The organism is Lutimaribacter saemankumensis (assembly GCF_900100005.1).
Classification (GTDB): domain Bacteria; phylum Pseudomonadota; class Alphaproteobacteria; order Rhodobacterales; family Rhodobacteraceae; genus Lutimaribacter; species Lutimaribacter saemankumensis.
In genome coordinates this window covers 214500-268687 of record NZ_FNEB01000003.1, presented here as the reverse complement: position 1 = coordinate 268687, position 54188 = coordinate 214500, and the positions used below count along the sequence as shown (strand labels likewise).

The following is a 54188-nucleotide window of genomic DNA, read 5'->3' as shown; positions in this document are numbered from 1 at the left end:
CCTGCACCAGTTGCTTGAGCAGGCGTAGCTGATCATCGGTATCGAGAATCGTGAAGTTAGTCTTCAGCCCCACCAGCTCGGCATGGCGGCGCAGCAGCTTGACGCAGATCGAATGGAAGGTGCCCAACCAGGGCATGCCTTCGATCTGCTGGCCCAGCAGGCGACCCACCCTGTCCTTCATCTCGCGCGCGGCCTTGTTGGTAAAGGTCACCGCCAGGATCTCGTTGGGGCGCGCGCGGCCGGTGTTCAGAAGATGCACGATCCGCGTCGTCAACGCCTTGGTCTTGCCGGTGCCAGCGCCCGCCAGCATCAGCACAGGGCCATCCAGCGCCTCGACCGCCTGGCGCTGCGCCGGGTTCAGTTCGTCCAGGTAGGGCGCACCACGCGCGGCCATCGCCCGCGCCGACAGCGACGCCCCTTCGAACGCATCCATTTCGTCAAAACTGCTCATGGCTGTGACAATAGCGCCCCGCGCCCGCGAATTAAAGATATGTTCAGCAATTGTTCCGCTTTCTCTTTCCGAAAATATCCCGGGGGAGCGCGAGGGGGCTGGCCCCCTCGCCCCCGCGCGCGGCCAAGCGCACCACCGCACTGGACAAACGCGCCGCGCCGCGCCCAAATGCGTGCATGGACCTGATGTCACGCTACCCCGGTCTGGACGACCTCAAACGCCGAGCCAAAAGGCGCTTGCCGAAATTCGTCTGGGAATATCTCGACAGTGCGACCGGCACCGAGGCGACCAAGCAGCGCAACCGCGCGGCGCTGGACGCGATCCTGATGCGCCCGTCGATCCTGCACGGGCCGCTGGAATACGACACTTCGACGACTTTGATGGGGGATACCTATGCCCTGCCCTTCGGTGTGGCACCGGTTGGCATGTCGGGTCTGATATGGCCGGATGCCGAGCGCCTGCTGGCGCGGGCGGCCACGCGCGCGGGCATCCCCTATTGCCTGTCGACGGTGGCCTGCAAGACGCCCGAACAGGTGGGGCCGCTGACCGGGGGCAAGGGCTGGTTCCAGCTATACCCGCCGAAAGACCCCGAGATTCGCCGCGACATGGTGGCGCGCGCCCGCGATGCCGGGTTCCGCACGCTGGTGCTGACGGTGGACCTGCCCGCCCCTTCGCGGCGTGAACGGCAGACGCGCTCGGGCATCACGCAACCGCCGCGCCTGACCCCGCGCCTGCTGACGCAGATCGCGATGCGGCCGGAATGGGCGCTGGCCACCGCTCTGCATGGCCGGCCACGCATGCCGACCATCGCCAAATACGCGCCGGACACGCCCGGCATGCACCCGACCGAGCATATCGGCTATATCCTGCGCACCTCGCCGCAATGGGATTACGTGCACTGGCTGCGCGATCACTGGGACGGCCCCTTCGTCGTCAAGGGCGTGATGGAGCCCGAAGATGCCGCCAAGCTGGAACAGGCGGGCATCGACGGTATCTGGGTGTCGAACCACGCTGGCCGGCAGTTCGACGCGGCCCTCGCCAGCATCGAAGTTCTGCCCGCGATCCGGGCGGCCACGTCGCTGCCTATCATCTTCGACAGCGGTGTCGGCGGGGGGCTCGATATCCTGCGCGCCCTGGCGCTGGGGGCGGACATGGTGATGATGGGCCGCGCCTGGCATTATGCGCTTGCGGCATTGGGCCGCGACGGGCCGGCGCATCTGATCGAGATGCTGAAACTGGATATCGAGGCGAATATGGGCCAGATCGGCACACGCAGCTTCGATCAACTGCCCGAGCGGCTGATCCGCGCCTGACATTTCGGGCGCGTGTCAAACCTGTCGTGAAATGTTACAGAATTCTTACGGCCAAGAAGGCCGCAGGTCTTGCGCTGCATTGCGGCATGACGCTAGCAATGCGCAACCCTACGTCAGGTGACGGTGCAAAAGGAGCTGCCTATGACCGAGTTCAAGAAAATTCTCGTGGCCAACCGGGGCGAAATCGCCATCCGCGTGATGCGCGCGGCCAACGAGATGGGCAAGCGAACGGTCGCCGTCTTTGCCGAGGAAGACAAGCTGGGCCTGCATCGGTTCAAGGCTGACGAGGCGTATCGCATCGGCGCGGGGCTGGGGCCGGTGGCCGCGTATCTGTCGATCGACGAAATCATCCGCGTGGCAAAGGAATCCGGCGCCGACGCGATCCATCCCGGCTATGGCCTGCTGTCGGAAAACCCCGATTTCGTCGATGCCTGCGCTGCTGCCGGCATCACCTTCATCGGGCCCAGGGCCGAAACGATGCGCGCGCTTGGCGACAAGGCCAGCGCCCGCAAGGTCGCGATTGCGGCCGGCGTGCCGGTGATCCCGGCCACGGACGTTCTGGGCGACGATTTCGACGCCATCGCGAAAGAGGCCGAGGAAATCGGCTATCCGCTGATGCTCAAGGCGTCCTGGGGTGGCGGCGGGCGCGGGATGCGCCCGATCAACGGCCCGAAGGAGCTGAAGGAAAAGATCCTCGAAGGCCGGCGCGAGGCAGAGGCCGCGTTCGGCAATGGCGAGGGGTATCTTGAAAAGATGATCACCCGCGCCCGCCATGTCGAGGTGCAGATCCTGGGCGACAGCCATGGCAATATCTATCACCTTTACGAACGCGACTGCTCGGTCCAGCGCCGCAACCAGAAGGTCGTGGAACGCGCCCCTGCCCCCTACCTTTCCGAAGCGCAGCGCGAAGAGCTGTGTGAACTTGGCCGCAAGATCTGCGCGCATGTGAATTACGAATGCGCCGGAACGGTCGAATTCCTGATGGATATGGAAACCGGCAATTTCTATTTCATTGAGGTAAATCCCCGCGTGCAGGTCGAACACACCGTGACCGAAGAGGTGACGGGCATCGACATCGTGCAGGCCCAGATCATGATCGCCGAAGGCAAGTCGCTGGCCGAGGCCACCGGCAAGGCGTCGCAATACGACATCCGCCTTAACGGCCACGCCCTGCAATGCCGGGTGACGACAGAAGACCCGCAAAACAACTTCATCCCCGACTACGGCCGCATCACCGCGTATCGCTCGGCCACGGGCATGGGCATCCGTCTGGATGGCGGCACGGCCTATGCGGGCGGGGTGATCACGCGTTACTATGACAGCCTGCTGACCAAGATCACCGCCTGGGCGCCGACGCCGGAAAAGGCCATCGCCCGGATGGACCGTGCGCTGCGTGAATTCCGCATCCGCGGGGTCAGCACCAACATCGCCTTTGTCGAGAACCTGCTGAAGCACCCGACCTTCCTGAACAACCAATACACCACCAAGTTCATCGACGAGACACCCGAACTGTTCCAGTTCACCAAGCGCCGCGACCGCGGCACCAAGGTGCTGACCTATATCGCGGACATCACGGTGAACGGGCATCCCGAAACCGCGGGCCGCGCCAAGCCGCCTTCCGACCTCAAAGACCCGCGCCCGCCCGCGCTGCGCGGCGATCCGGCGCCCGGCACCAAGACCCTGCTGGACGAAAAGGGTGCCAAGGCGGTGGCCGACTGGATGCTGGCGCAGGACCGTCTGCTGCTGACGGACACCACGATGCGCGACGGCCACCAGTCGCTGCTGGCCACGCGGATGCGGTCGATCGACATGATCAAGGTGGCGCCCGCCTATGCGGCGAACCTGCCGGGGCTGTTCAGCGTGGAATGCTGGGGCGGCGCGACGTTCGACGTGGCCTACCGTTTCCTGCAGGAATGCCCCTGGCAGCGCCTGCGCGACCTGCGCCGCGCGATGCCCAACCTGCTGACGCAGATGCTGCTGCGCGCCTCGAACGGTGTCGGATACACGAACTATCCCGACAACGTGGTGCAGGAATTCGTGCGGCAGGCGGCCGAAACCGGGGTGGACGTGTTCCGCGTCTTCGACAGCCTCAACTGGGTCGAGAACATGCGCGTCGCCATGGACGCGGTGATCGACAGTGGCAAGATCTGCGAAGGCACGATCTGCTATACCGGCGACATTCTCGACCCCGACCGCGCCAAGTACGACCTGAAATACTATGTCGGCATGGCCAAGGACTTGCAGGCCGCGGGCGCGCATATCCTGGGGCTGAAGGACATGGCGGGCCTGCTCAAGCCGCAGGCCGCGCGCGTTCTGGTCAAGGCGTTGAAGGACGAGTTGGACATCCCCGTGCATTTCCACACCCACGACACCGGCGGCATCGCGGGCGCGAGCATCCTGGCCGCCGCCGATGCCGGAGTGGATGCCGCAGATGCGGCGATGGACGCGTTTTCCGGCAATACCAGCCAGCCGACGCTGGGCTCGATCGTCGAGGCGCTGCGCTTTACCGAGCGCGACACAGGGCTCGACATGGAGGTGATCCGCGAAATCTCGGATTACTGGGAAGCGGTGCGCCAGCATTACGTGGCCTTCGAATCCGCGCAGCAGGCCCCCAGCTCGGAGGTGTATCTGCACGAAATGCCGGGCGGGCAGTTCACCAACCTCAAAGCGCAGGCGCGCAGCCTGGGGCTGGAAGACCGCTGGCCCGAAATCGCGCGCACCTATGCGGACGTGAACCAGATGTTCGGCGATATCGTCAAGGTCACGCCCTCGTCCAAGGTGGTGGGCGACATGGCACTGATGATGGTCAGCCAGGGCCTGACCCGCGCCGATGTCGAAGACCCGATGAAGGACGTGGCCTTCCCCGACTCGGTCGTGGACATGATGCGCGGAAACCTCGGCCAGCCGCCGGGCGGCTTTCCGAAAAAGATCCTGCGCAAGGTGCTGAAGGACGAAGACCCAAACACCGAACGCCCCGGCGCGCACCTGCCGCCCGTCGACCTCGAGGCCGCCCACAAGGAGGTCGTCGACCTGCTGGAAGGCAAGAACATAGATAACGAGGATCTTAACGGATACCTGATGTATCCCAAGGTGTTCCTCGATTACATGGGCCGCCACCGGACCTATGGCCCGGTGCGCACGCTGCCGACGCGCACGTTCTTTTACGGGATGGAACCGGGCGAAGAGATCTCGGCCGAGATCGACCCCGGCAAGATCCTGGAGATCCGGCTGCAGGCGGTGGGCGAAACCGACGAAAAGGGCGAGGTGAAGGTATTCTTCGAACTCAACGGCCAGCCCCGCTCGATCCGGGTGCCCGACCGCAAGGTCAAGTCCGAAGCCACCGCGCGGCCCAAGGCCGAGCACGGCAATCCCGCGCATGTCGGCGCGCCGATGCCCGGCGTCGTGGCCTCGGTCGCGGTCAGCGTGGGCCAGAAGGTGACCGAGGGCGACCTGCTGCTGACCATCGAGGCGATGAAGATGGAAACCGGCATCCACGCCGAACGCGATGCGGTGGTCAAGGCAATCCATGTCGCCGCGGGCAGCCAGATCGACGCCAAGGACCTGCTGATCGAGTTCGAATGACGCCGTGACGCGATGGTCTGCGCCCACGGGGCGCAGGCTGCTTATCTCGGCGCGTTCCGCGCCTCGGGCCGGGGGCGCTGCCCCCGGTCGCCCTTTCCGGGCGACTCCCCCGGGATATTTCCGGCAAGAGGAAAATCCTTTGTTAACTATCTGCGGCCAGTCTTGCAGCGCGGCACAGGCGGGGACGCCGATGGCCGTGCAAGGGGAAGATTGCGGTCTTTCCGGGGAAAGGGGCCTGGCCCCTTCCCCGTTCCCGGCGCTGTGCGGCGCTTGCTCAGCGGGCCGGCACCAGAACCGGCAGCGGACCATCGGGCCCGAAATCGACGATCACGGTAAATGCGCCCCGGTCCGACACCGGAAGGACAAGGCCGGGGATCGCGCCCGTTTCCCCCGGCCCCACCGGCAGCGGCCGCGCCAGTGGCCGCATTTCCCGACCCGGCAGCCCGATCCCCATCGCCACCACCGGCTGGGCGCCGTAATTGCTGACGATCAGCGTGATCCGCGTCTGCCCCTCGCGAAAGTCTCGATCCCGCGGGTCGACGACGACCGTTGCCAGCCCGTGACCGTCATGCGCGCCCCCCGCGCCCGGCACGACCATCGCCACGAGCCCCAGCGCAAGGATCAGATTTTTTCCGCGCATCGGCATTTTTCCTCTTGCAAGCCCGGCCCAGAATTTATACCTCCCACCTCACCCAAGGACGCGGGCGTAGCTCAGGGGTAGAGCATTACCTTGCCAAGGTAAGGGTCGTGAGTTCGAATCTCATCGCCCGCTCCATAGGGTTCCATGAATGGGCGCCGATTGCAGGCGCCTTTTTCATTCGCCGGACGGCATCCGGGCGGGCGTAGCTCAGGGGTAGAGCATTACCTTGCCAAGGTAAGGGTCGTGAGTTCGAATCTCATCGCCCGCTCCAGATGCCGACGAAAATCTCCTTCCACCACGAAGCGCCTGACACCGCCCACCTGTGGCGCGGTCGCATGGTCCGGGGTTTTTGACCACCCCGCCCCCTTTTCCCGCGCGCGCACCCCGCCTATAAGCGGCGCGAAACCAGACAAGCGAGGCCGCACATGCGCACCGCCAGCATCACCCGCAAGACCGCGGAAACGGAAATAACCGTCGAAATCGATCTCGATGGCACCGGGGCCTATGACAACCTGACCGGCGTGGGGTTCTTCGATCACATGCTGGACCAGCTTGCACGGCATGCGCTGATCGACATGCGCGTGCGCTGCAAGGGCGATCTGCATATCGACGACCACCACAGCGTCGAGGACGTGGGCATCGCGCTGGGACAGGCGCTGGCGCAGGCCCTTGGCGACAAGCGCGGCATCCGTCGCTATGGCGAATGCGCGTTGCCGATGGACGACGCACAGGTGCGTTGCGCGCTCGATCTGTCGGGGCGTCCGTACCTTGTCTGGGAAATCGAGATGCCCACGCAAAAGATCGGCACCTTCGACACCGAGCTGGTGCGCGAGTTCTTCCAGGCCTTCAGCACCCATGGCGGCATCACGCTGCACCTGCACCAGGTCTGCGGGTTCAACAGCCACCACATCGCCGAGGCCGCGTTCAAGGCGGTCGCGCGCGCGCTGCGCATGGCGGTCGAAACCGATCCGCGCAAGTCGGACGACGTGCCCTCGACCAAGGGGACGCTCTGACAGTGAGCACGGTCATCATCGATTACGAAAGCGGAAACCTCCATTCCGCAGAAAAGGCGTTTCAGCGCATGGCGTCCGAGGCGGGCGCGGGTAGCGTCACCGTGACGTCCGACCCCGAGATCGTGCGCGGGGCCGACCGGATCGTTCTGCCCGGCGACGGCGCCTTTCCAGCCTGCCGGGCGCAGCTTTTCGACCACCGGGGCCTGTTCGAGGCGATGGAAGAGGTCGTGATCACCCGCGGCAAGCCGTTCCTTGGCATCTGCATCGGAATGCAGATGCTGGCGACGCGCGGGCTGGAATACGAGGAAACGCCGGGGTTCGACTGGGTGCCCGGCACGGTGACACGTATCACCCCCGCCGATCCTGCGCTGAAAGTGCCGCATATGGGCTGGAACGACCTGGTGATCGACCGGCCGCACCCGGTTTTCGACGGGATCGAAACCGGCCAGCATGCCTACTTCGTGCATTCCTACCACATGCAGGTCGATGCCTCCGATCACCTGCTGGCCCATGTCGAATACGGCGGCCCGGTCACGGCGATGGTGGGGCGCGACAACATTGTCGGCATGCAGTTCCACCCCGAGAAAAGCCAGGCCACCGGACTGCGGATGATCGGCAACTTCCTGCGCTGGACGCCCTGAACGTTCCCCTTACCGGGACCAAAGTCGTGGTTCGGCCATTTCCACGGAGTTTCCGGCAGGATCGCGGAAATAGATCGACCGCGCGCCGTTGGGCCATTTGAAATCCGCCTCGATCTCGACCCCCGCCGCTTCGAGCCGGTCCTGCCAGGCGGTCAGGGCGGCGGTATCGACGCCGAAACAGAAATGACCAGGCCCACGCGCGCCGTGCGACGGCACGGGCATCTGCGTATTGCCGGGCGGCATTTCGGTTTCATCGGGATTGAAAATCAGCAGAACGCCAGCCCCGACACGAAAGAACACATGCCGGTCGCCCGCGCGCGTGATCTTTTCAAGGTTCAGCACACCGCCATAGAACGCCTCGGCCGCATCGAGATCGGGGGCATAAAGGGCCCCTTCGAGAATTACGTCCGGTGTCGGTGCTGCGGGCAGGTCGTTGTGGGTCATGCGATCAGACTATCGCAGCAACGGGACGGGTGCAAAGTTACTCGACCCTGGTCCAACTCTGGGATTTGCAGACCGGTCCCAGACATCCCTTGAGCGTCAGGCGGTCGCCGGATACGTCGAACATCCCGTCGACCACCGTCTTGTACAGCGGCAACAGCACCTTGCCGCGATAGACGCCCTGCCCGTCCGGCGTCACGTCCCAGATCACCTGCTTGCCCACATTCGGCGTCGTCACGGGCTGGCCGGACTTGTCAAAGGCACGCAGGACCGTCCCACAAATCGCCGGCCCGCAACGTTTGATCCGCATATGCGCGACCTGCGACTTGTTATCCGGGCCGGTCAGCCATGTGCCCAGGATGGCCTCGGCCTGCAAGGCGCCGGGCGCGGCCATCCAGATCGCCGATATCACCGCAAAACGAGTCATCCTGCCCTCCTGCCGAGGAACAAGGACAGGCTACAGCAATGCAGCCGCGCTTTCAGCAGGCCGCGCAAAGCGCCGGCGAAACCGCGCCGATTACTTGACGCGCGCCCAGGATTGCTTGGCGCAGATCAGGCCGCCGGCCACGCAACCGGCCAGTTTCATGGAATTCCCGTTCAAATCGATCTTGCCGATATAGACCTTGTCGTTCGACGGCCGCCAGACCTTGCCCTCGTAGCGGCCATTGCCCGCCGGTTTCATGTTGCGCACCAGTTGCTTGCCGATATTGGGCGACTGGTATTCCCCGTCGGAATTGAAGGTGCGCGTGATCGTGCCGCAATAGGCCTCGCCGCAGGGCGCGATCTGCACATGCGCATAGGCGCCGTCATCCTCCTGGGTCTTCCACAGCCCCTGTATCGGGTCGGCCGAGGCGATGCCCGCCCCCGACAGCGTCAACGCCATCGCGATGATCCAATGTTTCATTTCTTGGTTCCTCCCTTGATCCTTTGCCCGATCCTGTGCGCCAGGGCGCTTCCGATCAAGCCTGACATGAGGTCACGTTGCATTTCCCGCGCCCCCGTGCAAAACGGCGCGCACCAGTTGCGAAAGGGACCGACCGATGATCCTCTACCCCGCCATCGACCTGAAAGACGGCAAGGCCGTGCGCCTCTACAAGGGCGAAATGGACCGCGCCACGGTCTTCAACGACGATCCGGCCGCACAGGCGATGGAATTCGTCGATGCGGGGTGCGAATGGCTGCACCTGGTCGACCTGAACGGCGCGTTTGCCGGCGAACCCGTGAACGCCGCCCCGGTCGAGGCCATTCTGTCCCGGACCAAGGTGCCCGCTCAACTGGGTGGCGGCATTCGCGACATGGCGACAATCGAACGCTGGCTGGATCGCGGGCTGGCGCGGGTGATCCTGGGCACCGTGGCGGTGGAAAACCCCGCCCTCGTCCGCCAGGCCGCCCGCGAATTTCCCGGCCATGTCGCCGTGGGCATCGACGCGCGGCATGGCCGCGTCGCGACCAAGGGCTGGGCCGAGGAAACCGATGTGCTGGCCACGGATCTTGCCAGATCGTTCGAAGACGCGGGCGTCGCCGCGATCATCTATACCGACATCAACCGCGACGGGGCGATGCAGGGCCCCAACATCGAGGAAACCGCCGCACTGGCGAACGCGGTTTCGATCCCCGTCATCGCGTCGGGCGGTGTCAGCTCCCTCGACGATCTGCGCGCACTGAAAGACTGCGGCGCGCCGCTCGATGGTGCGATCTCGGGCCGGGCGCTTTACGATGGCGCGATCGACCTGAAGGAAGCGCTTGCGCTCCTCAAGGGCTGAGCCGGCGATCACGCCCATGTTCCTGGTTTTTCTCGTACCGTTCCTGTTGATCCCGTTCCTCGTCTGGCGCTTTTTCCGCGCGCGCAGGCTGGCGTGGATCGTGATCTTTCTCTGGCTGGGCCCGGTGCTCTACATGGTCGGTTTCGATCTTGCCATGTCCGATTGCGCCAACGTGCCCTACACGGCGCTTGGCGGGTATCTGGATTGCCCCACGAAAACGCACGAACTTGCCTATGCGGTGTTCGGCCCGCTGGCCTCGCTGCTGTTTATCGGCGTGTTTTCCCACGGGTTGGCAAGCATCGGCCTCTACCTGATGCCGCTATCCGCGGGCATCGTGGCGGATGCGTACCTGCGCCGCCGCCGGGGCTAGCCCCGGCTGTCGACCGCCAGCGCGATCAACGCCCTGCTGCAGCCTTGGTCAACCGGATCAGCGCCATGCGCATCTGCGCGATGTATTTCGCGTTCTCGCCGATACCATCAAGATCGGTCAAAGTTTCTTCCGGGTCTTCATAAGCCAGCCAGGTTCGGCCATCGGCATCCTCGTACACCAGCACTTTCAGCGGCAGGAACAGCCCCGAAAGCGCATTGTCCTGCATGGCCGGCGTACCCAGGCTGGGATTACCGAAGATCAGCAATTGCGACGGGGCCAGTTCCATGCCCGCCGCCGCGGCGCCGCCGGAATGATCGACCCGTGCGAAAACCGTAGCCCCTGCATCCTCGTCGGCCGCCACCAGCTTGTCCATCGTCGCAGGCACGTCGCCGCCTGCCTGCATCTGCATGATGTCGTCGTCCGAGGCTTGCGCCCCCTGCGCCATGAACGCCAGCACCACCCCGATCAGAACCCGTTTCATCGCATTGCCCTCCTTGTGCAAATCTGCGGCTCAACCTCTGGAAACCGCGCCCGTTTGCCCATAAACAATCCCGTGAAGACGCAAGCCCCGGACACCCCATGCTGAAAACCCGCATCATTCCCTGCCTCGATGTCGCCGATGGGCGCGTGGTCAAGGGCGTCAACTTCGTCGATCTGCGCGATGCGGGCGACCCGGTCGATGCCGCGCGCGCCTATGACGCGGCAGGCGCGGACGAGCTGTGTTTCCTCGACATCCACGCCACGCACGAAAACCGCGGCGTCATGATGGATGTGGTCACCCGCACCGCCGAGCAATGCTATATCCCGCTGACGGTGGGCGGCGGTGTCCGCAGCGCCACGGATGTGCGCAACCTGCTGCTGGCCGGCGCCGACAAGGTCAGCTTCAACTCGGCCGCCGTGGCCAATCCCGATGTGGTGGCCGAAGCCGCCGACCAGTTCGGCAGCCAGTGCATCGTCGTGGCGATCGACGCCAAGACGGTCGAGCCGGGCCGCTGGGAGATCTTCACCCATGGCGGGCGCAGGTCCACCGGCATCGACGCGGTGGAGTTCGCCCGAACGGTCGAGGCGAAGGGCGCGGGCGAAATCCTGCTGACCTCGATGGACCGCGACGGCACACGGGCGGGGTTCAACATACCGCTGACCCGTGCCATCGCCGATGCGGTCGATATCCCGGTGATCGCCTCGGGCGGGGTCGGCACGCTCGACCACCTTGTCGAAGGCGTGACCGAGGGCCACGCCAGCGCCGTTCTGGCGGCGTCGATCTTTCATTTCGGCGACTATTCCATCGCCGAGGCCAAGGCCCACATGGCCGCCGCCGGCATCCCGATGAGGTTGAACGGATGACGCTTGAAGAACTCGAACAGATCATCGCCACCCGCGCCGCCGCCAGCCCCGACGAAAGCTGGACCGCCAAACTGCTGGCGAAAGGCCCCGAAAAGGCGGCCGAAAAATTCGGAGAGGAAGCGATCGAGGCCGTGATCGAAGCCGTGCGCAACGACCCTGCCCGCCTGACCTCCGAGGCCGCTGACGTGCTGTTTCACCTGCTCGTCATGCTGCATGCGCGCGGCGTGCGCGTCGCCGACGTGATGGCCGAACTCGACCGGCGGCAGGCGCAATCCGGGCTTGCCGAAAAAGCCGCCCGCAAAAGCTGAGGCCCGACAGGCCGCTTTCTCTTTCCGGAAATATCCCGGGGGAGTCGCCGCAAGCGGCGACGGGGGCAGCGCCCCCGAAACCGCGGGACGGCGGGCGGGGCGCCTTGCGGCGCAGGCCGCAACAGCGCCGCGCGCCGGTCACAGCTTCGAGGAAATCACCCCGGTCGCGAAGCCGCCCATGCGCAATTCGCCGAACAGGCGCTGGTATTCGATCTTGGGGCAGCGGTCCATCACCACGTCCACCCCCCGTGCCCGCGCCATCGCGGCGGCCTCTTCGTTGACTACGCCGATCTGCATCCAGACGGTCTGCAGCTCCGGGAAGGCCGCCAATGCCTCTTCCACGATGGGCGGCACATGTTCGGGGCGGCGGAAGACATCGACCATGTCGATCTTGCCCTCGATCTCGGACAAGCTGCCGATGACGGTTTCGCCCAGCAATTCCTTGCCCGCATGGCCGGGATTGACCGGAACCACCTCATAGCCCTTGAGCTTGAGATACCGCGCCACGTAATAGCTGGGGCGCACCGGGTTCATCGACACGCCGACCACGGCGATGCGTTTCGTGCGTTTCAGCACGTCGCGCAGGAATTCGTCTGTGTATGACTCGCTCATGCGTTCCTTCTAGCGTGCCGTGCGGAAATAAAAAAGCGCCCAAGGAATGCCTTGGGCGCCAGTCACGGAACGAGGGACAGTGAAGAGGCTGCAGGCGTTCCGGGCCTGCGCCTCATCAGTCGATATAGGTCTGAAAAAATCGAAAAGAAGTGGCGCAGGGAAAATTGTGATCACAAATTCGTGGTCCCAGCGTCAGTCGAAGATATCCTCGACCACGTCCCACAATTCACTCAGCACCTTGCGCCCCAGCGACTTGCGCCGCTTGCGCGGTTTCTCGAACCGGCCCGGCGCGCGGTCGCCCAGCGCATGGCGCCGTTCGGCGTCCCAGTCGATCTGCACCTTTTCGCGGTGTTTTCCGGCCTTGCGTCCGGCGCCGTCCTCCTGCCGCGCCAGCGGCATCATCTTCATCTCGTGCAGGGGGGCGCCGCAGCTGCTGCACGCCAGCTCGTGCCGGCCCCGGTCAAGCACCAGCGCCGCGCGGGTGCCGCAATAGGAACAGGTGACGATCTTGGCGCTTTGGGGCATGCTCTCTCCTTGGCGGTCGTCAAAGACCTAGGCGCGGCACACGCGCCGGGCAAGTCCCGCTCAGCGCGGCAAACTGGCATAGAGCGCCACCGCAGCCGCGTTCGACACGTTGAGCGAGCCAAAGGCGCCCGCGAACTCGATCCGCACCAGCGCGTCGCAGGTTTCGCGTGTCTTTTGCCGCAGTCCCGGCCCTTCGGCCCCCAGCACCAGCGCCACGGGGCGGTCGCGGCGCCCGTCCAGCGCGGTTTCGATCGTCTGTTCCGCCTCGCCCGCAAGGCCCAGCACGACATAGCCCATCGCCTGCAACTCGCCGATCGCATCGGCCAGGTTGCGCACCCGCAGATAGGGCTGGCGCTCCAACGCGCCGCTTGCGGTTTTTGCCAATGCGCCGGTTTCGGGGGCGGAATGGTGGCGCGGCGCAATCACGGCGGCGGCGCCGAACACCTCGGCCGAGCGCAGAATCGCCCCCACGTTATGCGGGTCGGTCACGCGGTCCAGCAGGATCACGCGCGGCACGCGGTCGGGATGGCCCGCGCAGACATCCGCGATGCGCCCCCAATCCAGCGGCTTCACCTCGAGCGCGGCGCCCTGGTGCACCGATTGCGGATCGATGGGTGCCGCGAACTTGCGCGGGTCGCTCATTTCCGGTGTCACGCCAGACGCGGCAATCGCGTCCTCCAGCTTGTCGGCGGCGTTTTTCGTCACCACGAGCCGCAATTTTTCGCGCGCCGGGTTCATCAGCGCATCGCGCACCGCGTGCAGCCCGAAAAGCCAGACGGTTTCAGCGGCCGAGGCACGTTTCTGGCGCTCTTTCTCGACCACCCATTTCGGCTTTTTCATCGCATCAATCCCTTTGCCGCGCGTTGCGCCCTACCTGCGCCAGCCGGGCGCGCATCGCAAGGGATTTTCCTGTTGACGCCCCCGTACACCGCTTGTAATCACCCCTTCACGTTGACCGCCGCGCGGTCATCTGGGCGACGAGCTGCAAGGTGCGGCAGCGGACTGTAACTCCGCCGGGGAGACCCATGCCTGGTTCGATTCCAGGGTCGCCCACCACTTCCCCCGCAAAGATCAGGATATCGGTGCCCAAAGGCGCCTTTCCGGTTTCCATCCAATTCGCGGCCCGCGCCCCTTTCCGTTGCCCGCCGTTCCGACCTATAGTGCCGCAAAACGGGTGGCCGGGGCAGTTTCGAGTATGGGCAAGCGCAGCAGGAAAAGCCAAGCGTTCAACATCGTGATCGTCGCGCAGGCCGGGCGATTGCAATACGAAGCGGTCCTGTTCGCCGCCTCGCTGCGCGCCAACAGTCCCGGTTTCACGGGCCGGCTGCTGGTGGCGGTGCCGCAGCCCGGACCGTTGTGGAACGGCGATCCGTCGATCCGCGACGACGAAGTCCTGGACTTGCTGAACGCATTCGGCGCCGAGATCGTGCCCTTCGAAAGCCGCCACTTCGGCCGCAGCTACCCGCATGGCAACAAGATCGAAGCGCTCGCGGCGATGCCCGAGGGCGAACCCTTCGTCTTTTTCGACACCGACACGCTGATCCTGGACGAGATCACAGAGGTGCCGTTCGATTTCGACCGCCCCGGCGCGTCGCAAAAGGTCGAAGGCACATGGCCCCGGATCGAACTATACGGGCCGGGATACACGCGGATCTGGAAATCGCTTTACGACAAGTTCGGGCTGGATTTCGAAAGCTCGCTGGATCTGTCGCAGCCCGATGAATACTGGCGGCGCTACCTGTATTTCAACGCCGGCTGGTTCTTTGGCCGCTGCCCCATCGAATTCGGCAAACGCTTCACCGACTATGCCGTGGCCATCCGTGACGATGCACCCGCCGAACTGGTGTGCCAACCGCTCGATCCCTGGCTCGATCAGGTGGCGCTGCCGCTGGTCATTCATTCGCTTGACGGCGGGCGCGACACGATTCCCGCCGGGCTGCTGGACGGATCGGTATCGTGCCATTACCGCCTTCTTCCACTGCTCTACGCGCGCGAGGCAGACCAGGTCGTGGCGACACTGGAAACCGTGGCCGCACCCAACAAGGTCAAGAAGGTCATCAAGAAATACGAACCCGTGCGGCGGATGATCTATCAGGGCCGCGGCGAAAAGGTGCGCGCTCTTTTCGACCGCGACAACCTGCCCCGCCGCGAACAGGCGATCCGCAACACGATCAAGAAAAACGGCTTCTGGATGCGCTGAGGGGTCGGCGCGGGTCCGAGCGCGGGCAATGGGAGACACCGATGAAGTTTCGCTACACCATCCTCTATGTCGACGACGTCCCGGCCACGCTGGATTTCTACACCCGCGCCTTTGGCATGGACCAGGCGTTCCTGCACGAGTCGGGCGATTACGGCGAACTGGCCACCGGCGACACCAAGCTGGCCTTTTCATCGACCAGCCTGATGCGTCAACTGGGCAAGGCGCCATCCCCTGCCCGGCCCGATGCCCCGGTTTTCGAGATCGCGCTGGAAACCGATGACGTGCCGGCCGCCCTGGCACGCGCGGTCGCGGCGGGCGCCACGCTGGTGCAGGATGCGCGGCAGGAGCCGTGGGGGCAGACCACGTCCTATGTCAGCGATCCCAACGGCTATCTCGTGGAAATATGTTCCCCGGTTACCGGCTAGGCGGAACGCCGTTTTCCCGCCCGTTCCGCCCGTTGCAGTCATGACTTTCCCCGAACCGCGCGGTTTCGGGAACAAACCGCGCGGTTTGCAGGCCCCGCGCGGATCGTCTTCTTTCCGTCCGGCACGGATTGTCGCAGCCCTGGCAATAGCGTAACCAAGTGCGCAAACAGTACCCCGGGAGGATCCTATGACAGACACACCGACCTATGGCTTCGATACGCTCGCCATCCATGCCGGCGCCCGCCCCGATCCGGCAACGGGCGCGCGGCAGACGCCGATCTACCAGACGACGGCCTATGTGTTCCGCGATGCCGATCACGCCGCAGCGCTCTTCAATCTGCAAGAGGTCGGCTATATCTATTCGCGCCTGACCAACCCCACCGTCGCAGTGCTGCAGGAACGCATGGCCACGCTGGAAGGCGGCGCAGGCGCGGTCTGCTGCTCGTCCGGGCACGCGGCGCAGATCATGGCGCTGTTCCCGCTGATGGGGCCGGGCAAGAACATCGTTGTCTCGACGCGGCTTTACGGCGGTTCGATCACGCAGTTCAGCCAGACGATCAAGCGCTTCGGCTGGTCGGCCAAGTTCGTCGATTTCGACGACCTGGGCGCAATCGAGGCCGCGATCGACGACGACACCCGCGCGGTGTTCTGCGAATCCATCGCCAACCCGGGTGGTTACATCACCGACCTCGACGCGATTGCAGGGGTGGCCGACAAGGCCGGTCTGCCGCTGATCGTGGACAACACCAGCGCCACGCCCTTCCTGTGCCGCCCGATCGAACACGGCGCGACACTGGTCGTTCATTCGATGACCAAGTTTCTGACCGGAAACGGCACCGTCACCGGCGGCGTTGTGGTGGATTCGGGCAAGTTCGACTGGTCGGCCAGCGACAAGTTCCCGTCGCTCAGCGCGCCGGAGCCAGCCTATCACGGGCTGAAATTCCACGAAACCTTTGGCCCGCTGGCCTTTACCTTCCACGGGATCGCCATCGGCCTGCGCGACCTTGGCATGACGCTGAACCCGCAGGCGGCGCATTACACGCTGATGGGCATCGAGACGCTGGGCCTGCGGATGGAGCGCCACGTCCAGAACGCGATGAAGATCGCCGAATGGCTGGAGGGCCACGATGCGGTTGAGGGAGTGACCTATGCGGGGCTGAAATCCTCGCCCTACAACGACCGCGTGGCCCGTATCTGCCCCAAGGGCGCGGGCAGCCTGTTCACCGTGGCGCTGAAGGGCGGCTATGACGCCTGTGTCAAATTCGTCGACAGCCTCGAGCTGTTCAGCCACGTCGCAAACCTTGGCGACACGCGCAGCCTGGTCATCCATTCGGCCTCGACCACGCACCGCCAGCTGACCGAAGAGCAGCAGGTGGCCGCGGGTGCGGCGCCCAACGTGGTGCGGATTTCCATCGGGATCGAAGACGCCGACGACCTGATACGCGACCTCGACCAGGCGCTGAACAAAGCCGGCAGCTAAGACCCGACTTCAGCCACAAACGGAAACGGCGCGCCGGATTGGCGCGCCGTTTTTCGTTTTTCGCCAGGGCCTCGCGCCGGTCACTTCAACTCGTAAACCATCGTGACGGTGGCGCTCAGGCTGATTTCGCCTTCCGCGATCGGAACCGAGGCAGCGGCATCCATCGCCATGCGCTCCATCATCATCGGGCGCGGCGCGCCGCCACCGGCCTCGCGCAGGTCGCGCAAGGCGCCAAGTTCGACCCCTGCGGCATCGGCCAGCACCTCGGCCTTGCGGCGCGCATCGGCGACGGCGCGGCGGCGCGCCTCGTCCATCGACTCCTGGCTGTCCTGCAGGGTGAATGAAATCCCGTCGATCCGGTTGGCCCCGTCCTCGACCAGGGTGCCAAGCACCGCCCCCGTGCTGGGCAGGTCGCGCACACGGACAAGAACGGCATTCATCGCCTCGAAGGCGATGATCTTGCGGGTCCGCGTGCCGCTGGCGTTTTCGTAGACCGGGGTCAGCGACAGTTGGGTGGTCTGGATATCACGCGCCTCGATACCCTGTTCGGCCAGCCGTTGCTGCATGCGCACCATCGCCTCGGAGGTGCGCGACAGCGCGGTCGACGCGGATTTGTCCTGCGCGACAACCCCCACGCGGATCACCGCCATGTCCGGGGCGCGGGCGACCTCGCCGGTGCCCGTGACGGTCAACACCCGCGCAAGATCCTCGGACCAGGCGGCCGCGGGCGCCAGCGTCAGAAGCGCGCAGATCAAAAGTTGTCTCATGAGAATCCCTCCGAAATCAGTATCAAAGCCAGCCTGACGGTTCGCTGCGCACATACAAGGGGGAACCGCCCCGGCGCCTTCCCCTAGGCGACAAGCTGCTGTATCCTTATGACGTTGAAACGGGGGACTCCCCTGTCAGGTCGCGAGATGTTAAACCCCCGCCGATGAAACCGAATTTCGCTCTTGTTCTGTCCTTTGACGGCATCCGCCTGCTGCAGCGCGCGCCTGCCGGCTGGCTTGGCGTGGGTGAAGTGGCGCTGGATGTGCCGGACCTTGCGGCCGAACTGGCCGATTTGCAGGCGCGGGCGCTGCAGCTGGACCCCGGCGGGCTGCGCACGAAACTCGTTATCCCGAACGAGCAGATCCGCTTTCTCAGCATCGACACCGGGCATCTAGACGAAGCGGATATTCCCGCGGCGGTGATGACTGCGCTGGATGGCGCAACGCCCTACGCGGTGGATGATCTGGCGTTTGACTGGGTGCGCGACGGCACCCAAACCCATATCGCCGCGGTGGCACGGGAAACCCTGGACGAGGCAGAAGACTTTGCCATCGAACATGCGTTCAACCCGGTAAGCTTCGTGGCGACGCCGCCGGAAGGGGCGTTTTCGGGCGAGCCGTTCTTCGGTGCCGCGCCGTCATCAGCAGAGTGGCTGGACACAACCGACAATGTCGCCCGCGACATGCAGGCGATCCGGGTGATCGGCGAGGCCGAATTGCCGGTGCAGGACACCGAAACCACCGGCATGGCGGATACCGCGGGCACCGCTGAACCGCTGGCCGCGGATGATGCCGGGGCAGAGCCCGCCACGTCACAGGATCAGGGTGGCGACGATGTCGCAGCCGGCCCGACAAAGCCCAGCGACAAGGACACGGTCACCGACGAAGTGGCCGAGGACACCACAGAGGCCGCGACGCCTGCACCCGAAACCGGCGATACGCCCGCGGATGAGGCCCCGGCGGACGATGCGGCCCCGCTGGCCGTGCCGACCGAAACCCCCGCTGTTCCATCCTTTGCGTCGATCCGGGCGGCGCGTGACGATGTTCCTCCGGCCCCGCGCGTCAGCGCGACTGCCCCGGTGATCGAACTCGACGACGACCTGCCCGAAGCGCCCCCGGTCACCGGAAAGTCGGCCAGCGCGAAATCCGCGCGCGATGTGCGCTTTGGCAGCCCGGCCCGCCCCGCCGATGCCCCCGCGCGGGGCAAGGGGTTCGGGGCGTTCTTTTCGCGCCGCGGGGATCGCCCGGAAAAACCGTCTGCCGCACCGCCCGCGATCCGGCCCGCGCCGATCCCCCCCGCGCCGCCGGATCTGGTGGCAACGGCGCAGCCTGCGCTGGCGACCGCGCCTTCGGCGGCGGATCCCGAAACGGAACGGCAGCGCATGACGATCTTCGGGGCGCGTACACCCGCGCGCCCGAAAGCCGAAGTCGGTGGCAAGCCGCGCTATCTGGGGCTGATCCTGACGGCGGCGCTGTTGCTGTTCCTCGCAGGGGTAGCGGCCTGGGCGTCGATCTTTTCGAACGACGGGCTGTCGATGCTCTGGGGACCGGCCGAAACCGATGTGGCAAGCCTTCCCGACGACGCGATGGAACAGATCGACACGCTGACGATCGAAGGCGAAGAGGCAATTTCCGAGGAAGAGCCGATAGATCTGGCCGCCAGGGAACCGATGATCGTACCCGGCGCCCTGCCCCCGGACGATTCCGCACCCGAGGCGCTGGCCGAACCGGCCGTGCAGCCCGACCTGACGCCGGAAGAGGCGGCCGTCCGCTATGCGGCGACGGGAATCTGGCAAATGGCGCCGGATCAGCCGGAAACGCCCGGTTTCACACAACTTGACGAGCTTTACACCGCGTCGATCGACCCGCAGGTCAACATGGGCGATGCAGTGGCGCTGCCGCCGGATACGGCGCTTTTGGGTGACGGTATGCTTGAACCGCAAGCCTCGCCCGCGGCGCCGGGAACCGAATTCGATCTCGATGAACGCGGACTGGTGCGCGCGACGCCCGAAGGCGCGCTGACCCCGGATGGCATCCCGGTCTATGCCGGCCGGCCCCCGCTGCTGCCGGCCCGTCTGCCCACCCGTTTCGAGGAAACCCCGCAAGCCGCCGAGGAATTGGCCCGCCTGGCGGCGTTCCGCCCCCGTGCCCGGCCCGGCGATCTTGTGCAGCAGAACGAGCGCAGCAACCTGGGGGGGCTGACCCGCGACGAACTGGCCGAGATCCGCCCCCGCCTGCGCCCCGACCTGCCCAAGGCCGAGGAAGAGGCCGACGAGACCGCGACCGAGCAGGCGGTTGCCGCCTCACTCAAGCCGCGGGTGCGGCCGTCGAACTTTGCCCAGATCGTTCAGCGCGCGGAAAGCATCGCTCAGTCGCAGCCGCAGGCCGAAACCGTTCAGACGGCCGCGGCCGTCGCGCCCCGCACCGTCAGCCCCTCGATTCCGTCCAGCGCGAATGTCACCCGCGAAGCGACAGTCCGCAACGCGATCCGGCTGAACCGGGTGAACCTGATCGGGGTCTATGGCAAACCTTCCAGCCGCCGCGCGTTGGTGCGGATGTCGAACGGGCGTTACGTCAAGGTGCAGGTGGGCGACCGGCTGGATGGCGGACGCGTGCAGGCCATAGGCGAAAGCGAGCTGAGCTATACCAAGGGCGGCCGGTCGGTCACGCTGACCATGCCGCGCGGCTGATCAGGGTGTGACGACAAGCTCCGCGCGGGCCAGGGCCTTTATCTCTTTTTCATAGTCGGCCTGCGACCAGCCGCAGTCGCGCACCAGCCGTTCCCAGTTTTCGACCGACAACAGCATCCACAGCAGGTCGGTCGCGCGCTCTGGCGTCAGGCCGGGCGGCAGCCTGCCTTCGCCGGCAATGGCGCGGACGGCGGCCGCGCACCCGTGACGCACCGCCTGCATCCTGCCATCCCAGGCCTCTGCCGCCTCGCGGTCGGTATGGCGCATGGCGCGCAGCGCGACCGAGATACCGTGGATTTCGGGAATATACCCGCCCCACGCCTCGATGAAGGCATCCAGCCGCTCACCACCGGTTCGCGCGGACCGGCTGCGTTCCAGCCGCGCGTCGATGTTTTTCGCCGTATCGATGTGCTTTGTCGTCGCCACCAACAGGTCGGCACGATTCGGATAATGCAGGTAAAGCGCCTGCCGGCTGATGCCGACCGCCTTGGCGATATCGGACATGCGCACCGCATTATCCCCTGATTCCAACAACTTCCACGTCGCGTTGAGAATGCGGGACTTGGTTTCTGACGAGTCTCTTGACATGGCGTCAAGTTATCCATTATTGACGCCATGTCAACTTTACACTGTGTCAAGTTACAAGCTTGATGAAAAAGGAACTACGAACATGAAACCGCAAATCCTCGACCTCGTCCTGTTGCTGTCCGGCCTGTCCGCCGCGCTGGTTGCGGGTGTCTTTCTAACCTTCTCGGACTTTTTGATGCGCGCCCTTGGCGCATCGGCCCCGGCGGCCGGAACCGAGGCCATGCAGCACGTCAACCGCGAAGTGTTCACTTCGGTGTTCATGGTGTTGCTGCTGGGCTCGGTCGTCGTGGCGCTGGCGCTTTTCGGCATTTCCTTCGGCCCGGTGCCGACACCGGCCAGCGGGTGGATGCGCGCAGGGGCCCTGACCTATGTTTTCGGCGTGTTTGCCGTAACCGGGCTGGGCAATGTGCCGATGAACAAGCGCTTGGATGGCATGGATCACCTGTCGGATGCCGGGCAGGCCTATTGGCGGGTCTACAATTCCCGCTGGACCCGGCTGAACCATGTGCGCACGCTTTGCGCGGCGCTGGCGGCGGCGTTCTACCTGACCGCGGCGATGACATGACCCGTCAGTCGCAGACCCACAAGAAAGGGGCGCCCCGATTGCAGGACGCCCCTACCCTCCCTCGCGTTGGACCGCGGGTTATTCGGCTGCCTGGATCTCGCCGTTTTCGATCTGCTCGCGTTCGATGGATTCGAACAGCGCCTTGAAATTGCCCTCGCCGAACCCGTCATCACCCTTGCGCTGGATGAACTCGAAAAAGATCGGGCCGATCACGGTTTTCGAGAATATCTGGAGCAGGATGCGGGTTTCGCCGCCATCCACCACGCCTTCGCCATCGATCAGGATGCCGTGCTTTTTCATCCGGTCGATCGGTTCTTCGTGGCCCACGACACGCGTCTTGCTGAGATCGTAATAGGCGTCGGGCGGCGCGGGCATGAAGCGGATGCCACGATCCGAGATGGCATCGGTGCTGTCATAGATGTCCTCGGTGCCCACGGCGATGTGCTGGATGCCTTCGCCGTTGTATTTCTTGAGATAGGACACGATCTGCCCGGTTTCGCCGCGATCCTCGTTGATCGGGATGCGGATGCGCCCGCAGGGCGAGGTCAGCGCGCGGGAAAACAGGCCCGTATACTTGCCCTCGATATCGAAGAACCGGATTTCGCGGAAATTGAACAGGTCGCCGTAGAAGCCGAACCACTTGTCCATGTTGCCCTTGAACACGTTGTGGGTCAGGTGATCGAGATAGTAGAACCCGACGCCCTTGGGCTTGGATTGCGCGATCCAGTCGAATTCCCAGTTGTAGGGCGAGGTATCGTAATACCTGTCGGTGAAATAGATCAGGCTGCCGCCGATGCCCCTGATCGCGGGCCAGTCCACGGTCTTGTCCGGCCCTTCATAGGGTTCCGCGCCCATCTTTACCGCATGCTCAAAGGCGTGTTGCGCATCGCGGACGCGCCATGCCATCGAGGGCGCGCACGGCCCGTGTTCTTCGACGAAACGGGCGGCAAAGCTGTCGGGGTCGGCATTCAGCACATAGGTGATATCGCCCTGCTGCCAAAGTTCGACCAGCGGTTTGTCCTTGTGGCGGGCCACCAGTTCGTACCCCATCGCGGTGAACAGATCGCGCAATTGCTGCGGGTCGGGATGGGCGAATTCGACGAATTCGAACCCGTCGGTGCCTGCGGGATTGTCCTTGGTGATCTCGGCGCGCGGGGCGTCATGCGGGAACGGGCCCATGATGCGTCTCCTGTTGAAGTGGCGTGTTCGCTTGTTTTTGCAGCATAGCAGCGTGTTTTCGCCGGTTTTGCGCATTCTTTGGCCTGAACGCGCCTCGACACGCGTGAATTTCACACTATTGTTAAAAAAATGCGGAAAATTCGCACATGCTGGACGACACCGACAAACGACTCCTCTCGGCGCTGCAGGCCAACGCGCATCTGACCGCGCAGGAGCTGGGCGAGATGCTGAACTTGTCGTCCAGCCAGGCGGGACGCAGGCGGCAGCGGCTTGAGGCCGAAGGCTATATCCAGTGCTATGCCGCGCGGCTCGATCCCGTGCGGATCGGCCTTTCGGTGCAGGCCTTTGTCCAGGTCCAGCTGGGCACGCACGGCCCCGAACAATCGCGCAGTTTCGCGCGGCTGATCGACACCAGCCCCGAGGTGACCTCGGCCTGGACGCTGACGGGGGATGCGGACTACCTGCTTCGCGTGTATTGCGAAGATCTGGGTGCGTTGAACCGCCTGATTCACGAGCGCCTGCTGCCGCACCCGGCGGTGGCCCGCGTTCAGAGCCAGATCGTCATGGACCAGTTCAAACAGGACGCGCCCCTGCCCACCTGACCGCGCGACAAAGGAGCGTTACGTGCAAGAGTTTCTTTTCCAGGCCTCGATTTACCTGCTGGCGGCGGTGATCGCGGTGCCGCTGGCCGCGCGGCTGGGGCTGGGATCGGTGCTGGGCTACCTGATGGCCGGCATCGTGATCGGCCCCGTGCTGGGCCTGACGGGCAGCGAAACGCAGGATGTGCAGCACTTTGCCGAATTCGGCGTGGTGATGATGCTGTTCATCATCGGACTGGAGCTTGAGCCACGCACACTTTGGGACATGCGCCACCGGCTGATCGGGTTGGGCGGGCTGCAGATCGTCCTGACCACGCTTGCGGTGATGATGGGGGCGCAATGGCTGGGATTTTACTGGTCGGTCGCGCTGGCGATCGGGCTGGTGGTGGCGCTGTCGTCGACGGCGATCGTTTTGCAGACGCTATCGGAAAAAGGGCTGATCCAGACCGGAGGCGGGCGGTCGGCGTTTTCGGTGCTGCTGACGCAGGACATCGCGGTGATCCCGATGCTGGCGCTTCTGCCGCTGCTGGCGCTGCCCGCCGCACCGCAATTGTCGCCCGAGGGCAACGTCATGCGCGCCAAGGACGTGGAGCATGCAGGCGACGCGCATCACGCCATTTCGCTGGTCGAGGGGCTGCCGGGTTGGGGCGTCACGCTGGTGACGCTGGGCGTGGTCGCCGCCATCATCCTGGCAGGGATTTACCTGACGCGGCCGATCTTTGCCTTCATCCACCATGCCCGCCTGCGCGAGATGTACACCGCGCTGGCGCTGCTGATCGTGCTGGGCATCGCCCTGCTGATGCAGATGGTGGGGCTTTCGCCCGCGCTTGGCGCGTTCCTGGCCGGTGTGGTCCTGGCCAACAGCGAATTCCGCCACGAACTCGAGGGGGATATCGAACCCTTCAAGGGGCTGCTGCTGGGCCTGTTTTTCATAACGGTCGGCGCGGGCATAAATTTCGGCACACTCTGGTCCGCCCCGGTGACGCTGATCGGGCTGACGCTTGCGCTGATCCTGGTCAAGGGCGTGATCCTTTACGTGCTTGGACTGATCTTCAAGCTGCGCGGGCGCGACCAGTGGCTGTTCACACTCAGCCTGGCGCAGGCCGGGGAATTCGGGTTTGTGCTGCTGTCGTTTTCGGTGCAGCAATCGGTGATCCCGCGCGACGTCGCCGACCGGCTGCTGCTGATCGTGGCGCTGTCGATGCTGATCACGCCGTTGCTGTTCATCCTTTACGAATGGCTGTCGCGCCGCATGACCGAAGAGCAATCCGGCCAGCCCGCCGACGAGATCGACGAACAGGGGCCGGTGATCATCGCCGGGATCGGGCGGTTCGGGCAGATCGTGAACCGTCTGGTGCAATCGAGCGGGTTCAAGACCGTGGTGCTGGATCACGACATGGAAACCATCCAGCTGATGCGGAAATTCGGTTTCAAGGGGTTCTTCGGCGATCCCACGCGCCCCGAATTGCTCCACGCGGCGGGGCTGGCCGACGCCAAGGTGCTGGTGGCCGCGCTGGACGATCCCAAGGCAACGACGCGGCTGGTCGGGTATGCACGGCGCGAACGGCCCGACCTGCATATCGTGGCACGGGCGCGCGACCGCACACATGTGTTCCAGCTATACCAGGCGGGGGCCGATGATATCGTGCGCGAGATGTTCGACAGCTCGCTCCGGGCAGGGCGCTACGTGCTGGAACATGTGGGATTGAGCGAATACGAAGCCGCCGAGGCCGAGCGCGTGTTCTATCGCCATGACCGCGAAACGGTACGCGAACTGGCCCAACTTTGGGATCCCGACATTCCCGCATCGCAGAACGAGGCCTATATCGCCCGTGCGCGCGAGCTGGAAAAGGATCTCGAAGCGGCACTGGGCCAGCTTGAATTGCACGATGAGGACGACGACGGGCGGTGACGCCCGCCGCGTTCAGCCGTCGCTGACGCCTGCCTCGGCGAAGGTGGCCATGCCCGACTGGCAGGCCGCCGCGCCCTTGAGCACACCGATCGCAAGCGCCGCGCCCGAACCTTCGCCAAGGCGCATGCCAAGCCGCAAAAGCGGCTCCTTGCCAAGCTCCTGCAGCAATTTCGCGTGACCTGGTTCTTCGCTCATGTGGCCGGCGACGCAATGATCCAGGGCGCCGGGATGTTCGGCCGCGAGGCAGGCAGCGGCGGCTGTGCAGATGAATCCGTCAAGGATCACGGGGATACGCAGGGTGCGGGCACGGGCAATGGCCCCGGCCATTGCCGCAAGCTCCCGGCCGCCAAGGCAGCGCAGCGCCTCCAGCCCGGTCGGGAAGGCATGAAGGCGGGCGGCTTCTTCGACGACGCGCGTCTTGTTCTGCACCCCTGCGTCATCGACGCCGGTGCCACGGCCGACCCATGTTTCGGCCGCGCCCCGGTAATGCGAATAGGCGATGGCCGCCGCCGAGGTGGTGTTACCGATCCCCATTTCCCCGGTGACCAGAACATCCGCGCCCGGATCGACCGCATCCCAGCCCGCCAGAAATGCCATCAGGAATTCGGCCTCGTCCATGGCGGGGCCTTGGGTGAAATCCCCGGTCGGACGGTCGAGATCGAGCGCATGAACATCCATCCGTGCGCCGAACAGGTTCGACAACTGGTTGATCGCGGCGCCGCCGGCCTGGAAGTTCAGGACCATCTGCGCCGTCACCTCGGCGGGAAACGCGCTGACGCCCTGGGCCGTCACGCCATGGTTGCCGGCAAAGATCAGCACCTGCGGCGCGTCCGCATGCGGCTTGTCCGTGCCTTGCCAGCCCCCCATCCAGATCGCCAGATCCTCGAGCCGGCCCAACGCGCCGGGCGGCTTGGTCAATTGCCCGTTGCGCGCCTCGGCCGCGGCGATCGCATCGCCATCGGGGCCAGGGGCCGCGGCCAAAAGCGCGCGGATGTCATTCAGGGTCTCGGGGCGGTTGGACATGACGGATCACTCGTTGATTGTTGCGATGCCCCGGTGTTTAACCGCTGGACACGCGCACACAAGCAGAGTTCGTCCCATGTCGACGCCCGAATCCGACACGCGCCCCTTTCACCCCGGCGATATCACGGCGTCGCTCGGCCTTTTGACGCGGCTGCCCGTACCGGTTTCCGATGCGGCGGCGCGCCGCGGGGCGCGCGCGGCCTGGGCCTATCCGTTGGCTGGCGCGGTGGTCGCGGCGCTTGGCGGCATCGCCGGCTGGCTGGCCATGGCGGTGGGGCTGGCGCCGATGCTGGCCGCCGGGCTGGCGCTGGCCACGATGATCGCGGCAACAGGCGCCTTGCACGAAGACGGTCTGGCGGATTGCGCGGACGGGTTCTGGGGCGGCTGGGACCGCGCACGCCGGCTGGAGATCATGAAGGACAGCCGGATCGGCACTTATGGCGTGCTGGCCCTCGTTCTGGGGATCGGCTTGCGTTGGACGGCGCTATCGGTGCTGTTCGCGCAAGGCACGGCGTTCGCTGCGCTGATCGTGGCGGCGATGCTCAGCCGGGCGGCGATGCCCGTACTCATGACCGCCCTGCCCCATGCCCGCGATACCGGCCTGTCGCATCATGTGGGCCGGCCCGGCGCGATGACGGTCGCCGCTGGTGCCGCGCTTGCCCTGGTGGCAGCGATGCTTTTGCTGGGCGCGGGTCCGGGGATGGGCGTTGCCCTTATGGCCACGCTGGCCGTGGCCGCATCAGGCGCGTTGGCGCGCAACCGGATCGGCGGGCAGACGGGCGATGTGCTGGGCGGGGCGCAGCAGATCTGCGAAATCACCGTGTTGCTGACGCTCAGCGCATGAAAAAACCGCGCCCGTTTCGGGGCGCGGCCATTTCCAGATGCGGTTCGCCGATTACGCGGCGCGCGACACCAGGGCTTCGTCCACCTTCTTGGCGGCGTCCACCTCGTCGCTGCCGGCAACAGCCGCGACTTCGCGGGTCAGGCGCTCGAGCGCGGCTTCGTAAAGCTGACGCTCGGAATAGCTCTGTTCGCGCTGATCGTCGGTGCGGTGCAGGTCGCGAACCACTTCGGCGATGGCGATAAGGTCGCCCGAGTTGATCTTTTGCTCGTATTCCTGGGCGCGGCGCGACCACATGGCCCGCTTGACCTTGGCCTTGCCCTTGAGAGTTTTCATCGCCTGGCTCACCACGTCGGGGCTGGACAGGCTGCGCATCCCGATCTCGGTCGCCTTGTTGGTAGGCACGCGCAGCGTCATCTTGTCCTTTTCGAACGAGATCACGAACAGTTCCAGCTTGATGCCGGCGATTTCCTGTTCTTCGATCGAAACGATTTGTCCAACACCGTGGGCCGGATAGACCACGTAATCGTTGGGGCGAAACTCGGCTTTCTTGGCTTTGCTCATTCAGTCCTTCCTTGCAAGCGACCGCCCATCGCGGGCGACAGCGATCACGGCGCGGCCGAACCAGGCCCCGTCGAGCAGCTTTCATTGTCGCGAAACAAACGTTCTGGCAGCATCCGGTCGGGTGTGTCAGGTGCTTGTCGTCATATGGGCGTCACATTACCATAAAACAAGCGCACAATCAAAACCTTGCAGCAATGATGCGCGAATCGCCGCGAATCCGGTCAAGTCAATCTGACAAATTGTGAACGAAACAGGGTTTTACCCCACGTCACCGGCGGCGGGCAAAGCGAATCGCTCAGCCGCCCTCGCCCGGCGCTTCCGAGAAATACTTGTCCAGCTTGCCGGTTTCGCCGTCGCGGTCCTCGGCTTCGGGGAGCGGGTCTTTCTTGGTGATGATGACCGGCCACATCTCGGAATACTTGCGGTTGAACTCGACCCATTTTTCCATGTCGGGTTCGGTATCCGGGCGGATCGCATCGGCGGGGCATTCGGGTTCGCACACGCCACAATCGATGCATTCATCGGGATGGATCACCAGCATGTTCTCGCCCTCGTAGAAGCAATCGACGGGGCAGACCTCGACACAGTCGGTGTATTTGCAGGCGATACAGTTATCGATGACGACATAAGTCATGGGTGTCTCTCATCCTTGACGGTTGTTTCGTGACCTAGACCAGCGCGCCGGATCAATCAAGCACCCTGCGGCGCGCTGCGTCGATCTTTCGCCTGTCACGTTTGGTCGGGCGGCCGCCATCGCCATGCGGGTTGTCATAGCTCGGCGCGACAGGTGGTGTTTCCGGGGGCGGATCGCTCAGGTCGTCATACAGGGCCTGGGCCTCGACCGCCGGCCCACGCCGCGTTCCGACCGCCAGGATGCGCACCACGCGCACCCGGTCGCCCTTGGCGAAAGTCAGGACATCGCCGGGGCCCACCTTGTGCGCGGGCTTGCCGGCCTTGTCACGATTGACCCGCACATGCCCGCCGCTGACCATGTCAGCGGCGATCCCGCGCGATTTCGCGAACCGCGCGTGATACAGCCACTTGTCCAGCCGGATGCGGGCGGCGTCGTCCGACAAATGCGCTCAGCCCTTGTCCTTCAGCCCCATAAGCGCGGCGGCAAAGGGGTTGTCGGGGTCGATACGGTCGGATTTCTTGGGGGCGGCCGAATAGGTCTTGGGGCCGGCCTCGCGGCGTGGACCCTTGCCCTTTTGCGGCTTGCCCTTGCCTTTTTGCGGCTTGCCGCGGCCCTTGGCCTCGCGCTCGGGGCGCCGGTTGCCACCACCGGCACGGGCACGGCCCGCCCAGGTGAAGGTATAGAACACCTCGATCTCGGGCGTGTCGGGGGCGGCGTCGGGCGCTTCGCCCACGGGCTGTTCGCCCTCGGATGCCTCGGGGATCGCGGGCGTGACTTCGGTTTCGGCGGGCAGTTCCTCGGCCACCGGGGCAATGCCCGCGTCGGCAATTCCCTCGACCTTGTCGGCGGGGGTTTCGGGCGTTGGCGTTTCGGCCGCCTGCGCCTGTTCCTCGGACGCGGCAGCGACCGCCTGATCCACCGGCTTGACCTTTTCACGCTCGCCCTTGTCGGCCTTGTAGCCAAGGCCCTGCATCAGGTCGGCGAACTGCTCCAGCGTCATGCCGGTGATCGACAGCATGTCTGCCGTCGCCTCGAACCCGGCGCGGCTGTCCTGGCCGCGCAGCATGTCGGCCAGCCGTTCCAGCATGTCGATACGGATCGAGCGTTCGCCCGCCGCGCGATAGCCCGCCATCGCGTCATAGCCTTCGGGCGCGCCCTTGTCGGTCGGCACCGTCACCAGGCCGGGCGGCGGCGCCTCGGGGAAGGTATCGAGGCCCTTCGCCAGGCTCCAGAGCACAAGGCGCAACCGGGTCGGCGCGGGTTTCAGAAGCAGCGGCATGAAGATCGTGAACTGCCCGAAACGCACGCCATGTTTGCGCAGCGCACCGCGCGCGTCCTGATCCAGCGCCTTCACCTCGTCGGCGACGGCGCCGCGTGGCAGGATGCCCAGACCTTCGACAAGCCGGAATGCAAAGCCGCGCGCAAGCCCGGTCAGCGCCTCGTCGCGCGACATGGCCAAAAGCGGCTCGAACAGGGTGGCGATCTTGCGGTCGATGAAATGCTGCAGGCGGCGTTCGACTTTTTGGCGGACATCGGGGCCCGCCTCGTCATCAACAAAGCCCTGCACCTGCGGCTTGAGGGGGTCGGCCCCGGCAACCAGCTTGCCGACCGCCTGTTCGCCCCACATCAACCCGCCCTGTTCGGTAAAGTCGATCTCGGTATCGGGCGCGTTGTAGAACCTGTCGGCCCGCAGATGGAATTGCGGCACAAGCGCCTGCAACGACGCACTGCGCAACGTCTTGGCCTCCTGCCCCGTTGCGTCCTTGTCCTGACGGAACCGGAACCCTTCCAGACGGCCGACGAATTCGCCTTCGACGGTCACTTCACCCTTGTCGTTCACTTCGGCCAAAAGGGCCTCCTTCTGCTTGAGCCGGCGCAAGAGCACGCTGGTGCGCCGATCCACAAATCTTTGTGTCAGACGCATGTGAAGCGCATCTGACAGGCGGTCTTCTACCGCGCGGGTTTCGCCGCGCCAATGACTTTCGTCATTTACCCAGCCCTTGCGCTGCGCAACGTAAGTCCATGTGCGGATATATGCCAGTCGCTTGGACAGCGCGTCTATGTCGCCATCGGTGCGGTCGATGCGCCGAACCTGACGGGCCAGCCAGTCGTCCGGCACGCCGCCGCCTTCGTGCAGGAAGCCGAAGATGCGCTCCAGCAGGCCGGCGTGTTCCGCATGGCTGATGCCGCGGAAATCGGGGATGCGGCAGACATCCCACAGCAGGCGGACAGATGGCGCGTCGGACGCCCGTGCGCGCACCTCGCCAAGTTCGGCCAGCGATTTGAGCGCCAGCAGGTCGTCGCTGTCGCGGGTGCGCACCAGCAGTTCGTCGCGCGGGTTCTCCTCGAGAGAGGCGATCAGCGCCTGGGGCGAGCCGAAATTCAGCGCCGCGTTGCGCCATTGCAGCTTGCGGATCGGCGTAAAGCGGTGGTCGCAGATCGCCTGCGCCACCTCGTCGGGAATCGGGGGCGCCTCGCCGGTGACGCCGAAGGTGCCGTCCGACATGCCCCGCCCCGCGCGCCCGGCGATCTGCGCCAGCTCGTTGGGGGCCAACTGCCGCATCCGGCGCCCGTCGAACTTGGTGAGCGACGAAAACGCCACGTGGTTGATATCGAGATTCAGCCCCATGCCGATTGCATCGGTGGCGACCAGGTAATCGACCTCTCCATTCTGGTAAAGATCGACCTGCGCGTTGCGCGTACGCGGGCTGAGCGCCCCCATGACGACCGCCGCCCCGCCTTTCTGACGGCGCAAAAGCTCGGCTATCGCATATACGTTTTCAACCGAAAACCCGACGATAGCGCTGCGAGGCTGCATTCGGCTTATCTTTTTCGAACCAAGATAGGATAGCTGCGACATCCGCTCGCGGCGCACGAACTGCGCGTCGGGCACCAGCGCGGAAATGGTCGGACGCATCGTGTCCGACCCCAGGAACACCGTCTCCGACAGCCCCCGCGCCCGCAGCAGGCGGTCGGTGAAGACGTGCCCGCGTTCGGGGTCGGCGCAAAGCTGGATTTCGTCGATCGCCAAGAAATCGCACCCCAGGCCCTCGGGCATCGCCTCGACCGTGCAGACCCAGTACTGGGTGCGCTCGGGCACGATCCGTTCCTCGCCCGTGACCAGCGCCACGACGGACGGGCCGCGCACCGCGACGATCTTGTCATAGACTTCGCGTGCAAGCAGGCGTAGCGGCAGACCGATGATGCCGGTGCGGTATCCAAGCATCCGCTCGATCGCATAATGGGTCTTGCCGGTATTCGTCGGCCCCAGGACCGCCGTGATCCGCGCGTTCTGGGCCATGTCGCCCCCCGCCTGTCAGAGTTCGCGGCCCTCGACCTCGGTTTTCAACCGGGCGCGCGCGGCCTTGGCCTCGTCGTAATGCGGGTGCATCTTCAGGACAAGCGCATAGGTCTCGTAGGCAAGCGCGGCTTCGCCGAGTTGTTCCAGCACCGTGCCAAGACCATAGAGCGCGTCGAAATGATGCGGATTGAGGATCAGCGCCTGTTCCAGGTCTGCAAGCGCGGGGCCGGCCAGACCCTCGGCGAAATAGGCCTGCGCGCGTCCGTGATACGCCTCGGCAAAATCCGGCGCATGGTCGATCACGGCGCTGAAATGCTCGATCGCCGCATCGTTTTCGCCGCGTTCCAGAGCATCCTGCCCCCGCTTGAGGACCAGATCCATCGCGTCCGAGCCGCTTTGCGCCCATTTCATGCGGATCTCGCGCGTGATTCCCTTGGAGTCGACGGCCTCGGCCGCCTGCAACCGTTCATACAAAGGGGTCAGTCCCGCCTCATCGCCCTTGACGGGTATGGAAAACGTGACTGTCAGCAGACCTGCCGCAACGGTATGTTTGATGATCAAGGGCCATGTGCGCATAACATCTCGAAGTGTAATGCAGCGCAGGGCGAAATAAAGCCCCTGCCAGATCAAAAAGGGATGATCGAAATGAGCACCGTGATCGAAGCCGCCGTTGCGGCCCTCAACGACAAGCTGGGCAGCGCCGATTTCGACGGCTCCGCCAAGTTCGTGATCGAGGGCGAAGGCGCCGTTGTCGTCGATGCGTCGGGCGCGCGCGCCAGCGACGAAGACACCGACGTCACCCTGACCGCCGATGCCGACACGTTCGAATCGATGATGACCGGCGACCTCAACCCCACCGCGGCCTTCATGTCCGGCAAGCTCAGCGTCGATGGTGACATGGGCATGGCGATGAAGCTGGGCTCGATCCTGGGCTGACACAGGATGGAGCGCGCGCCGTTCTTTTCCGAACTTGCCGACGGGCCCGACAACGGCGCGGCCTGGTGGCTGACGGCCACGGATGGCGTGCGTATCCGCATTGCGGCATGGCCCAAACAAGGGGCCAGGGGAACGGTTTTGATCTTTCCCGGCCGCACGGAATATGCCGAAAAATACGGACGCGCCGCGGCCGACCTTGCGGCGCGCGGCTATGCGACACTGGCGATCGACTGGCGGGGACAGGGGCTGGCCGACAAGCTGCTGGATGATCCGGCGGTCGGGCATGTCGAGCGGTTCACCGACTATCAGAAAGACGTGGCGGCCGTCCTGAAGGCGGCCGAATCCCTCGATCTGCCGCGCCCGTGGCACCTGATCGCACATTCCATGGGCGGCTGCATCGGTTTGCGCTCGGTCATCGAAGGGCTGCCGGTCAATTCCTGCGTGTTTTCGGCGCCGATGTGGGGGATTGTCATTTCCCCGATGCAGCGCCCGGTGGCCTGGGCCCTGGGTTGGAGCGCGTCACGCCTGCGTCTGGACAACGCGATGGCACCGGGCACCAGCGTGGCGCATTACGTGTCCGCCGAGCCATTCGAAGGCAATCCGCTGACGACCGACCCGGGCATGTTCGATTACATGCGCCGTCACCTCGAGCTTGAGCCCGCGCTCAGCCTTGGGGGGCCTTCGATCCGCTGGGTGCACGAGGCGCTGGTAGAAATGCGCGCGCTGGCGCGGCGCCCCTCTCCCGGGCTGCCCTGCCTGACATTCCTTGGAACCGCGGAAAAGATCGTTGATCCGGGCCGGATCAAGGCCCGGATGGCCGGCTGGCAGGGTGGTGAGCTGGAGATGATCGACGGCGCGGAACACGAGGTCATGATGGAAACCCCGCAAATCCGCGCCCATGTATTCGACCGGGCGGTCGCACTGTTCGACCGCCACGCCGGCACCGGAACCAGCGCCAACGTGGCGTAACTGGCGCGATCAGGCGTCGCGCATGATGCGCTGACGCTGCGCGCCCAGTTTCTCGATCCGCGCCTCCATGACATCGCCTTCTTTCAGGAAGCGTTGCGGCTTGTGGCCCATGCCGACACCCGGGGGCGTGCCGGTGGCGATGACGTCGCCGGGATGCAGCGTCATGATCTGGCTGAGATGCGAAATGATGTGTGGCACCTGAAAGATCATGTAGGACGTGCTGCCGGTTTGCATCCTCTCTCCGTTCACATCGAGCGCCATGTCGAGGTCATGGACATCGCCCACCTCGTCCGGGGTGACCAGCCACGGCCCGACAGGCCCGAAGGTGTCGCAGCTTTTGCCCTTGGTCCACTGCCCGCCCCATTCCATCTGGAATTCGCGCTCGGACACGTCATTGACGATGGTAAAGCCCGCTACGTGATCCATCGCGTCGGCCTCGTCGACATATTTGGCGGTCTTGCCGATCACGACACCCAATTCGACCTCCCAATCCGCCTTTTGCGACACGCGCGGCAGGATCACCGGATCGAACGGCCCGTTGATGCAGCTGTTGGCCTTCATGAAGACGATGGGCATCTCGGGCGGCTCGGCATTCAACTCGGCGGCGTGGTCGCTGAAGTTCAGCCCGATGGCGACCAGCTTGCCGATGCGCCCGACCGGTGTGCCGATCCGCGGCTCACCCTCGACGAGGGGCAGGCTTTCGGGATCGACCCGCGGCAGCGCCCCCAGAACGTCGCCCGCAATGTCATCGACCACGCCAGACAGGTCGCGCAACGCGCCGTTTGCGTCCAGAACCCCGGGCTTTTCGGCCCCTGCCTCACCGTAGCGTATGAATTTCATCCCGATCCCTCCTGATTTGCGATTTGCCGACACCCTACTTGCGGCGCGGGAAAGGGCAAGCTCTGGCGATGCGGCGCGCGGGCCCTATGATCGGTGGCATGGCACAGGCGCAGGTTCTGACATTTACGGATCGGGGCATTTACTGCCCGGCGGGCGATTTCTTCATCGACCCGTGGCGCCCGGTGGACCGGGCTCTGATCACGCACGCCCATGCCGATCATGCGCGCTGGGGGCATGGCCGGTACCTTGCGACCCATGGCAGCCTGCCCGTGATGCGCCACCGCCTGGGCGACATCACCGCCGAAAGCGTGGGCTATGACGAAACCCGCCGTATCGGCGATGCCACGGTCAGCTTTCACCCGGCGGGACATGTGCCCGGCTCGGCCCAGATCCGGGTCGAGGTCGCGGGCGAGGTCTGGGTGGTGTCGGGCGATTACAAGCTGGGGCCGGACGGCCTGTGCGAGGAATTCGAACCCGTCCGCTGTCACAGCTTCATCAGCGAATGCACCTTCGGGCTGCCGGTCTTTCGCTGGCATCCGCAGAACCAGGTGGCCGGCGAGATCCTGGACTGGTGGCAATCGAACGCATCGCAAGGCCGGTTCAGCCTGCTGGGGGCCTATTCGCTGGGCAAGGCGCAGCGCCTGTTGCACATGCTGCGGGATGGGCCGGGGCCGATCCTGACCCATGGCGCGGTCGAGAACGTGAACGAGGTGCTGCGCGCGCAAGGGCTGGCCCTGCCCGACACGGTCCGCGTGACGCCCGACCTGGATGCCAAGGCCCATCCCGGCGCGCTGGTGATCGCGCCGCCCTCAGCGTTCGGTAGTTCCTGGGCCCGACGGTTCGCACAGGCCAGCACCGGATTCGCCAGCGGTTGGATGCAGTTGCGCGGCGTGCGCCGCCGCCGTGCGATGGACCGCGGCTTTGTCGTGTCCGACCATGCCGACTGGCCCGAACTGCACCGCGCCATCAAGGAGACTGGCGCAGAAAATATATATGTAACGCATGGTTACACGGATATCTTCGCGCGCCACCTGAACGAAATCGGCTACAACGCCCGGGTGGTCCCGACCGAGTTCGGAACCGACGAGGACGGTGCGGAGGACGCGGCATGAAACGCTTTGCCGCGCTCTTTACCCAGATCGACCAGACAACCAAAACATCACGTAAAACCAGCTTGTTGCGCGCCTATTTTGAAACCGCCCCAAAGGATGACAGGCTTTGGACGGTGGCGCTGCTGTCGGGGCGGCGGCCAAAACGCGCGGTAACGACCACGCGGTTGCGCGAATGGGCGGCCGAGCGGGCCGGCATCCCGTTGTGGCTGTTCGAAGACAGCTATGCCATCGTCGGCGATCTGGCCGAAACCATCGCCCTCGTCCTGCCCCCGCCCAACCGCCGGGACGACCACAGCCTGACCGAGATGATCGGCCGTCTGCGCGCGCTCGGGGCGCTTGACGAAGCCGCGCGCAAGCCGGTGATCCTCGATCTGTGGGACGGGCTCGACCAGACCGAACGGCTGGTGTTCAACAAGCTGCTGACCGGCGGGTTCCGTATCGGCGTCAGCCAAAAGCTGATGACCCGGGCGCTGGCGCAGGCCCTTGACCGCGACGAGGCCGAGATAGCCCACCGCCTCATGGGCGACTGGAGCCCCGACAGCACCGACTGGCACAGGCTGATCGAAGCCGAAGACGCCAGTGCCGACCTGTCGCGCCCCTACCCGTTCGCCCTGGCCCATCAGGTCGATGACGCCCCGCACGTGCTGGGCCCGATCGGCGACTGGCAGGCCGAATGGAAATGGGACGGCATCCGCGGCCAGCTGATCCTGCGCGAAGGGCAGCACTTCACTTGGTCCCGCGGCGAGGAATTGATGACCGACCGCTTTCCCGAATTCGCCCGCGCCGTCGACTTCCTGCCGTCCGGCACCGTGCTGGATGGCGAGATCGTGGCATGGGACGGCGACCAGCCCCTACCCTTCAACGCGCTGCAGAAACGTATCGGGCGCAAGACGGTGCCGAAAAAGCTGCTAAAAGACGCGCCCGTGATCATGCTGGCCTATGACCTGCTTGAAGATCGGGGCCACGACCTGCGCGACCGCCCGCTTTTGGAACGGCGCGCGGCGCTTGAGCGTCTGCTTTCGGGCCTGCCGGGCGACGCACCTGTACGCGCCTCGCCCGTGATCGAGGCGCGGGATTGGGACGACCTGGCGCGCATCCGCGCCACCGCCCGCGATGCCCGCGCCGAGGGGCTGATGCTGAAGCGGCGGAAAAGCCCTTATTTCGTGGGCCGCAAAAAGGGCGATTGGTGGAAATGGAAGCTCGACCCGCTGACCATCGACGCGGTGATGATCTATGCGCAGGCGGGCCACGGGCGGCGCGCCAACCTGTTCACCGATTTCACCTTTGCGGTCCGCGACGGTAACGCGCTGGTGCCGTTCACCAAGGCCTATTCGGGCCTGACGGATGCCGAGTTCCGCCAGATCACCGCCTGGGTGCGCAAGAACACCACCGAACGTTTCGGCCCGGTGCGTCAGGTCAAGCCGCACCATGTTTTCGAAATCGCCTTCGAAGGCATCCAGCGCAGCCCGCGCCACAAATCGGGCGTGGCGCTCAGGTTTCCGCGCATGGCGCGGTGGCGGCAGGATCTGTCCGTCGACGATGCCGACACGCTCGATCACCTGCACGAGATGCTGAACATCTATGGCTAGGGTTGAGGCCCGCCGCCCCGCACCATATGTCTTGGCGCAAGCGACAGAACAAAGGACCGCACAATGCTCCACCTGCCCTTCCCCGTCCGCGATGCAAATGCCTCATCCGGGTCCGACAATCTCGGTGACCTGCCCGAATGGGATCTGAACGATCTCTACAAGGGCGAGGACGACCCGCAGTTGCAAAAGGATCTGGACTGGCTGGAACAGGAATGCGCCGCCTTCGCCGCCGATTACGAAGGCAAGCTGGATACGCTGGATGCCGGGGGCCTGCTGACCTGCGTCCACCGCAACGAAAAGATCAGCGCCATTGCCGGACGCATCATGTCTTTTGCCGGACTGCGGTACTACCAGCTGACCACCGATGCGGGCCGTGCCAAGTTCCTGTCGGATTGCCAGGAAAAGATCACCAACTTCACCACGCCGCTGGTGTTCTTCACGCTCGAACTGAACCGGATCGAGGATGCTCGGCTGGACGCGATGCTGGCGGATAACGCCGATCTGGGCCGCTACCGCGCGGTTTTCGACCGGATTCGCGCGATGAAGCCCTATCAGCTGTCCGACGAGTTGGAAAAATTCCTGCACGATCTGGGCGTGGTGGGCGACGCCTGGGAACGGCTGTTCGACGAAACCATCGCGGGGCTGGGCTTCGAGGTCGATGGCGAGCCGCTCAACATCGAAGGCACGCTGAACCTGCTGACCGACCATGACCGCAACAAGCGCGAGTCCGCGGCGCGCGAGCTGGCCCGCGTTTTCGACATGAATATCAAGACCTTCGCCCGCGTTCACAACACGCAGGCCAAGGAAAAGGAAGTGATCGACCGCTGGCGCGGCATGCCCACCGCACAAACCGCGCGGCACCTGTCGAACGATGTCGAACCCGAAGTGGTCGAGGCGCTGCGCAACGCGGTCGTTGCGGCCTATCCGCGCCTCAGCCACCGGTATTACGAGCTCAAGCGCAAGTGGCTGGGCCTGGATCGCATGCAGGTCTGGGACCGCAACGCCCCCCTGCCGATGGACGCGCCGCGCACCGTGGGCTGGGACGAGGCCCGCGCCATCGTGACCGAGGCCTATGCCGGGTTCGATCCGCGCATGGCGGACCTGTCCGAACCGTTCTTCACCAAGGGCTGGATCGACGCGGGCGTGAAACCGGGCAAGGCGCCCGGCGCCTTCGCGCATCCCACCGTCACGGATGTGCACCCCTATGTCATGCTGAACTATCTCGGCAAGCCGCGCGACGTGATGACCCTTGCGCACGAGCTGGGCCACGGCGTGCACCAGCGGCTGGCGGCAGATCAGGGCGAAATGCTGTCCTCCACACCGCTGACCCTGGCCGAAACGGCTTCGGTCTTCGGCGAGATGCTGACCTTCCGCAAGATGCTGGAAAAGGCCAAGGATGATGGTGAGCGCAAGGTCTTGCTGGCGGGCAAGGTCGAGGACATGATCAACACCGTCGTCCGGCAGATCGCGTTCTACGATTTCGAATGCAAGCTGCACGAGGCGCGTCGCGGCGGCGAACTGACACCCGACGACATCAACGACATCTGGATGAGCGTCCAGGGCGAATCCCTCGGTCCGGCATTCGACTTCATGGACGGGTACGAAACCTTCTGGGCCTATATCCCGCATTTCATCCACTCGCCCTTCTACGTCTACGCCTATGCGTTCGGCGACGGGCTGGTGAATGCGCTTTACGCGGTCTACGAGGAATCGCCCGCAGGGTTCCAGGACAAGTATTTCGAGATGCTCAAGGCGGGTGGCTCCAAGCATCACAAGGAACTGCTTGCGCCCTTCGGCCTGGACGCGTCCGATCCGAAATTCTGGGATAAGGGCCTGTCGATGATCGAGGGCATGATCGACGAGCTCGAAGCGATGGAGGGGTGAGCGTCACGCTTGCCCCGCTGACGCAGACGGATTTCGGCAGGGTGGCGCATATCAGCGTCCACCCGGACCAGATCCGGTTTTCCGGCACCGTGGCCGAGGCTTTCGAAACCGACGAGGACGGCGTCGATTTCCACGCGATCCCGCAGGGACGCGACGCGGTCGGTTTCTTCAAGATCGACCGCCATTACCCCCAAACCTACCCGTTCGCCCGGCCGGGCGAATTGGGCCTGCGTGCCTTCATCGTCGATGCAGCGCGGCAGGGCGAGGGCCTGGGCAAGGCGGCGATCCGCGCACTGCCCGCCTATCTGCGCGACCTCTACCCCAGCGCCCCGGCTGTCGTGCTGAGCGTGAACTATTCCAACCCTCCAGCCATCCGCGCCTACCTGTCGGGCGGTTTCGCGGATACCGGCGAGATGTGGCCGCACGGATCGGCGGGGCCGCAGCATGTCATGCGCCTGCCCCTCTGACTTCATCTTGCCGAAAATACTCGGGGGTTTGGGGGCAAAGCCCCCAATCCTGACCGTGCCGGCCGGCGCGGCCTCACTTCAACTGGCTGTCCTTCGATCCGCGGCGGTTGATCCCGCCCCGTGCCTTGTAGGCCCCGTCGCGTTCGGATGCGCAATCCACGCACAGCTTGACGCCGGGGATCGCCTGGCGGCGCTTTTCGGGTATCTCTTCGCCGCATTCGGCGCATTCGGCCAGGCTGTCGCCCACGGGTTTCGGGCGGGCCTGCATCCGTTTCAATTCGTCCTCGATCGAGGCTTCGATCTGTTCGCTCACCGCGCCGTCGCGGGCCCATCCTCCGGCCATGGCTGCCTCCTGTTCCTGGATGGATCGTAACGCAATCCGGCAAGGGGCGCCACGTCAGGCTTGGCGCGCAGGCGATTTCACAGCACCCTCGCCAAAACAATCGGAGGGATTCATGCGTATTCTTGTGCGGGGCCTGTTGGGGCTGCTTCTGCTGGCCGTCATCGGGCTGGCCGGTTTCTTCACCTTCGCGCCGGCCTATGTCGAGGCGCAGCGAAATCCCGTCATCCCGCACGATCCCTATCCCGTCAGCGATGCGGCGCGCGCGCTCCATGACAGCCTGGTCGTGGGCGACTGGCATGCCGACCCCCTGTTGTGGAAGCGCGACCTGTCAAAGCGCGGCACGCGCGGCCAGGTAGATATCCCGCGCCTGATAGAAGGCGGCGTCGCCGTGCAGGTCTTTACCGCCGTCACCAAATCGCCCGCGGGCCAGAATTACGAGGAAAACAGCGCCGAGGCGTTCGACAACATCACGCTTCTGGCCTTTGGCCAGCTTTGGCCGATGCGCACCTGGACCAGCATTTACGAGCGCGCGATCTACCAGGCCGAAAAGCTGCACCGGTTCGAGGCCCGGCTGGACGGCACGCTGCGGATCATAAAGTCCCGCGCCGATCTGGACGCTGTGCTGGCGGCGCGTGCGGCGGGGCAGGACGTGGTCGGCGGCATCCTCGGGGTCGAGGGGCTGCACCCTCTCGAAGGGGACATGGCCAAGCTTGACGGGCTTTACGCGGCGGGCCACCGGGTGTTCGGGCTGCAGCATTTCTTCGACAACGCACTGGGCGGGTCGCTGCACGGCATCGGCAACAAGGGCCTGACGGAATTCGGCCGGCAGGTGGTGGCGGAACTGGCCCGCCGGCCCGTGATCATCGACGTGGCCCATTCCAGCCCGCAGGTCGTCGAGGATGTTCTGGCCCTAACGGACGTTCCCATCGTGCTGTCGCATTCAGGCATCCATTCGCATTGCCCGGTCAAGCGCAACCTGACCGACGACCTGATGCGCCGCGTGGCGGCAACGGGCGGGGTTATCGGCATGGGCTATTGGGCCGATGTCGTGTGCGGGCCGATCACGCCGGACGGCATCGCAGACATGATCCTCGCCGCGATCGACGCGGTCGGCGAGGATCATGTCTCGCTCGGGTCGGATTTCGACGGCTCGGTCGAAACCGCGTTCGACACCTCGGAACTGCCCGCGCTGACACATGCGCTGCTGCAAAAGGGACTGAGCGAGGCGCAGATCGCCAAGGTGATGGGCGGCAACATGCTGCGCGTGCTGCGCGCCCGGCTGGAATGAGGCCCTAGACCGCCAGAACCTCGTCAAGATGCGCGGGAAGATCGGCCAGCGGAAGCTTGGTCAGATCCTTGTCCAGATCCGCGCGCAGCGCCGATTTCAGCGCATCGGGCATGTCATCGCGCAACGCGCCCAGCATTTTGGGGGCAGCCGCCACGACCAGACGGTCATAACCTTGCGCCGCGAATATCCGCGCGGTTTCCTCCATCACCAGCTCGGCGAAATCCTCGCGTTGCTGGCGCCGTTCCGATGTGGGGCGCTCAAAACCGTGATGCGCCATGCCCGGCCCGCCGCGCTGGCTGCCCGGCGCATCGGCATAGCGGGCGCTGATTTCGCCCAGGTCGTCCACGGCATATTCCGCCACTTCGGCAATGCCCTTGCCGACGCCCGTGTTCTCGCAAAGACGCATCTTCTTTTCACTCGCTAAAAGGATCAGGGTGCGGATAGGTTTCATGCCAATCCTCCTTTTGTTGGGTTCCTGGAACGAGTCTGTGCATGAAGAACGCACCGTTCAATGATCTGTGTCAGATCGCGTAACCCGTGGCACGAACCCGCCGCAACACTTGCGCGACCAATGCGTCGGACCCCGCGTTCACGCAATTCAGCCCGAAATACCAGTAGACATACTTGGCGTACTGGCGCGACGGCGCGGGTGCCGCCAGCGCGGCAGACAACTTTTCCGCGGTCTGCGCGGTGGTGGCGATGTGGTGAAAATCGGTTTTCCCGCACAGAATCACCGGCTTTCGATGCAGATAGGCCTCGATCCCGACGGCCGAGTTGATCGTGACCACCTTGTCTGACACCGCGATGATGTCATGGATGTTGCCGCTGCTGATGCACAGACGGGGATGCGCGTCGCGCAGCGCGATCAGCCGGTCGTAGACGGAGCTGTCCAACTCGCGCGGGTGGGGTTTGACGATCACCGGCCCATCGGTTGCGGCCAGCACGGCCTCAAGCATGGTCCAGCGATCCAGAAAGCAGGTTTCCCCCACGATTCGGTGGGATTCGGATTGCAGGAATACCGCCGCCTGCGCCTGCGGCAGGGCCTCGGGTTGTTGCGGCTGTTCGTAACGGGACTGACGGGCATCGACCAAACGCTTGCGCAACCGCCGGAAAAACGCGGCGGCCTTGTCGGCGTCGATCCGCGCGGGGCGAAACGGCTTGTCCGCAATAGACGAAAACGCCCGTATCCCCTGCGGGTCGAGGTTCCAGAATGGATAGACATAGGCGATGCCCGCATTCAGCGCGCGGGGATGCCGGACCTGTCCGTGATTGACGATGTGAAAGGCCGTGTCGCGCTCGATCGCGGCGGGCAACGCGTCACGGTCGATAGCAACCGCGCGCCAAACGATCCCGGCCTCGGCCAGACCCGTCGTCAGCTTGCGATAAAACGGCAGCATGGCCGACGGGTCGGCCACCCAGTCGCGCGGCAGGTGAAGGACGATCTTCTGGCTCATTCCCGCCATAGGATCGCGCCGGCCACGCAAAGACAAGGCCCCGCGCGTTGCCGCACGGGGCCTTTTCCTGTGTGTTGCGCCCGAGGCCTTACGCGGCGGGCAGCATGCCCTTTTCGGAGGCCAGTTCGCGCATGCGTTCCTGCAGCTTTTCGAAGGCGCGCACCTCGATCTGGCGGATGCGTTCGCGGCTGACATCGTATTGCGCGCTCAGGTCTTCCAGGGTCACGGTTTCCTCGCTCAGCCGGCGCTGGGTCAGGATGTCCTTTTCACGATCGTTCAGGACTTCCATTGCCTGGGCCAGCAATTCGCGCCGGGCCTGCAATTCGTCGCGTTCCTCGTAATCGGCGGCCTGGTCGGCGTCTTCGTCCTCCAGCCAGTCCTGCCACTGCATGGTGCCTTCGCCTTCCTGCCCCACGGTGGCATTCAGCGACGCATCCCCGCCCGACATGCGGCGGTTCATGCTGATGACCTCGTCCTCGGTCACGCCCAGATCATGCGCGATCTGCTTGACGTTGTCGGGATGCAGATCGCCGTCTTCCAGCGCACCGATGCGGGCCTTGGCCTTGCGCAGGTTGAAAAACAGCTTCTTCTGCGCCGATGTGGTGCCCAGCTTCACCAGGCTCCAGGAGCGCAGGATGTATTCCTGGATCGAGGCGCGAATCCACCACATCGCATAGGTCGCAAGGCGGAACCCCTTTTCGGGGTCGAACCGCTTGACCGCCTGCATGAGGCCGACATTCGCCTCCGAGATGACCTCGGCCTGGGGCAGGCCATAGCCGCGATAGCCCATCGCGATCTTGGCGGCGAGCCGCAAATGCGACGTGACCATCTTGTGCGCGGCTTCGGCGTCTTCCTGCTCGACCCAGCGCTTGGCCAGCATGTATTCCTCTTCCGGTTCCAGAAGGGGAAATTTGCGGATTTCCTGAAGATACCGGTTCAGACCGCCTTCGGGCGTCGGTGCCGGCAGATTTGCATAGTTGCTCATTTTCCCTGTCCCCTCCTCAATGTTTAAGGGCTTAACATAGCAGATAGGAAGCTATGCGCCCCGTTTCAAGGGTCTGTTTCCACTATACGGAACATGGGCAGCCTTCCGTCGCTTTGCCCGTCTTGTGACAGCACGCTCACGCGGTTGTGCAAAGGGTTTCAGCCCCGCAGCGCAGCCAGCAATCCGGCAAAGTCGGCCGGCAATTCCGCCTCGAACCGCAACGCATCGCCGCTGACAGGATGTTCGAACCCCAGCACTGCGGCATGCAGCGCCTGGCGCGGAAAGGCACGCGCGGCCGCGACCGCCTTGGGCGGAAGCGCCTTTTCCGACAGCTTGCGCCGCCCGCCATAGACGGGATCGCCGATCAGGCCATGACCGGTATGGGCCATATGCACCCGGATCTGATGGGTCCGGCCGGTTTCCAGCCGGCATTCGACCAACGCAGCCACGGGCGGTTGTCCGAACCTTTCCAGAAGACGCACCCGCGTGACCGCGTGGCGCCCGCCCTGGAATAGCACGGCCTGTTTCTGCCTATCCGTCTTGTGCCGGGCCAGATGCGTGGTGATCTTCATCACCCCGCCCGGTTCGAAACTGACGCCGCGCACCCCCTGCAGGCGCGGATCGGCCTGATCGGGCACGCCGTGGCATATCGCCAGATAGGCGCGGTCGACCGTGTGCTTTTCGAACTGCGCGGCCAGCCCGTGATGCGCCCGGTCGGATTTCGCCACCACCAGCAGGCCGCTGGTATCCTTGTCGATCCTGTGGACGATGCCGGGCCGCTTTTCCCCCCCGACACCCGACAGCGTGTCGCCGCAATGATGCAGCAGCGCGTTGACCAGCGTGCCACCGGGACTGCCGGGCGCGGGATGCACCACCATCCCGGCGGGCTTGTTGATGACGATCAGGTCGTCATCCTCGTACACGACATCGAGTGCGATATCCTCGGCGCCGATATGGGTTTCGGCGGCCTGCTCGACGGTGATCTCGACGATGTCGCCCTCAGCCACCTTGGCCTTTGGGTCCGTCGCGGGCGCACCGTTCAACCGCACGGCCCCGTCAGCGATCAGGCGGGCCAGCCGCGTGCGCGATAGTGCAGCCGCCTCTGGCACATCGCGCGCCAGCGCCTTATCAAGGCGGGGCGGCGGCTCGGCGCCGATACGCACGGTGACAAGGGTGCTTTGCATGGATGACCTGCCCCAGCCGGAAGAACCGGCAAACCTGAAATTCCTGCGCCTTCTGGTGACGACCCTGACGGCGGTGATGATCGTGGGCGTCATAGTGGTGATTGCGCTGCTTGTCACCCGTTTGCGCGACCAGGGCCCCACCCTGCCCGACCAGATCTCCCTGCCCGCCGGCGCCAGCGCCCACGCCTTTACCCAGGGGGACGGATGGTTCGCGGTGGTCACTGATGACGACCGCATCCTGATCTACAACGCGACCACAGGCGCCTTGCAGCAGGAAATCACGGTAACGGCGGGGGAATGATGGTACCGCCTCCCTGGCTTGAACAGGGGACCTCTGGATCCACAATCCAGCGCTCTAACCAACTGAGCTAAGGCGGCACTGACGGGCGATTTAGCGGGCTGCGTGCGCGATTGCAAGAGCGTTGACCCGTTTTTCTGCACCCCGGCTACAGGTCGATTTCCCAAGCCTGTTCCACAAGATCGACGCCGAAATTATGCACCGGTTCCGACCGGGTGCAGCGCCAGCCGTGACCGGCATAAAGCGCACAGGCTGCCCGGTGGCTTTCGTGCGTCCAAAGCGCCATGCGCCTGTAACCCCGCGCCCGCGCCCAATCCATGCAGGTCTGCAGCAGCCGGTGACCCAGGCCCAGCCCGCGCGCGCCCGGCACGATCAGGAAAAGGCGCAGCTTGGCGGTTTCGGCGTCCTGGCGCACACAGAAAATGCTGCCCAGCCGCTCGCCGCCCCGCCACGCGATCCAGGCGCGTTCGCAGGTGGGATCGTGATCGCGGATATAGCCGGCCAGGATTTCCGCAACCAGCGCCTCGAAGGTTTCGTCGAACCCTTCCTCAGTGGCGTAAAGCATCCCGTGCTGCTGGATCAGCCAGCCCGCATCGCCGATGGCAAGGTTGCGCAGTTCGATATCTTCCATGATCCGCATCTGACCCCGCCGTGGCTTGCCAAGCAAGGGCGAAAGCGATAATCGCCCCTTCCAGACCAAGGAGACGCCAGATGGGCATCAACACCGAACGCGATATCCAGGCCAACCTGCAGATCGGGCCGACCGATCAGGGGATGGTGCGCCTGTTCATCGAGGCCGACGGCATCGAGATCCCGATGGATTTCGATCCCGAAGAGGCCGAAGAAATCGCCGAGGAAATCCGCGCAGCCGCCCGCATGGCACGCGGCGTCAAACCGCGAAAGTGAAATCGGGGTCGCGCAGCGCCTGAAGACGCCTTGCGGCGTGGGTTGCGAATTTCTGCGTCAGAACCTTGCGCCGCGCGGCGGCCAGTTTCGTCTCGGGGCCCATGCGGATGATCTCGGCGTCCCAGGCATCGGCCAGGATCAGCCCGGTCTCGGGCGGCAGCAACTCGGTCGGGAAATCGGCATCCACCGCCCAGAAATACCTGTCGCACCATTCCAGGTAGCCTTGCCATTTGCTGTCCGACTGAAAGTCGGCCCGGCAGGATTTGCATTCGACCACCCAAAGCTCTCCCTTGGGGCCCAGCCCCATCACGTCGACGCGCAGTCCGCGCGCGGGCACGAATTCCTCGATCGCGGCAAAGCCGTGGCTGGCAAGATGCCGGCTGACGCCGCGCGCCAGAAGCTGTCCGGGTTGGGTTCGGTCGGTCATGCGGCAATGATGAACATATCGTGAACAAATGCAACCCCTTGCCGTGCGGCCCACAAGAGACTACGTAGCGAATTGGCGGGTGCTGCTCTTCTCGTGAGACGGTTGCATTCCGGTGGCCTTAAGCAATTCCGAGGGAGTTGGCTCTGTCCGGGCCCTGGTCCGGTTACCTGACGCCCACCTGTATATACAGGTCCTCGGGAATGAGATAACCACACGGTCGCTGCGGGCCCGCCACTTTTTCCAACAATGTCCGGTAATGCGTGATCAGCGGCGGCGCGGGGCGCGCGCGGCCGATCTGACCATCACGGGGCGCGTCATATCCACCCGAACGGGGCTGCGATTGCCGCCGCGCGGTTCGTCGTCGTCATCGTCCTTCATGCGCATTACGGCGATCCCGAACTGCACGCCGGCAAAGACGATGCCATTGGCCAGCCAGAGCACGAAAACGGCCAGAAGACCCTTGTCGGAATGCGTCACCAGATGCCACAGGTTCGCGACGTTGAAATACAGCATCATGCCGACGAATCCCCCGGCAATCGCGAATCCTATCGCGACGTTGACGATGTAGAGCCGAATGAGCCTTGGCATGGTAATCTCCTGAGCAGGCACTACCAAGGATAAGCCTGCCCTTTCCCTGTGCAACCCCTAACGCGTTTCAGACCGGATAATCGGCCGGTTTTGGCCGCAACTGCGCTGATTTGCTGCAGCAAAGCCGGTATAGTTCATGCTTGGGTAAGGGTGCGATTTCTATGCTCAGGCCCGCCTGTGAACGGAGATTTCGGATGTTGCGCCTGCTTGCCTTTGCACCTGCCATGGGGATGATCAGCCCCAGCCCGTTTTCGGTCAAGTCGCTGGCGCTGCTGGAAATGAGCGGCCTGCCCTACGAACGTGTGAACGGCGATCCCCGCCGCGCACCCAAGCGCAAGTTGCCGGTGCTTGATGATGCGGGGCGGTTGGTCGCGGACTCGCATCTGATCCAGGCGTATCTGGCCCGGGTCCAAGGCTTTGACCCGGATGCACACCTGACGGACGAAAACCGCGCGGTTTCGACGGCATTCCGCGCGCTTGTCGAAGATCAGCTTTACTGGGTGCTGGTCTATGCGCGTTGGATCGAAAATCCGAAGGTGGCGCGCGACGCGTTCTTTGCGACGCTGCCGGCACCTTTGCGCAGCACTATCTTCGGCATCGTCCGCCGGCAGGTGCGCGCCGCCCTGCACGGGCAGGGCCTTGGGCGGCATGACCGCGCGCAGGTCTATCGCATTGGCGCCGAGGGCGTGGCCGCCCTTGCCGAGCATCTGGGCGACAAGCCCTACTTTCTGGGCGGGCGGCCCAGCGGCATAGATACGGCCCTGTTCGGCTTTCTGGAAAACGTGATCACCCCGCCGCTTGAAACGCCGCTGAAAGAGGCGGTGATGAGCTATCCAAAGCTTGTCAGCTATCGCGACAGGTTCGAAGCGGCACAAGTGCCGGCGCTGCGCGACAAGGCGGCTCAGAACGCTTCGGGGCGCGCCTCGCGGGCCATGTGATCCAGAACGGCGTTGACGAAACCGGCCTCGCGGCCTTCGGGGAAAAAGGCGCCCGCGATATCCACGAATTCCTTGATGACCACCTTGGGCGGCGTGTCCTGTGACACGAGTTCGGCACCGGCGGCACGGAACAGTGCGCGCAGCACCGAGTCGATGCGCCCCAGCGGCCATTTGGCGACAAGCGCGCGGTCGGTCATGTGGTCGACCTTGGATTGCCAGTTCACCGCCTCTTCCACCAGCGCGCGGAACAGGTCGGGATTGCCCTCGGCCATCTCGTCGCCTTCATAGATGGCGCCGAACCGGTGATCGAGAAATTCCTGCACCACCGCATCGACGGACTGGCCGGATTTCTCCATCTGGAAGAGCGCCTGAACGGCATAGAGCCGGGCGGCGGATTTCATCTGACGGCGGGCATCGCCCTTTTGCGCGGAACGGCTGGTCATGCGGAGGTATTGTCCTTGGATTGCCCCGCGATCTGGTATTCGTCGCGTGCGGGCTGGAACCCCACGCCGGCGCGGGGCGCGCCCCACTTACGGGCAAGCGCGACCAGATGCAAGGCCGCAGCCGCCGCGCCGCCGCCCTTGTTCTGATCCTTGGGGTCGGCGCGCACTTCGGCCTGCTTGCGGTTCTCGACCGTCAGGATGCCGTTGCCGATACAAAGCCCCTGCAGACCCAGCAGGGTGATGCCGCGGCTGGAGTCGTTGCAGACCGTGTCATAATGGGTGGTTTCACCCCGGATCACGCAGCCAAGCGCCACGTAGCCGTCAAAGTTGCTCAGCCGTTCGGCCATGCCGATGGCTGTCGGAATTTCCAGCGCGCCGGGCACTTCGACGATGTCCCAGGTGCCGCCGGCGGCCTCGATCTCGGCGGTGGCGCCTGCGATCATGTTGTCGGCGATGTCCTTGTAGTAGGGCGCGACCACGATCAGCAGCTTGACCGGCTTGTCAAAACTGGCACGCGGCAGGGTGTAGTGGGTTTCCGATCCAGCCATGTCACGCACCTCCGGTGATCTTGCGGGTTCCGGTGATTTCCAGGCCGTAGGCTTCGAGACCGACAACCTTGGGCGTGCCCGAATTGGTCAGAAGCTCCATCCGCGACAAACCCAGCGAGCTGAGGATCTGCGCGCCCAGCCCGTATTGGCGCAGGGTTTGCGGGCTGACCTCGCCCTCTTGCGCGATCTTCATTTCCAGATCGCGCAGAAGCACGACGACGCCGCGCCCCTCTTCGGCGATCTGGCGCATCGAGTCGGTGAATTCGAACGCGCGCCCCTTGGGGCCGGCACCGATCATGTCGCGCAGCGGGTCCAGCGCGTGCATCCGCACCAGAACCGGGGTGTCGCCTGTGATGTCGCCCTTGATCAGCGCAATGTGTTCGGCGCCCTGGGTTTCATCCGTGTAGACGCGCATCTGCCATTCCCCCCCGAATTCCGAGGTGACGGTCTGCTCGGTCTTGACCTTGACGAGGTTGTCGTGACGTCGGCGATAGGCGATCAGGTCCGAAATCGTCCCGATCTTGAGCCCGTGGCGCTGTGCGAAAGCCACCAGATCCGGCAGACGCGCCATCGTGCCGTCCTCGTTCATGATCTCGCAGATCACGCCTGACGGGTTCAGCCCGGCAAGGCGCGACACGTCGACCGCCGCCTCGGTATGGCCGGCGCGCACCAGAACGCCGCCGTCGCGCGCGCGCAACGGAAAGACGTGTCCGGGCGTCGCGATGTCCTGCGGGCCTTTCGCGGCGTCGATCGCCACCGCGATGGTGCGGGCGCGGTCATGTGCGGAAATACCGGTGCTCACGCCCTCGCGCGCCTCGATCGAGATGGTGAAGGCGGTTTCGTGCCGCGACGAGTTGTTGGTGCTCATCAGGTGCAGGCCAAGCTGGTCGACCCGGTCGCTGGTCATCGACAGGCAGATCAGCCCGCGGCCATAGGTGGCCATGAAATTGATCGCCTCGGGCGTGGCCATCTGGGCGGGGATCACAAGGTCGCCCTCGTTCTCGCGGTCCTCGTGGTCGACGAGGATGAACATGCGCCCGTTGCGGGCGTCTTCGATGATGTCCTCGATCGACGAGATCGCATCGCGCCAGTTTTCCTCGACCGGGCCCGGTGTTTCGTATTTCGCGCTTTCGGCCATGAGCATCCCCTGCGGCAACTTTCCCCGGCGAAATAACGCAGGGCGCGCGCGATGGCCAGAGGGACGGAGCGTCGCGCGCCAGATGGCGCACAGAAAAAAGGGGGGGCGCCCTGCCCCCCTTTTTCAGGATCACTTGGTGAATTGCCAGAGCGCCGGGATGAAGCTGTAGCTGTCGTCCTGCCGCAGCACATGGCCCACGCCGGGGAACGGGAAGTGATAGCCAAGGATCGCGATCCGGTCGGCCGCCGCCATATCCAGCAGCCGCATCCGGGTGGCGACCGTCTGCTCACCATCGGCGTCAAAGCCGTTGTACCAGTCGGGATGGGCAAAATTGGTATAGGCATGCGACATGGAATCGCCCAGCGCGATCAGTTGCTTGCCGCCGGATTCCACAACCACGCTCATATGGCCGGGCGTGTGGCCGGGCGTGTCGATCACCCGCACGCCCGGCACGATCTCGTCGTCGTTCCGCACGAAGGTCCATTCCAGCCCGTCCGCGGTGATCGAGTTGACCGCCCCCAGGACGAATTGCTGGTCTTCGGGCGGCACCTGGTTCACGAGGTCGTCCTGCATCCAGTAGTCGTGCTCGGCCTGGCCGATGAAATATTGCGCGTCGGGGAACAGGGGTTCGTCGAAGTCGTCACGGATGCCCCAGATGTGATCGGGATGCGCATGGGTGATGACGACATGAGTGATTTCGGACGGATCGATTCCCGCATTCTGCATGTTGGTCATCAGCCGCCCGACCGTGGGCAGGAACCTGCTGCCGGACCCCACGTCCACCAGCACCTTTGCATCGCCGCTTTCCACCAGCAGGTGGTTGGTGTGCGAATAGCCATCGACAGGCGACAGGTAGTGTTGTTCGAGAAACGCCTGCACCTCTTCGCGCGGGGCATTCACGCCCAGCCCTTCGGTCGGCAGGCTGAAGAAGCCGTCCGACAGGATGGTGATGCGGGCATCCCCCAGCGTGAACCGGAAATGCGCGGGGTTCGGTGTATCGGGCGCGCCCAGCTGCGCGCGCACGGCACCGGGCAGCGCAAAGGCCGGGGCCATCGCGGCGAGTTTCAGAATTTCGCGGCGCGTTGGTTTCAGAAGTGTCATGAAAGGCGTCCTCCCGTTCGAGCGTTTTGTCAAAGATAGGGCCGCGCGCGCTTAACGCAATGCGTTTTGCGAATATGTAAACGAATAGGCTTTGCGTGATTTCCCGCGGCAGCGATCAACTTTCGATTGTTGCCGCGCAAATTGCTGTCTAGCCTTGGCGGATGAACGGCGACCGCCCCATCCTTGGCATTACCCTCATGCTTGGGTTCTGCATCATCGCACCGCTTGCCGATGCGGTGGCAAAGCTGCTGGGCGCGGCTGTGCCCCTGGATCAGGTGCTGCTGTTCCGTTTCGGCATCCAGGCGGCGATCCTCATACCGCTGATCGCGGTGTCCGGCCGGATGTGGCGGATGCGCGGGCTGGTCATGTGGCTGGCTCTGTTGCGCACGATCATGCATATCACTGGCATCGGCATGATGTTCACCGCGCTGCAGTACCTTCCGCTGGCCGACGCGATCGCGATAAGCTTCGTAATGCCTTTCATTCTTCTTCTGCTTGGCAAACTCCTGCTGGGTGAAGAGGTCGGCCCGAGGCGCATCGCGGGGTGTATCGTGGGGTTCTGCGGGTCGCTTCTGGTGATCCAGCCCAGCTTTGCCAGCGTTGGCTGGCCCGCCCTGCTGCCGCTGGGCGTCGCCGTCAACTTTGCCCTGTTCATGCTGGTGACCCGCCGCATCGCCAAGGTGACCGATCCCGTCGGATTGCAGGCAGTGAGCGGGGTGATGGCCATCGCCATCCTTCTGCCGCTGCTGGCGTTCGGCCGGGACGGCGGGCTGAGCCTGAATGTCTCGGGCGGTTACGAATGGGGGCTGCTGCTGGCGATCGGCGTTCTGGGCACGCTGGCGCATCTGCTGATGACATGGTCGCTGCGCTTTGCGCCGTCGGCCACGCTGGCGCCGATGCAATACCTTGAAATTCCTTTCGCCACGCTGATCGGTTGGCTGATCTTCGCACATTGGCCCAACATGACAGCCGGGCTGGGCATCGCCATCACGATGGCCGCGGGATTGTACGTGGTGTTCAGGGAGCGGGCCACGAGCCAGGCGTTGCAAGCAGCGTCCGCACAAGCGGATCAAGCGCGTCTCTTGGCAGAATGAGCAACATGCCCGGCGCGGCGAAGCGAAGCCGTATCGGCCCGGTGGCAAGGTTCGATGTGCCCACGCGCGCATCGGGCGCGAAATCAAGACCGTCGATGGGCCAGTGCAACCCCTCCGACCAGCCATGCAGCGCCCGCATCGGGAACAGCGACACACGCGTGCCGGGGCGCAGGTCGATCGCCAGATCGGGCGGGCAAAGCGTTACAAGCTCATCCATGCCGACCAGAACGCAGCGGCGATGCGGGTGGCGCACCAGCGTATTGAAATTCGCAAGCTCGTGGTCGCGGCGCGCGCCCATGAAACCCGCCCCAAGGATCAGCGGCGCCTCGACCGAGCGCAGCGCCTTGTCGAAATCGGTGCTTTCCTGTTCGGGGATATGATGAAAGCGCGCGGGATCGATCTGCGCGCGCGTCGCGTCGTCGATGCTGTCCATGTCGCCGATCACCGCCAAAGGCATCTCGCCCGCCTTCAGGGCAAGAGCGGCCCCGCCATCGGCGGCAACGACGCCCGGCGCGTGCTTGCGCAGCGCCTGGAAAAGCCCCACATCGGCTTGACCCCCACCGACAAGGGTGAGCGGGGCGTCGGTTCGAACAATTTTATCAGTCATTGATGGATTAGCCACATTTCGGGAAACAAACCACATTCCGGCCACGAAATGATACGGTAAAAACCGAAGAATCGTTCACGTTTCGGCGTCACTGGGGTGCTAGATGTCGGTTCGCAGGCAATGAAAGGCGATGTGAACATGGTGAGCACGAGTAAAATCCTGACGGTTTCCTATGGCACGTTCTCGTGCACGCTGGAAGGCTTCGATGACTCGTTTGAGACAATGAAGGCAATTGCGGAATATTTCCGCGACCTTGCTGCCGACGATCGCTATTTCGGGGCCGAACCGCCGACGCCGGATGCCGAGATGCTGGCCCGGATCGCCGAGCGTGAAATCGCCCGCCGTGTCGAGGCGCGCGAGGAAAAGGGCGGCATCGTTCTGCGTGCATCCGACGCCGCCAAGCATGCGACACCCGCTTTGGGCGCGGCAACCGCGGACGCTGCTGCGCAGCCTGCCGAAACGCCTGAGCCCAGCGCCGAGCCGCAGGCCGACACCGCCGAGGCACCCACCCAGGCCGCGCCCATACTGGAAACGGAAGACGCGCCCGAAGCCATCGAGCCTGCAACCGAAGAGGCTGAAGCCCCCGAGGCGGCCGAAATCGACGAGGCCGAGCCCGAACCGCAGGCCGCGCCGGACATGCCCGAGGCAGAAGAAGCGCAAGCCGAAGCCGAGGAAATGGAAGAGGCCCCCGCCGAAGCCGAAACCCCGGTCGAGGAAGTCGCTGAAGACACCGTCGTCGAAGAAGCCGCGGAAGACACCGCCGCCGACGAGATCGAAGAGGTCGAAGCCGAAGAGATCACCCCTGCGGCTGTCCAGGCGGACGACAATTCGATTGCCGCCAAGTTGCAGCGCATCCGCGCCGTCGTTTCGCGCAATACGACCGAAGTCACCGACTATTCCGAAGACCAGCACGCCGACGCCTTTGTCGAACCGGAAATGGCATCGCTTGACGCGGTTCTGTCGGAAGAGCCCGAGGAAGAGGCGGCCGCCGAATTCGTAGAGGACGAAGATGGCGGCATGGCCGACATCATGGCCGAAACACACCCCGAAGAGATCGATGCCGACGAGGAAGGCGAGGCGGAAGACCTCGTCGACGAGAGCATCGAAAGCGAACCGGAGACCGCCGAAGAAGAGGCGCTCGACACGCTCGAGGCCGAATTGCAGGCGCTGGTCGAAGAGACCCCTGAAGTGATGGAAGAGGTCGAGGAAGAGGCAAGCGCCGAGGTTGACGAGGCCCTGACGCTCGAGCCCGAATCCCGGATTGAAGACGAAGACGAA

The 54188-nt window shown here is 64.6% G+C and carries 60 protein-coding genes and 4 tRNA genes (2 of these 64 cut by a window edge); 31 read left to right on the top strand and 33 right to left on the bottom strand.

Annotated features, from left to right (window positions below; genetic code table 11):
* A protein-coding gene (locus BLT50_RS08570) for an ATP-dependent helicase (protein ID WP_090028242.1) crosses the window boundary here: on the bottom strand, positions 1-451 show its start. The gene continues 1898 nt to the left of window position 1, outside the view; only the first 451 of its 2349 coding nucleotides appear in the window; the start codon lies at positions 449-451; the stop codon falls past the left edge of the window.
* Positions 452-627: 176 nt separating this feature from the next.
* Here BLT50_RS08570 and BLT50_RS08565 point away from each other — a divergent pair, with 176 nt between their 5' ends.
* Positions 628-1764 (top strand): alpha-hydroxy acid oxidase, encoded by a 1137-nt coding sequence (locus tag BLT50_RS08565; RefSeq protein ID WP_090028241.1) that lies wholly within the window; start codon positions 628-630, stop codon positions 1762-1764.
* Between the two features lie 141 nt (positions 1765-1905).
* A complete protein-coding gene (locus tag BLT50_RS08560) occupies positions 1906-5346 on the top strand; it encodes a pyruvate carboxylase (protein ID WP_090028346.1) in 3441 nt (1146 codons plus the stop codon).
* A gap of 274 nt (positions 5347-5620) precedes the next feature.
* Here the strand turns inward: BLT50_RS08560 and BLT50_RS08555 are convergent, their stop codons facing one another.
* On the bottom strand, positions 5621-5986 hold the full coding sequence (locus BLT50_RS08555; protein ID WP_139170496.1) for a hypothetical protein: 366 nt from the start codon (positions 5984-5986) through the stop codon (positions 5621-5623).
* 60 nt (positions 5987-6046) lie between these two features.
* Here BLT50_RS08555 and BLT50_RS08550 point away from each other — a divergent pair.
* From BLT50_RS08550 to hisH, 4 genes are all read left to right on the top strand, one after another.
* A tRNA-Gly gene (locus BLT50_RS08550) sits at positions 6047-6121 on the top strand.
* A 61-nt stretch (positions 6122-6182) separates the two neighbouring features.
* Positions 6183-6257: transfer RNA gene (locus BLT50_RS08545), tRNA-Gly, on the top strand.
* Positions 6258-6411: 154 nt separating this feature from the next.
* On the top strand, positions 6412-6999 hold the full coding sequence (hisB, locus tag BLT50_RS08540; protein ID WP_090028239.1) for an imidazoleglycerol-phosphate dehydratase HisB: 588 nt from the start codon (positions 6412-6414) through the stop codon (positions 6997-6999).
* Between the two features lie 2 nt (positions 7000-7001).
* Entirely contained in the window at positions 7002-7640 is a 639-nt protein-coding gene (gene hisH, locus BLT50_RS08535) for an imidazole glycerol phosphate synthase subunit HisH (RefSeq protein ID WP_090028238.1), read from the top strand.
* Between the two features lie 9 nt (positions 7641-7649).
* On the opposite strand, the gene BLT50_RS08530 is transcribed toward hisH, so the two are convergent.
* From BLT50_RS08530 to BLT50_RS08520, 3 genes are all read right to left on the bottom strand, one after another.
* Complete coding sequence (locus BLT50_RS08530; protein WP_090028237.1) at positions 7650-8084, bottom strand: VOC family protein; 435 nt, start codon at positions 8082-8084, stop codon at positions 7650-7652.
* A 37-nt stretch (positions 8085-8121) separates the two neighbouring features.
* Positions 8122-8508, bottom strand: coding sequence for a DUF2147 domain-containing protein (locus tag BLT50_RS08525; RefSeq protein ID WP_090028236.1), 387 nt, complete (start codon positions 8506-8508; stop codon positions 8122-8124).
* A 90-nt stretch (positions 8509-8598) separates the two neighbouring features.
* Positions 8599-8985, bottom strand: a complete 387-nt coding sequence (locus BLT50_RS08520) for a DUF2147 domain-containing protein (protein WP_090028235.1) — start codon at positions 8983-8985, stop codon at positions 8599-8601.
* Positions 8986-9121: 136 nt separating this feature from the next.
* On the opposite strand from BLT50_RS08520, the gene hisA reads away from it, so the two are divergent.
* Together hisA and BLT50_RS08510 are read left to right on the top strand one after the other, a co-directional pair.
* Positions 9122-9844 carry a 1-(5-phosphoribosyl)-5-[(5-phosphoribosylamino)methylideneamino]imidazole-4-carboxamide isomerase gene (gene hisA, locus BLT50_RS08515; protein WP_090028234.1) on the top strand — a complete coding sequence of 241 codons (723 nt, stop codon included), beginning with the start codon at positions 9122-9124 and terminating at the stop codon, positions 9842-9844.
* 16 nt (positions 9845-9860) lie between these two features.
* Positions 9861-10214 (top strand): hypothetical protein, encoded by a 354-nt coding sequence (locus BLT50_RS08510; protein WP_090028233.1) that lies wholly within the window; start codon positions 9861-9863, stop codon positions 10212-10214.
* A gap of 25 nt (positions 10215-10239) precedes the next feature.
* Here BLT50_RS08510 and BLT50_RS08505 read toward each other — a convergent pair whose 3' ends face one another.
* The gene (locus tag BLT50_RS08505) at positions 10240-10695 is read right to left on the bottom strand and encodes a DUF302 domain-containing protein (protein ID WP_090028232.1); all 456 of its coding nucleotides are present in this window, start codon (positions 10693-10695) and stop codon (positions 10240-10242) included.
* Positions 10696-10793: 98 nt separating this feature from the next.
* On the opposite strand from BLT50_RS08505, the gene hisF reads away from it, so the two are divergent.
* Together hisF and BLT50_RS08495 are read left to right on the top strand one after the other, a co-directional pair.
* Positions 10794-11558 (top strand): imidazole glycerol phosphate synthase subunit HisF, encoded by a 765-nt coding sequence (hisF, locus tag BLT50_RS08500; protein WP_090028231.1) that lies wholly within the window; start codon positions 10794-10796, stop codon positions 11556-11558.
* Positions 11555-11866, top strand: coding sequence for a phosphoribosyl-ATP diphosphatase (locus BLT50_RS08495; RefSeq protein ID WP_090028230.1), 312 nt, complete (start codon positions 11555-11557; stop codon positions 11864-11866). The genes hisF and BLT50_RS08495 overlap by 4 nt, the downstream gene beginning before the upstream one ends.
* A 138-nt stretch (positions 11867-12004) precedes the next feature.
* Here the strand turns inward: BLT50_RS08495 and BLT50_RS08490 are convergent, their stop codons facing one another.
* The 3 genes from BLT50_RS08490 to rlmB all read right to left on the bottom strand — a co-directional run bounded on the left by BLT50_RS08490 (position 12005) and on the right by rlmB (position 13843).
* Positions 12005-12478 (bottom strand): CoA-binding protein, encoded by a 474-nt coding sequence (locus tag BLT50_RS08490; RefSeq protein ID WP_090028229.1) that lies wholly within the window; start codon positions 12476-12478, stop codon positions 12005-12007.
* A 192-nt stretch (positions 12479-12670) separates the two neighbouring features.
* Positions 12671-13003, bottom strand: coding sequence for a hypothetical protein (locus BLT50_RS08485; protein ID WP_090028228.1), 333 nt, complete (start codon positions 13001-13003; stop codon positions 12671-12673).
* A 60-nt stretch (positions 13004-13063) separates the two neighbouring features.
* Positions 13064-13843, bottom strand: coding sequence for a 23S rRNA (guanosine(2251)-2'-O)-methyltransferase RlmB (gene rlmB, locus BLT50_RS08480; RefSeq protein WP_090028227.1), 780 nt, complete (start codon positions 13841-13843; stop codon positions 13064-13066).
* Positions 13844-13975: 132 nt separating this feature from the next.
* On the opposite strand from rlmB, the gene BLT50_RS19265 reads away from it, so the two are divergent.
* From BLT50_RS19265 to BLT50_RS08465, 4 genes are all read left to right on the top strand, one after another.
* A tRNA-Tyr gene (locus BLT50_RS19265) sits at positions 13976-14059 on the top strand.
* A 139-nt stretch (positions 14060-14198) separates the two neighbouring features.
* A complete protein-coding gene (locus BLT50_RS08475; RefSeq protein ID WP_090028226.1) occupies positions 14199-15203 on the top strand; it encodes a hypothetical protein in 1005 nt (334 codons plus the stop codon).
* Between the two features lie 41 nt (positions 15204-15244).
* Positions 15245-15628, top strand: coding sequence for a VOC family protein (locus BLT50_RS08470; protein WP_090028225.1), 384 nt, complete (start codon positions 15245-15247; stop codon positions 15626-15628).
* 187 nt (positions 15629-15815) lie between these two features.
* A complete protein-coding gene (locus BLT50_RS08465) occupies positions 15816-17108 on the top strand; it encodes an O-acetylhomoserine aminocarboxypropyltransferase/cysteine synthase family protein (protein ID WP_090028224.1) in 1293 nt (430 codons plus the stop codon).
* An 80-nt stretch (positions 17109-17188) separates the two neighbouring features.
* On the opposite strand, the gene BLT50_RS08460 is transcribed toward BLT50_RS08465, so the two are convergent.
* Positions 17189-17875: an SIMPL domain-containing protein gene (locus tag BLT50_RS08460; protein WP_175491431.1), complete on the bottom strand. Its 687-nt coding sequence runs from the start codon at positions 17873-17875 to the stop codon at positions 17189-17191.
* 164 nt (positions 17876-18039) lie between these two features.
* Between BLT50_RS08460 and BLT50_RS08455 the strand changes: the two genes are divergently transcribed.
* Complete coding sequence (locus BLT50_RS08455; protein WP_090028222.1) at positions 18040-20565, top strand: hypothetical protein; 2526 nt, start codon at positions 18040-18042, stop codon at positions 20563-20565.
* Here the strand turns inward: BLT50_RS08455 and BLT50_RS08450 are convergent, their stop codons facing one another.
* Positions 20566-21153, bottom strand: coding sequence for a TetR/AcrR family transcriptional regulator (locus BLT50_RS08450; protein WP_090028221.1), 588 nt, complete (start codon positions 21151-21153; stop codon positions 20566-20568). It lies immediately after the preceding gene.
* Between the two features lie 82 nt (positions 21154-21235).
* On the opposite strand from BLT50_RS08450, the gene BLT50_RS08445 reads away from it, so the two are divergent.
* Entirely contained in the window at positions 21236-21718 is a 483-nt protein-coding gene (locus BLT50_RS08445; RefSeq protein ID WP_175491430.1) for an anthrone oxygenase family protein, read from the top strand.
* Between the two features lie 78 nt (positions 21719-21796).
* Here BLT50_RS08445 and hppD read toward each other — a convergent pair whose 3' ends face one another.
* Positions 21797-22897 (bottom strand): 4-hydroxyphenylpyruvate dioxygenase, encoded by a 1101-nt coding sequence (gene hppD / locus BLT50_RS08440; protein ID WP_090028345.1) that lies wholly within the window; start codon positions 22895-22897, stop codon positions 21797-21799.
* A 146-nt stretch (positions 22898-23043) separates the two neighbouring features.
* Between hppD and BLT50_RS08435 the strand changes: the two genes are divergently transcribed.
* A complete protein-coding gene (locus tag BLT50_RS08435) occupies positions 23044-23499 on the top strand; it encodes an Lrp/AsnC family transcriptional regulator (protein WP_090028219.1) in 456 nt (151 codons plus the stop codon).
* 22 nt (positions 23500-23521) lie between these two features.
* Positions 23522-25408, top strand: a complete 1887-nt coding sequence (locus BLT50_RS08430; RefSeq protein ID WP_090028218.1) for a cation:proton antiporter domain-containing protein — start codon at positions 23522-23524, stop codon at positions 25406-25408.
* Positions 25409-25420: 12 nt separating this feature from the next.
* Here the strand turns inward: BLT50_RS08430 and cobT are convergent, their stop codons facing one another.
* Entirely contained in the window at positions 25421-26431 is a 1011-nt protein-coding gene (gene cobT / locus BLT50_RS08425; RefSeq protein ID WP_090028217.1) for a nicotinate-nucleotide--dimethylbenzimidazole phosphoribosyltransferase, read from the bottom strand.
* Between the two features lie 76 nt (positions 26432-26507).
* Here cobT and cobS point away from each other — a divergent pair, with 76 nt between their 5' ends.
* On the top strand, positions 26508-27275 hold the full coding sequence (cobS, locus tag BLT50_RS08420) for an adenosylcobinamide-GDP ribazoletransferase (RefSeq protein ID WP_090028216.1): 768 nt from the start codon (positions 26508-26510) through the stop codon (positions 27273-27275).
* Between the two features lie 51 nt (positions 27276-27326).
* On the opposite strand, the gene BLT50_RS08415 is transcribed toward cobS, so the two are convergent.
* The 5 genes from BLT50_RS08415 to BLT50_RS08395 form a co-directional block, all read right to left on the bottom strand.
* Positions 27327-27836, bottom strand: coding sequence for a CarD family transcriptional regulator (locus BLT50_RS08415; protein ID WP_090028215.1), 510 nt, complete (start codon positions 27834-27836; stop codon positions 27327-27329).
* Positions 27837-28131: 295 nt separating this feature from the next.
* A complete protein-coding gene (gene fdxA, locus BLT50_RS08410) occupies positions 28132-28470 on the bottom strand; it encodes a ferredoxin FdxA (protein WP_090028214.1) in 339 nt (112 codons plus the stop codon).
* Positions 28471-28522: 52 nt separating this feature from the next.
* Complete coding sequence (locus BLT50_RS08405) at positions 28523-28912, bottom strand: RNA-binding S4 domain-containing protein (protein ID WP_090028213.1); 390 nt, start codon at positions 28910-28912, stop codon at positions 28523-28525.
* Between the two features lie 6 nt (positions 28913-28918).
* Positions 28919-31771 (bottom strand): helicase-related protein, encoded by a 2853-nt coding sequence (locus tag BLT50_RS08400; RefSeq protein WP_090028212.1) that lies wholly within the window; start codon positions 31769-31771, stop codon positions 28919-28921.
* A 15-nt stretch (positions 31772-31786) separates the two neighbouring features.
* Positions 31787-32332, bottom strand: a complete 546-nt coding sequence (locus BLT50_RS08395; RefSeq protein WP_245723332.1) for a tetratricopeptide repeat protein — start codon at positions 32330-32332, stop codon at positions 31787-31789.
* An 84-nt stretch (positions 32333-32416) separates the two neighbouring features.
* Between BLT50_RS08395 and BLT50_RS08390 the strand changes: the two genes are divergently transcribed.
* Both BLT50_RS08390 and BLT50_RS08385 read left to right on the top strand, forming a co-directional pair.
* Positions 32417-32707 (top strand): SCP2 sterol-binding domain-containing protein, encoded by a 291-nt coding sequence (locus tag BLT50_RS08390; RefSeq protein WP_090028344.1) that lies wholly within the window; start codon positions 32417-32419, stop codon positions 32705-32707.
* A gap of 6 nt (positions 32708-32713) precedes the next feature.
* Entirely contained in the window at positions 32714-33676 is a 963-nt protein-coding gene (locus tag BLT50_RS08385) for an alpha/beta fold hydrolase (protein WP_090028210.1), read from the top strand.
* A gap of 9 nt (positions 33677-33685) precedes the next feature.
* Here BLT50_RS08385 and BLT50_RS08380 read toward each other — a convergent pair whose 3' ends face one another.
* Positions 33686-34516: a fumarylacetoacetate hydrolase family protein gene (locus BLT50_RS08380; RefSeq protein ID WP_090028209.1), complete on the bottom strand. Its 831-nt coding sequence runs from the start codon at positions 34514-34516 to the stop codon at positions 33686-33688.
* A gap of 98 nt (positions 34517-34614) precedes the next feature.
* On the opposite strand from BLT50_RS08380, the gene BLT50_RS08375 reads away from it, so the two are divergent.
* From BLT50_RS08375 to BLT50_RS08360, 4 genes are all read left to right on the top strand, one after another.
* Positions 34615-35628 carry a ligase-associated DNA damage response exonuclease gene (locus BLT50_RS08375; RefSeq protein WP_090028343.1) on the top strand — a complete coding sequence of 338 codons (1014 nt, stop codon included), beginning with the start codon at positions 34615-34617 and terminating at the stop codon, positions 35626-35628.
* On the top strand, positions 35625-37217 hold the full coding sequence (locus tag BLT50_RS08370) for an ATP-dependent DNA ligase (protein WP_090028208.1): 1593 nt from the start codon (positions 35625-35627) through the stop codon (positions 37215-37217). Before BLT50_RS08375 ends, BLT50_RS08370 begins: the two co-directional genes overlap by 4 nt.
* A gap of 63 nt (positions 37218-37280) precedes the next feature.
* Positions 37281-39101 (top strand): M3 family oligoendopeptidase, encoded by a 1821-nt coding sequence (locus tag BLT50_RS08365; RefSeq protein WP_090028207.1) that lies wholly within the window; start codon positions 37281-37283, stop codon positions 39099-39101.
* Entirely contained in the window at positions 39098-39568 is a 471-nt protein-coding gene (locus BLT50_RS08360; protein WP_090028206.1) for a GNAT family N-acetyltransferase, read from the top strand. Before BLT50_RS08365 ends, BLT50_RS08360 begins: the two co-directional genes overlap by 4 nt.
* A 73-nt stretch (positions 39569-39641) precedes the next feature.
* Here the strand turns inward: BLT50_RS08360 and BLT50_RS08355 are convergent, their stop codons facing one another.
* Positions 39642-39911: a DksA/TraR family C4-type zinc finger protein gene (locus tag BLT50_RS08355; RefSeq protein WP_090028205.1), complete on the bottom strand. Its 270-nt coding sequence runs from the start codon at positions 39909-39911 to the stop codon at positions 39642-39644.
* Positions 39912-40023: 112 nt separating this feature from the next.
* On the opposite strand from BLT50_RS08355, the gene BLT50_RS08350 reads away from it, so the two are divergent.
* Positions 40024-41199: a dipeptidase gene (locus BLT50_RS08350; RefSeq protein WP_090028204.1), complete on the top strand. Its 1176-nt coding sequence runs from the start codon at positions 40024-40026 to the stop codon at positions 41197-41199.
* A gap of 4 nt (positions 41200-41203) precedes the next feature.
* Here the strand turns inward: BLT50_RS08350 and BLT50_RS08345 are convergent, their stop codons facing one another.
* The 4 genes from BLT50_RS08345 to BLT50_RS08330 form a co-directional block, all read right to left on the bottom strand.
* Entirely contained in the window at positions 41204-41650 is a 447-nt protein-coding gene (locus BLT50_RS08345; protein WP_090028203.1) for a baeRF12 domain-containing protein, read from the bottom strand.
* Positions 41651-41720: 70 nt separating this feature from the next.
* The gene (locus BLT50_RS08340; protein ID WP_175491429.1) at positions 41721-42653 is read right to left on the bottom strand and encodes a capsular polysaccharide export protein, LipB/KpsS family; all 933 of its coding nucleotides are present in this window, start codon (positions 42651-42653) and stop codon (positions 41721-41723) included.
* Positions 42654-42741: 88 nt separating this feature from the next.
* Positions 42742-43638, bottom strand: coding sequence for an RNA polymerase sigma factor RpoH (gene rpoH / locus BLT50_RS08335; protein WP_090028201.1), 897 nt, complete (start codon positions 43636-43638; stop codon positions 42742-42744).
* A gap of 158 nt (positions 43639-43796) precedes the next feature.
* Entirely contained in the window at positions 43797-44822 is a 1026-nt protein-coding gene (locus BLT50_RS08330) for an RluA family pseudouridine synthase (protein WP_090028200.1), read from the bottom strand.
* Between BLT50_RS08330 and BLT50_RS08325 the strand changes: the two genes are divergently transcribed.
* Positions 44821-45123: a DUF6476 family protein gene (locus tag BLT50_RS08325; RefSeq protein ID WP_175491428.1), complete on the top strand. Its 303-nt coding sequence runs from the start codon at positions 44821-44823 to the stop codon at positions 45121-45123. The two genes, BLT50_RS08330 and BLT50_RS08325, sit on opposite strands and share 2 nt — an antisense overlap.
* Here the strand turns inward: BLT50_RS08325 and BLT50_RS08320 are convergent.
* Positions 45124-45200: transfer RNA gene (locus BLT50_RS08320), tRNA-His, on the bottom strand.
* 68 nt (positions 45201-45268) lie between these two features.
* Entirely contained in the window at positions 45269-45751 is a 483-nt protein-coding gene (locus BLT50_RS08315) for a GNAT family N-acetyltransferase (RefSeq protein WP_090028341.1), read from the bottom strand.
* Between the two features lie 80 nt (positions 45752-45831).
* Here BLT50_RS08315 and BLT50_RS08310 point away from each other — a divergent pair, with 80 nt between their 5' ends.
* On the top strand, positions 45832-46026 hold the full coding sequence (locus BLT50_RS08310) for a DUF6324 family protein (RefSeq protein ID WP_090028199.1): 195 nt from the start codon (positions 45832-45834) through the stop codon (positions 46024-46026).
* Here BLT50_RS08310 and BLT50_RS08305 read toward each other — a convergent pair.
* Positions 46010-46453 carry an MmcB family DNA repair protein gene (locus tag BLT50_RS08305; RefSeq protein ID WP_090028198.1) on the bottom strand — a complete coding sequence of 148 codons (444 nt, stop codon included), beginning with the start codon at positions 46451-46453 and terminating at the stop codon, positions 46010-46012. The two genes, BLT50_RS08310 and BLT50_RS08305, sit on opposite strands and share 17 nt — an antisense overlap.
* A gap of 264 nt (positions 46454-46717) precedes the next feature.
* Positions 46718-47041: a hypothetical protein gene (locus BLT50_RS08300; protein WP_090028197.1), complete on the bottom strand. Its 324-nt coding sequence runs from the start codon at positions 47039-47041 to the stop codon at positions 46718-46720.
* A gap of 194 nt (positions 47042-47235) precedes the next feature.
* On the opposite strand from BLT50_RS08300, the gene BLT50_RS08295 reads away from it, so the two are divergent.
* On the top strand, positions 47236-47979 hold the full coding sequence (locus tag BLT50_RS08295; protein WP_175491427.1) for a glutathione S-transferase family protein: 744 nt from the start codon (positions 47236-47238) through the stop codon (positions 47977-47979).
* Here BLT50_RS08295 and nusB read toward each other — a convergent pair.
* The 4 genes from nusB to BLT50_RS08275 all read right to left on the bottom strand — a co-directional run bounded on the left by nusB (position 47943) and on the right by BLT50_RS08275 (position 51209).
* On the bottom strand, positions 47943-48422 hold the full coding sequence (gene nusB, locus BLT50_RS08290; protein WP_090028195.1) for a transcription antitermination factor NusB: 480 nt from the start codon (positions 48420-48422) through the stop codon (positions 47943-47945). The genes BLT50_RS08295 and nusB overlap by 37 nt on opposite strands.
* Positions 48419-48970, bottom strand: coding sequence for a 6,7-dimethyl-8-ribityllumazine synthase (locus tag BLT50_RS08285; protein ID WP_090028194.1), 552 nt, complete (start codon positions 48968-48970; stop codon positions 48419-48421). Before BLT50_RS08285 ends, nusB begins: the two co-directional genes overlap by 4 nt.
* Before the next feature lies 1 nt (position 48971).
* Entirely contained in the window at positions 48972-50108 is a 1137-nt protein-coding gene (ribB, locus tag BLT50_RS08280) for a 3,4-dihydroxy-2-butanone-4-phosphate synthase (protein WP_090028340.1), read from the bottom strand.
* Positions 50109-50237: 129 nt separating this feature from the next.
* Positions 50238-51209, bottom strand: a complete 972-nt coding sequence (locus BLT50_RS08275; RefSeq protein ID WP_090028193.1) for an MBL fold metallo-hydrolase — start codon at positions 51207-51209, stop codon at positions 50238-50240.
* Between the two features lie 161 nt (positions 51210-51370).
* Between BLT50_RS08275 and BLT50_RS08270 the strand changes: the two genes are divergently transcribed.
* Positions 51371-52303, top strand: a complete 933-nt coding sequence (locus tag BLT50_RS08270) for a DMT family transporter (protein WP_090028192.1) — start codon at positions 51371-51373, stop codon at positions 52301-52303.
* Here BLT50_RS08270 and BLT50_RS08265 read toward each other — a convergent pair.
* Entirely contained in the window at positions 52227-52910 is a 684-nt protein-coding gene (locus tag BLT50_RS08265) for a thiamine diphosphokinase (RefSeq protein WP_090028191.1), read from the bottom strand. The two genes, BLT50_RS08270 and BLT50_RS08265, sit on opposite strands and share 77 nt — an antisense overlap.
* 138 nt (positions 52911-53048) lie before the next feature.
* Here BLT50_RS08265 and BLT50_RS08260 point away from each other — a divergent pair, with 138 nt between their 5' ends.
* Positions 53049-54188, top strand: partial view of a hypothetical protein gene (locus tag BLT50_RS08260; protein ID WP_425433941.1) — the 5' portion only. The gene runs 1233 nt beyond the window's last position; the window shows 1140 of its 2373 coding nt (coding positions 1-1140); it begins with the start codon at positions 53049-53051; its stop codon lies beyond the right edge, outside the window.

Excerpts from the sequence above, each read along its gene's own strand:
- hisB (WP_090028239.1), top strand. The coding sequence starts at position 6,412 with ATGCGCACCGCCAGCATCACCCGCAAGACCGCGGAAACGGAAATAACC.
- rlmB (WP_090028227.1), bottom strand. The coding sequence starts at position 13,843 with ATGAAAAAGCCGAAATGGGTGGTCGAGAAAGAGCGCCAGAAACGTGCC.
- hisF (WP_090028231.1), top strand. The coding sequence starts at position 10,794 with ATGCTGAAAACCCGCATCATTCCCTGCCTCGATGTCGCCGATGGGCGC.
- BLT50_RS08505 (WP_090028232.1), bottom strand. The coding sequence starts at position 10,695 with ATGAAACGGGTTCTGATCGGGGTGGTGCTGGCGTTCATGGCGCAGGGG.
- BLT50_RS08435 (WP_090028219.1), top strand. The coding sequence starts at position 23,044 with ATGCTGGACGACACCGACAAACGACTCCTCTCGGCGCTGCAGGCCAAC.
- BLT50_RS08300 (WP_090028197.1), bottom strand. The coding sequence starts at position 47,041 with ATGCCAAGGCTCATTCGGCTCTACATCGTCAACGTCGCGATAGGATTC.
- BLT50_RS08390 (WP_090028344.1), top strand. The coding sequence starts at position 32,417 with ATGAGCACCGTGATCGAAGCCGCCGTTGCGGCCCTCAACGACAAGCTG.
- BLT50_RS08560 (WP_090028346.1), top strand. The coding sequence starts at position 1,906 with ATGACCGAGTTCAAGAAAATTCTCGTGGCCAACCGGGGCGAAATCGCC.
- BLT50_RS08450 (WP_090028221.1), bottom strand. The coding sequence starts at position 21,153 with ATGTCAAGAGACTCGTCAGAAACCAAGTCCCGCATTCTCAACGCGACG.
- BLT50_RS08375 (WP_090028343.1), top strand. The coding sequence starts at position 34,615 with ATGGCACAGGCGCAGGTTCTGACATTTACGGATCGGGGCATTTACTGC.
- BLT50_RS08530 (WP_090028237.1), bottom strand. The coding sequence starts at position 8,084 with ATGACCCACAACGACCTGCCCGCAGCACCGACACCGGACGTAATTCTC.
- BLT50_RS08380 (WP_090028209.1), bottom strand. The coding sequence starts at position 34,516 with ATGAAATTCATACGCTACGGTGAGGCAGGGGCCGAAAAGCCCGGGGTT.
- BLT50_RS08400 (WP_090028212.1), bottom strand. The coding sequence starts at position 31,771 with ATGGCCCAGAACGCGCGGATCACGGCGGTCCTGGGGCCGACGAATACC.
- BLT50_RS08455 (WP_090028222.1), top strand. The coding sequence starts at position 18,040 with ATGAAACCGAATTTCGCTCTTGTTCTGTCCTTTGACGGCATCCGCCTG.
- BLT50_RS08355 (WP_090028205.1), bottom strand. The coding sequence starts at position 39,911 with ATGGCCGGAGGATGGGCCCGCGACGGCGCGGTGAGCGAACAGATCGAA.
- hppD (WP_090028345.1), bottom strand. The coding sequence starts at position 22,897 with ATGGGCCCGTTCCCGCATGACGCCCCGCGCGCCGAGATCACCAAGGAC.
- BLT50_RS08330 (WP_090028200.1), bottom strand. The coding sequence starts at position 44,822 with ATGCAAAGCACCCTTGTCACCGTGCGTATCGGCGCCGAGCCGCCGCCC.
- BLT50_RS08315 (WP_090028341.1), bottom strand. The coding sequence starts at position 45,751 with ATGGAAGATATCGAACTGCGCAACCTTGCCATCGGCGATGCGGGCTGG.
- BLT50_RS08295 (WP_175491427.1), top strand. The coding sequence starts at position 47,236 with ATGTTGCGCCTGCTTGCCTTTGCACCTGCCATGGGGATGATCAGCCCC.
- BLT50_RS08510 (WP_090028233.1), top strand. The coding sequence starts at position 9,861 with ATGTTCCTGGTTTTTCTCGTACCGTTCCTGTTGATCCCGTTCCTCGTC.
- BLT50_RS08385 (WP_090028210.1), top strand. The coding sequence starts at position 32,714 with ATGGAGCGCGCGCCGTTCTTTTCCGAACTTGCCGACGGGCCCGACAAC.
- BLT50_RS08350 (WP_090028204.1), top strand. The coding sequence starts at position 40,024 with ATGCGTATTCTTGTGCGGGGCCTGTTGGGGCTGCTTCTGCTGGCCGTC.
- BLT50_RS08325 (WP_175491428.1), top strand. The coding sequence starts at position 44,821 with ATGGATGACCTGCCCCAGCCGGAAGAACCGGCAAACCTGAAATTCCTG.
- BLT50_RS08465 (WP_090028224.1), top strand. The coding sequence starts at position 15,816 with ATGACAGACACACCGACCTATGGCTTCGATACGCTCGCCATCCATGCC.
- rpoH (WP_090028201.1), bottom strand. The coding sequence starts at position 43,638 with ATGAGCAACTATGCAAATCTGCCGGCACCGACGCCCGAAGGCGGTCTG.
- BLT50_RS08305 (WP_090028198.1), bottom strand. The coding sequence starts at position 46,453 with ATGACCGACCGAACCCAACCCGGACAGCTTCTGGCGCGCGGCGTCAGC.
- BLT50_RS08460 (WP_175491431.1), bottom strand. The coding sequence starts at position 17,875 with ATGAGACAACTTTTGATCTGCGCGCTTCTGACGCTGGCGCCCGCGGCC.
- BLT50_RS08490 (WP_090028229.1), bottom strand. The coding sequence starts at position 12,478 with ATGAGCGAGTCATACACAGACGAATTCCTGCGCGACGTGCTGAAACGC.
- nusB (WP_090028195.1), bottom strand. The coding sequence starts at position 48,422 with ATGACCAGCCGTTCCGCGCAAAAGGGCGATGCCCGCCGTCAGATGAAA.
- BLT50_RS08475 (WP_090028226.1), top strand. The coding sequence starts at position 14,199 with ATGGGCAAGCGCAGCAGGAAAAGCCAAGCGTTCAACATCGTGATCGTC.
- BLT50_RS08495 (WP_090028230.1), top strand. The coding sequence starts at position 11,555 with ATGACGCTTGAAGAACTCGAACAGATCATCGCCACCCGCGCCGCCGCC.
- BLT50_RS08285 (WP_090028194.1), bottom strand. The coding sequence starts at position 48,970 with ATGGCTGGATCGGAAACCCACTACACCCTGCCGCGTGCCAGTTTTGAC.
- cobS (WP_090028216.1), top strand. The coding sequence starts at position 26,508 with ATGTCGACGCCCGAATCCGACACGCGCCCCTTTCACCCCGGCGATATC.
- fdxA (WP_090028214.1), bottom strand. The coding sequence starts at position 28,470 with ATGACTTATGTCGTCATCGATAACTGTATCGCCTGCAAATACACCGAC.
- BLT50_RS08370 (WP_090028208.1), top strand. The coding sequence starts at position 35,625 with ATGAAACGCTTTGCCGCGCTCTTTACCCAGATCGACCAGACAACCAAA.
- cobT (WP_090028217.1), bottom strand. The coding sequence starts at position 26,431 with ATGTCCAACCGCCCCGAGACCCTGAATGACATCCGCGCGCTTTTGGCC.
- BLT50_RS08565 (WP_090028241.1), top strand. The coding sequence starts at position 628 with ATGGACCTGATGTCACGCTACCCCGGTCTGGACGACCTCAAACGCCGA.
- BLT50_RS08485 (WP_090028228.1), bottom strand. The coding sequence starts at position 13,003 with ATGCCCCAAAGCGCCAAGATCGTCACCTGTTCCTATTGCGGCACCCGC.
- BLT50_RS08265 (WP_090028191.1), bottom strand. The coding sequence starts at position 52,910 with ATGACTGATAAAATTGTTCGAACCGACGCCCCGCTCACCCTTGTCGGT.
- BLT50_RS08555 (WP_139170496.1), bottom strand. The coding sequence starts at position 5,986 with ATGCGCGGAAAAAATCTGATCCTTGCGCTGGGGCTCGTGGCGATGGTC.
- BLT50_RS08345 (WP_090028203.1), bottom strand. The coding sequence starts at position 41,650 with ATGAAACCTATCCGCACCCTGATCCTTTTAGCGAGTGAAAAGAAGATG.
- BLT50_RS08415 (WP_090028215.1), bottom strand. The coding sequence starts at position 27,836 with ATGAGCAAAGCCAAGAAAGCCGAGTTTCGCCCCAACGATTACGTGGTC.
- BLT50_RS08310 (WP_090028199.1), top strand. The coding sequence starts at position 45,832 with ATGGGCATCAACACCGAACGCGATATCCAGGCCAACCTGCAGATCGGG.
- BLT50_RS08520 (WP_090028235.1), bottom strand. The coding sequence starts at position 8,985 with ATGAAACATTGGATCATCGCGATGGCGTTGACGCTGTCGGGGGCGGGC.
- ribB (WP_090028340.1), bottom strand. The coding sequence starts at position 50,108 with ATGGCCGAAAGCGCGAAATACGAAACACCGGGCCCGGTCGAGGAAAAC.
- BLT50_RS08470 (WP_090028225.1), top strand. The coding sequence starts at position 15,245 with ATGAAGTTTCGCTACACCATCCTCTATGTCGACGACGTCCCGGCCACG.
- hisA (WP_090028234.1), top strand. The coding sequence starts at position 9,122 with ATGATCCTCTACCCCGCCATCGACCTGAAAGACGGCAAGGCCGTGCGC.
- BLT50_RS08270 (WP_090028192.1), top strand. The coding sequence starts at position 51,371 with ATGAACGGCGACCGCCCCATCCTTGGCATTACCCTCATGCTTGGGTTC.
- BLT50_RS08525 (WP_090028236.1), bottom strand. The coding sequence starts at position 8,508 with ATGACTCGTTTTGCGGTGATATCGGCGATCTGGATGGCCGCGCCCGGC.
- BLT50_RS08365 (WP_090028207.1), top strand. The coding sequence starts at position 37,281 with ATGCTCCACCTGCCCTTCCCCGTCCGCGATGCAAATGCCTCATCCGGG.
- BLT50_RS08275 (WP_090028193.1), bottom strand. The coding sequence starts at position 51,209 with ATGACACTTCTGAAACCAACGCGCCGCGAAATTCTGAAACTCGCCGCG.
- BLT50_RS08445 (WP_175491430.1), top strand. The coding sequence starts at position 21,236 with ATGAAACCGCAAATCCTCGACCTCGTCCTGTTGCTGTCCGGCCTGTCC.
- BLT50_RS08340 (WP_175491429.1), bottom strand. The coding sequence starts at position 42,653 with ATGAGCCAGAAGATCGTCCTTCACCTGCCGCGCGACTGGGTGGCCGAC.